This is a genomic window from Psychrobacter sp. Choline-02u-9 (assembly GCF_002836505.1).
In the GTDB taxonomy this organism is placed as follows: domain Bacteria; phylum Pseudomonadota; class Gammaproteobacteria; order Pseudomonadales; family Moraxellaceae; genus Psychrobacter.
Genome location: NZ_PJBF01000049.1, coordinates 1 through 57671 on the forward strand (window position 1 = coordinate 1; position 57671 = coordinate 57671).

Sequence of the window (57671 nt, forward strand, 5' to 3'; positions counted from 1 at the left end):
CTTCCGTAGTACACTCCACTTATTTACTCGAATGTATATTTATTCAACTATATCGAGCGCATTATTTTGCGGTGGCTGCAGTACTGATTACGTTAAGTGCTTTTGAGATATTAGCAATCTCAGTATCGCAACCTTTGATATTGTGGCGTGTCTTGAGGTAGTCAGGGTTGTTGTATGACAGCCATGCTTTTTTATCGGCATCTTCGCTAATCAAGATTTTTTGCGGCAAATCAATGGCAACAGTTTGCTCACAGTTCATTAATGGCGTACCCGCTTTAGGGTTGCCAAACATAATGACTTGCGTTGGTCTCAATGATAAGTCGGCACTCTGTGCATTTTTCTGATGGTCGACTCGTGCAAATACTTTCATATCCTTGCTTTCGATAACTGAGACCAGCTTGTCTGCGGTATCTTTGACGGAGTGATTGCTCTGTAAAGTTACCAAGCCTTTTTCAGCATTGATAGAGGTTGTTGTGTCTGTCATAGCACCAGCACTCTTGGTTTTATCTAGCAGCGTATCGATACTGGCACAAGAAGAAACGGCTACTGCTAGCGCAGCGATAGAGACGATTTTAATCATAATTACACCTTTAAGTTGTCTGTAGTATGGTCAGTCCTAACTATAATGAGCAACATCAAATATTCATTGTGCGTAATCAGGTTTGCTATTGCAATACGTCTTAACAGAACGTTAAACCAAATGTTCTGCCAAATAATCTACGAGCAGTCTAATCTTTGGTGATAAATGACGGTTATGCGGATAAATGGCCCAAATGCTTTCTTCGGGCTCTCTATAGTCATCAAGTAAACTGACCAACTCGCCAGACGCTAAGTACTTTTGCACATAATAATCAGGCAGCTGTACGATACCCAGCCCTTTTAGTGCAGCATCGACCAGACTATAGCCGCTGTTATATTGCACCGTACCAGAGACACGCAGGTTCCGCTCTATACTTGCTTGTTGGTTGTCCGTCTTACCATGAGTATGACTGTTCTCTTTTACTTTAGCAGTATCTATAAAGTGCCAGTAGTCACGAGTACCCAATAGGCAGTTATGTTGACTTAAATCACTTAGATGGTGTGGTACGCCGTGTTTTTTTAGATAAGAGGGCGCCGCGCAGACAAAGTTAGTACGCAGGCTAAGTTTCTTTGCCATCATCGTCGAGTCATGCAATTTGCCAATACGAATGGCCAAATCATAACCCCCTTCAATCAAATCAATTTTCTGATTGCTCAAAAAGGCAGTCACTTCGATATCGTGATACTGCATCATAAAATCATTGATGAGTGGTAATAACTGCTGCTCACCATAAGTCACGGGCGCTGTTAGTTTTATTCTGCCTTGAGGCTTTGATTGTAAGTTGCTTACGGCTTGCTCAGCGGCATCCAAGCCGTCGAGTACACTGCGGCAATGCTGATAGAATACACGGCCTTCTTCAGTCAGTGAGACCTTGCGCGTGGTTCGATATAGCAGCTTTATGTTTAAACGTTTCTCTAACGCGCTGATCTGGCGGCTGACTTGTGCAGTCGAGATACCCAACTCTTTTGCACCACGTGTAAAGCTCTCATATTCTGCGACATAGACAAACTCACTAATTCCTTCCCAGCGCATGATTATTACCAATATGTAAAAGATATTTGCAAATATAGCATATTGTTATCCGCTCAGAAATAAATATAATGGTTAGTATCAATGTAAACAGATGGTGTTTTACTGTCATCGATGCTTGCCTATAGAGGGCAGGCAAGATAAGCTCAGTCTATCTTTATTTGTTTTAACTATAGATATAGTAAACGCCAGAAGCCATAAAATGCGTTAGCAAGTGACTAGAATGGCTTGCACTTATCGTAAAACTGTTATGTCATTACCTATAAAAAACAATCAATTAAAAAGAGAGATTCTTATGTCAGATAAATTTATTAAATCAAAAGCCGCCATCGCGTGGGGTCCAAAGCAGCCGCTATCTATCGAAGAAGTGGACGTCATGCTGCCACGCAAAGGTGAAGTATTGGTAAAAATCATCGCCAGTGGCGTCTGCCACACTGATGCCTTTACCTTATCTGGTGAAGATCCAGAAGGCGTATTCCCAGCGATTTTGGGTCATGAAGGCGGCGGTATCGTTGAGCAAGTCGGCGAAGGCGTAACCAGCGTTCAGGTCGGTGATCATGTCATTCCGTTATACACGGCAGAGTGCGGCGTTTGTAAAATGTGCCGCTCAGGCAAAACCAATCTTTGCTCAGCAGTACGCGAGACGCAAGGTAAAGGCTTGATGCCAGATGGCACCACACGTTTCTATAAAGACGGTGAGCCTATTTACCATTATATGGGTTGCTCAACGTTTTCTGAGTACACGGTTTTACCAGAGATTTCTCTAGCCAAAGTCAATAAAGAGGCCCCACTAGAAGAAGTTTGTTTGCTTGGTTGCGGTGTCACCACAGGCATGGGTGCGGTCATGAATACGGCTAAAGTCGAAGAGGGCGCTACCGTTGCTATCTTTGGTCTAGGCGGCATTGGACTATCCGCAGTCATCGGTGCGGCGATGGCAAAAGCCAGCCGTATCATTGTCATCGATATCAATGAAAGCAAGTTTGAGTTAGCTAAAAAACTAGGCGCAACCGATTGCATCAACCCGAAAGATTACGACAAACCTATTCAGGAAGTTATCGTTGAGCTAACCGATGGCGGTGTTGATTATTCGTTTGAATGTATCGGTAATGTCGATGTCATGCGTTCTGCGCTAGAGTGCTGTCACAAAGGCTGGGGTGAGTCAGTCATCATCGGTGTCGCTGGTGCTGGTCAAGAAATCTCAACCCGTCCATTCCAGTTAGTGACAGGCCGCGTCTGGAAAGGCTCAGCATTTGGTGGTGTCAAAGGTCGTACAGAACTACCAGGTTATGTCGAGCGTTATCTGGCAGGCGAAATCCCATTGCAGGATTTCATCACGCATACGATGCCAATAGAAGATGTCAACGAAGCGTTTGACCTGATGCACAAAGGTGAAAGTATTCGTACAGTCGTCAATTTTTAATCGTCGCTACTGATGATGATATAAGAATCAAGTTTCTAACTTGACGACTACATAATAAAAAAGCTGCTTCGATATCGAAGCAGCTTTTTTGTATGTTATTTCTAAACACAGGCTACTAGCTCGGTATATCAGGTGTTCTGCTGGCTAATGATTTGGTCCGCTAGCGTCAATAAATCTGCTGCGGTCAAATCTGGTACTGGTACATTTGGTGCGCTCAACATCTCATTATAAGGACGCGTCAAAAAAGCACCTCGGCAGCCTGCCGCTTGAGCACCGATGGTATCCCAAAGGTGACAAGCAACTAGGCACAAGTCTGAGGTGTCAACAGCAAGCGTATCAGCTACCATCTGGTAGGTCTCAGGTGCTGGCTTGAACTTACTAACGCTCTCAACGCTGAAATGATGTTCAAAAAATTGGCTTAGCCCTGCTTTTTCTAACGGCGTAGGAGATGGGCTGCTTGCTGAGTTGGTGAGTGTGACCAGTCGGAACCCTGCCTCGCGTAAACGTGTAAGGGCGGGCGCTGCATCAGGATGAGCAGGTAGCGCGCTCATTCTTTCTTTGAAGTCATTGATATCGGCGTCTGTCAAAGTCACTTGTCTGATATCAGCAACCATTCGCAGAGCACCAACCCCGAGCTCGCCAAAAGGTGTATAGAGGCCGGACAACGTCATAGTTTGCGAGTACAGTACCAGCTGAGCGAACCATTCTCGCAGTACTCTTTGCTTGCCAAAGACACGGGTGAATAAAGGCGTTAGCGTATCGATGTCGAGCAATGTTTCATTGACGTCGAACACAATGATCGAGGGAAAGCGTTCAGAAGACATAAAGTATCCTTTTATAGAATGGCATTCTTATAACGTCAGGTGGTTTACTCAGTCATGTTGGCCAATTGCTCTAAAATACTGATGTAGTTTTCGACCCCTTGAGCACCGCTGACCAGATGACGCTCATTAAAGATAATCGCTGGTACACTTTGGATGCCTTGCTGTTGCCAATGCTGTTCTTCTGCTCGTACTTCTTTCGCAAAGAATTGACCTTCTAACACTGCCAATGACTCACTACGATCAAGCCCAGTCTCTGCTGCAATATCAGCAAGCACATTGATATCGGAGATATCTCTGTTATTGGTGAAATGCGCAGTAAATAAGGCTTGCTTTAGCTCATGCATGCGGCCTTGCTGATCAGCGAAATGTAGCAGCTGATGCAAGTTAAAGGTGTTGTGCATGCGTGTGTCATCATTGAAATTAAATTCAAAGCCAACTTCCTGTCCAGCTTCAGTCATTCTGACTCGACTAGCATCTGATTCTTGTTTAGTAGAACCGTACTTCTCGATAATGTGCTCACGTAGGTTTTGCCCTTCGCTTGGCATATTTGGGTTTAGCTCAAACGGATGCCAGTGGATAGTGTGAGCGGTATTGGTTTGCTCAAGTGCTGCTGCCAATTGACGATAGCCGATAACGCACCAAGGGCAAACGACGTCTGAGACGATATCTATTCGGAGTGGTTTTTCTGATGTGCTCATATTTCCTCGCGGGTATTATTATGTATGTTTTGTTTGGGATGTATAGATAGTGACATATCAGTTGGAATCAAGCAGATATACCTAGTTATCAGACAACTATAACTGGTTACCATATATCAAGTCAGTTCATACTAAGAGAATGACTAAGTGATTACAATGTAGTCTGCGCAGTCGGCGTCGCCAATTCGGTAGCGTAATTGTAATCATTATTAAGAAGACGATAGGCGTTTTTGCAATACGCTGACTCAGTCATAACAAAACCTACGAATACTTAACCAAGCAGGCATGGTCATAAAATAGCTTTTTATTTAAAGTGGCTTCGTTAAATGGCAATCGAAGAATAAAAATTCTAAGCAAGAATAAAAAACTAATATCAATAATGGAGTCACAGATGAAAAGTATCACTGAAGCAATGAACTGGCGCTATAGCACTAAAGAGTTTGATACCAATAAGAAAATCTCAGCAGAAGACTTCCAAAGTCTAAAGGATACTTTACGCCTCAGTCCTTCGAGCACCAATATTCAGCCTTGGCATTTTGTCATTGCTGATGATGAAGCTGGTAAAGCCCGAATCGCTAAAGGCACTGAGGGCATGTATGAGTTCAACGATGCCAAAGTAAAAGGTGCCTCGCACGTCATTGTATTCTGTAGCCGTGTCTATGCTGATGATGAGTTTTTGGATGACATCTTAGAAAAAGAAGATGCAGATGGTCGTTTTGCAGAGCCAAAATTTAAAGAACAAATGCACCAGACACGTAAAATGTTTTTGGACATTCGTCGTTATGAGCAAAAGGACGAGCCACATTGGTTGATAGAGCAATTGTATCTCAATATGGGCGCTCTACTACTAGGAGCGGCAACTTTAGGTATTGATGCGGTGCCGATGGAAGGGGCGGATTTGAAAACGCTCGATGAAGAGTTTGATTTACGTAGTAAAGGCTACACCGCTGTGGCAGTCGTATCACTTGGTTATCGTAGTAAAGATGACTTTAACGCTGAGCTGCCAAAATCACGTTTTGATGAAGAAACCATTATTACGAAAGTCTAGCCAGTTATTAGCTAAGCAAAGAACGTGTTTAATAGACATATCTACTAAATACTATACGTAAAAAGTCTATTTAAGAGCCTCATAAACTGACCGTTTATGAGGCTTTTTTTTAGGGATTTCCTTTGAAATAACGTTAAAAACTGAGGATAAAAAATATACCACCTATTAGCAGCGCTAACATTTCGATACTCTCGCAGATTAGAAACTACACTGGAATCCCTACAAAGTAAAAACAAAACAACTGTTTTCATACGTCATAATAAATTTATTGACGCTGTCATTTTGAAGCGTATTTCACCATTCCATTATATTCATCTGCCAGCGAGAAGCCAGCATGTCTACTTTGACCTTAACAATCAATAAGCAAGATTATCAGCTTGAAAATCTTGACGCCCGTACGACACTGCTCGACGTCTGTCGTCAGCACTTACAAATTACTGGACCCAAAAAAGGCTGCGACCACGGTCAATGCGGGGCATGTACCATGCTCATCAATGGACGACGGGTTAATTCTTGTCTGACGCTCGCCGTTATGCATGATGGTGATGACATCACAACAATTGAAGGCATCGGAATGCCAGAGTCATTATCGGCATTGCAGCAAGCGTTTAAAGACAATGACGCTTTTCAGTGTGGGTACTGTACGCCAGGTCAGATTTGTTCAGCGACCGCATTGATAGAAGAAGTGAAGCAAAATTGGCCAAGCCATGTTAGCACCGACTTAAAAAATCCTGATGGTCTCCTTGTACAAGAAATTGCTGAGCGCATGAGCGGTAATATCTGCCGTTGCTCAGCTTATCCAAATATTATCAAAGCCATTTCACAAGTGCTTGAAAGCCAGGTATCAGATAGTCAAACACAAGAGCCTAGTACTCAAAAAGCAGACAACACAGTGCAAAACTCAAGCGTGACAGGTATTTGGTCACCGCCACCGAGCGAGGCGCAACTTGGTAGGACCTCAGCGAATAACAAGACAGCAACTGCTACAACAGGAGGCCGCTCATGAAACGCTTTGAATATAGTCGTGCTGATGCACCAGAGCAAGCGGCAATATCTGCTAGTACCAAAGATGCGTCTTTTATCGCAGGTGGTACCAACTTATTAGACTTGATGAAATTGGAGATCGAAACCCCAATCAAACTGGTCGATATCACTCGTTTAGAATTAGAGCAAGTGGAAAAGACTGCCGATGGTGGTTTACGTATTGGTACGCTGGTCAGCAATAGTGATTTGGCTGCCCATCCTGACGTCATTGCAAATTATCCGGTATTGTCTCGTGCCATATTGGCAGGAGCGACTGGTCAGCTACGTAACAGAGCGACAACGGGCGGCAACTTTTTGCAGCGTACTCGTTGCTATTATTTTTATCAAACAGACAGCGCTTGTAATAAACGTGAACCGGGCACAGGATGTCCTGCTATCAACGGGGAGAACCGTACCCTAGCTGTCTTAGGTAGCAGTGATTCATGTATTGCTCAGCACCCATCCGATATGGCAGTGGCAATGCGCTTACTGGATGCCACTATCGAGACAGTCAAAGCGGACGGGTCTACTCGTACCATCAATGTGAAAGACTTTTATTGTTTACCAAAAGATACACCGCATATCGAAAATGTGCTAGAAGCAGGCGAGCTGATTACTCATGTTGTATTACCTGCCCCTATTAAGGGCATGCATACCTATGACAAAGTGCGTGATCGCGCTTCTTACGCCTTTGCACTGGTATCTTGTGCCGCAGTCATCGATGCTGACGACAATGGCAACCTAAAGACAGTACGATTGGCGTTCGGTGGCATCGGTACCAAGCCATGGCGTAATGAAGAGGTTGAGGCACTATTAACGGATACCGATGGCAATAGCGACGTTATCACGCAGGCCGCTGATCTATTATTGCATGATGCCAAAGGTAATGGTCAGAACGACTTTAAGATACCGTTGACGCGTCGCCTACTAAAACAAGTTATTCAGCGCGCATTAGCGGGCGAGGGAGCATAATCATGACACTATTAGAATCAATCACCCAGTCAGAACCAACCAAAAAACTGACCATGGATGAGCCTGTTGAAACGCTATTTAGCACAACGGCAAGCAAGCTAGTTGGTAAGCCAATCAACCGTGTTGATGGTTCCCTAAAGGTTAGCGGTCAAGCGAAATACAGTGCCGAAATACACTTGGACAATCAAGCCTATGGTGTATTGGTAGGCGCGACCATTGCTAAAGGTCAAGTTGAGAGTATCGATAGTGACTCTCTAAAAGGCATTCCTAATATTATTAAAGTCGTGACCGATCCTGAGCACTTTTTGCGTAACTCTCAACAAGGGACAAAAACTAAAGCACCCAAGCAAGGGGTTAGCGAGATTTTTTATCATGGTCAGCCTATTGCTGTCGTGGTTGCTGAGACTTTTGAGGCGGCAAGAGAAGGCGCTAAAGCGCTGAAAGTGACTTATAAGGATGAGACTGACCAAGCGGCATTAAACTTTACTCAAGAGCTCTCTAACGCACATGCGGTAGATGAAGAAAAAGGCTCTGATAAAAATAATGTCCAAGGCGATCCAGACCAAGGCTTAGCTGATGCGGCAGTGACCGTTGATCGCTTTTATCATACCCCAAGTCAAAGCAACTCTCCGATGGAGCCCCATACAACGTTGGCTCATTGGGAAGGCGATAAGCTCGTTCTGTATACTTCCAATCAGATGATCGCTTCTTGCAAACAGCAAGTCATGGATGCTCTGGACCTAAATAAAGATCAAGTACAACTGATCGCACACTATGTGGGTGGTGGGTTCGGTAGTAAGCTCGGTATTGCTCCTGAATCTATTGCAGCGGCGATTGCTGCGAAAGATCTGGGTCGTCCTGTGCTAATCACTATGACGCGTTCACAAGTGATGGAAGCAACGGTCAGACGCTCAAACACGCGTCAGCGTATCGCTATTGGTTGTAATAAAGAAGGTATTATCAACACATTTATTCATGATACTACGACCAGTAATTTGCCAGGAGAAGCTTTTTTTGAGCCGACGGCATTATCTACCCATTATCTATACCGTGGTGAAAACCGCCGTGTACATTATCAGATGGTAGATATGAATCAAGTATTATCAGGCTCGATGCGTGCGCCGGGTGAGGCGGTGGGTTTGATCGCGGTTGAATGTGCCATGGACGAGCTAGCCTCACAGCTGGACATTGATCCAATCGAGCTGCGCCGCCGTAATGAGCCTGAAGAGGACCCTACCGAAGAGGTTCCTTTCTCCACCCGTCAGCTAGTCGCTTGTATGGAGAAGGGCGCTGAACAGTTTGGTTGGGATAAGCATAATCCCAAGCCTGCCAGTCAATTAGAAGGTGACTGGTGGATAGGTACAGGCATGGCGGCGGCTGCCCGTGGTAACCAATTACAGTCTTCTGAAGCGCGCGCAACTTTGCAAATCGATAAGTCAAAAGCGCTCGGTGTCAAAGCGGTTATTGAGACAGATATGACAGATATTGGTACAGGGTCTTATACAGTGTTTTCTCAGGTAGCTGCAGATTTATTAGGACTACCTATTGACCATATCGAGATGAAGTTAGGCGATAGTGCCCTGCCGCCTGCATCTGGTTCTGGTGGTAGCTGGGGCGCAGCGAGTGCAGGTAGTGGTGTATACCTTGCTTGTGAGCAGCTGCGTGAGATGCTAGCAGAAAAAGTCGGTCTATACCCTGATACGATTCAGCTAGATAATGGTCAAATTAAGCAAGTAGGCAAGCATGATCTGACTACAATAGAGGCAGCCAAAGAGAACGGTCAAGCGTTTGCTGATAGCACTATTGATAAAATATCTGAAACGACCGGAGTCTCATTTTCAGAGAATGTATTAGAAGAACAGACAGCATCAGAAAAATATGATTTTGACAATACAGAATCATATGCGCTTGCTGACGTGATCGCAGGCTACGAGGAGCAAAAAGTCAGTGCCAAAGGACAGATAAAGCCAGGTAAAAATGGTAAAAAGTATCGTCAGTCTTCTTTTGGTGCAAACTTTGCTGAAGTAGCTGTGCATAAAGTTACTGGTGAGATTCGAGTAAAACGCATGACAGGCGCATTTGCCGCAGGTCGTATTCTTAACCATAAAACAGCGACTTCGCAATGCTATGGTGGCATGGTATTCGGTATTGGCTCAGCGTTGATGGAAGAGGTCATCCACGATAAAGGTGACGGTCGCCTATGTAACCATGATCTCGCTGAATATCATGTGCCAGTCAATGCTGATGTACCACAGTTAGATGTGATATTGGTCGAAGAGGATGATCCTTATACCAACCCGATGCATATCAAAGGTATTGGTGAGACGGCTATTGCCGGTGCTGCCGCTGCGATTGCTAATGCTGTATACAATGCCGTCGGCGTACGTGTTTATGATTTTCCGATTACGCTTGATAAATTGCTTTACGAGATGCCAGAGTAATTTTTTGAGCCATATGTACGACAGGAACCCGCTTAATGAGCGGGTTTTTATAACTCAATAAGCAGTATATTTCGTCATTATCAAGAAAATAACTACCAAATAAGAGGCGTTATGAATCAGGTCGCTGACATTCTTAAGCTGGCAATCAAAGCTAAGCAACAAGGTATTGATGCTGTATTGGCAACGGTCGTACGTACTGAAGGCTCAGCATATCGCCGTGCTGGCGCGATGATGCTCATCTGTGAGGATGGTCGCTCAGTTGGGATGATTAGTGGTGGTTGCTTGGAGCCGCATATTATCAAACGTGCCTTTTGGCTTACTCGTAACGGTGCCAATGTGCAAGTTTATCAGACGGGTGATGACATTCAATATGCTGACGATGGCCAAGCGCAAGCAGGTGTGAAGCGAACTAAGTCTGATATATATGATAGATCGGATAACGGTTTAGATGACGATTCAAATAGCGGTTTAGATGAAGCAGACTTTGATGAGCTAAATTTTGGATTGGGCTGTAATGGGCGAGTGCATGTATTATTTGAGCGACTAACGACAGCAACGCCATTGCTAGAGACCATCCGTAATGTTCGACGCACTCAGCAGCCGATTACTGTAGCGACTTTAATTCGTGTTAATGACTATCAGTATCAAGATTCTATATCGCAAAGCAGTGATAATCTGCGAATTGGGATGCGTATTAATTTAGATGAATACCGCAGTTTGGGCAGCGTTTCTGCACTAGGGAAAACAGCGTTTTCAAGCATACTTGCCAATACCGTAGAAGAATTAGCAGAATATAAGCTGTCTGATAAAAATGCCGAATATGTGACGGTGGAAAACGGCAAGGTAACAACAGAGTGGCTTGTGCAGCGCCTGCAACCACAATTACGTCTATTGATTTGCGGCGCAGGGAATGACGTGATGCCACTGGTGACCATGGCTAAACTACAAGATTGGCATGTGACAGTTATAGATAGTCGCGCGCAATATGCGACGCGTATGCGGTTTCCTCAAGCGGATGTTGTGATGTCGCTATCTTTAGATGACAGTGAGACTTTGCTTAAGCTCAGTAATAACGCAGCCGTCGCCCTGATGTCACACAGCTTGAGTCAAGATCGCGCGCGCCTAGCTGTACTGCTCGAGCATTCAAACAATTATAAATACTTAGGACAGTTAGGGCCGCGCTATCGAACCGAACGTTTAATTAATGAGATTAGCATAAACCTTAGCAATCCTACTATGTTAGAAGCTGGCATCCGCAAATTGCATTATCCGATTGGTTATAAGCTGGGCGGAGATGGCCCTGAGGCACTTGCGCTTGGTATCATGGCACAGATTAATGCGGTCATGCACAATCAAGAGGCTCCAGTAAGTGGTTCACACAACAATATTTCAAGTATCCCAGCGGTGAGTAGTGATACGGATGCCAATACTATCCAGAGTGGCATATGAGTAAGCGTGCATTTACAGAAGGTGCTGAACATACAGAAAGTACTGAACAGCAGAGCCAAAATCATGCGATCCTTATCTTAGCAAGTGGCCTCAGTCAGCGTCTCGGTCAACCTAAGCAGCTACTCGTTAAGAATGGCGAGCCATTAGTTACTTATATGACTCGATTGGCAATAACGACCAATCCGCAAGCCATTGTCATTGTCATTCCTGATAACCATCGTTTGATTGCTAGTACGATGACAGAGTTGGCCAATCAATATCCAACGGTTCAAATAGTGGTGAACTCACAAGCTGATACTGGTATGGCGCATAGTTTACGTTTGGGTATTGAGACAATTGTTGCTTTTGAATCGACTTCAATCGATCAAGTACTCATCATGGGAGTCGATCAAGTATTGTTAGATGAGCCACATTTAACGGCTTTGCTAGCGGGTGAGCAGCCAGTAGTAGCCAGTTGCTATCATAGTTGGCGACGTTTAGAAAAACATCAAAATCGAGATGAAAAGGTAGCTGATATTATAGGTCTACCTTTAGCCATTAACTATAAACTGCTGATACAGTGGCAGCCAGAGTTGACAGGAGATAAAGGGCTTCGTCACCTCATTAGAGGGTTGCCCGCTGATCAAATAGGTGAGGTCGATAATGACCAACTTAGCTACGATATTGATACGCCCGAGCAGCTAGCATTTGCCAAACAACAAGGCTGGCTTGATAGCTAACCTGATTAATTTAATTGATTTTTAACAGTATTCCTTCTGAACAATAAAATGCGAGAGAATAAAATTATAAATACGATAGAAACCGAACGACTGTATCTCAGACAGTGGCAAGCGAGCGACTTTGCGCCATTCGCTGAGATGAACGCTAACCCTAAAGTAATGGCATATTTTCCTAAGTTATTGACTACTTCCATGAGTAATACTATCGCCAAAAAATGCCAGTCGCTAATTGATGATAATGGGTGGGGTTTTTGGGCGGTGAGTCTAAAAGAGACAGATGCTTTTATCGGTATGGTTGGATTAAATAACGCGAATGCCGATATGCCGTTTTCTCCTGCTGTCGAGATTGCTTGGCGCTTAGATAATGACTATTGGGGATTAGGGTATGCGACTGAAGCTGCCCGAGCATCTCTGAATTTTGCCTTTGTTGAGTTAGGGATTGAGGAAGTAGTTTCATTTACAGCAGTCATTAATAAGCGCTCACAATTGGTTATGGAGCGCCTTGGTATGACCAATACACAAGAAAACTTCTATCACCCTATGATTAATCCTAATCATCGGCTCGCTGAGCATGTGCTGTACAAAATGACTCGGCAGCAGTGGCAAGATGCTGTGCTCACTTAGTTGCATTAACGGTTGTCTTTTACTCTGTTTAGCTACTATTATCACGCGAAAACGTCAGAATATGCCCTTTAAATGGTAAGTCTAGATAAGTCGTATTTTCAGGTTTGACATGCTTACTGCTAAAGCCAAACTCAGCCATCTTATTGGTTAGCTTGTTTTTACGACCGCGACCAGGATCGACCACGATGACCTCGCAAGTCGGCATAGCGTGGCGGTCAATAAACTCGGCTAATATATCAATGTGTTGGTCTTCATAGAGCAAGTCACTGCCGATAATCATATCAAACTTACCAAGGTGGCTATTGTCCTCTGCCCAATCTAAACGCTCAAAATTAATCTCTTTATTATTATTCAGCGTGGTATTTCTATCAAGGAAATACTCAACCGTTGGATGGTAGTCAGTCGCTGTGATGTCCGCATGTCTATGATTCAGTAGCAGACTAGAGAGAGCCATACCGCAGCCAACTTCCAAAATACGTTTACCTGTAATGTCATAATCGAGCATATGATTGGCCAGCACTAAGCTTGACGGCCATATCACCCCAAACATCGGCCAAGAAGCAGAGCAGATGCCCAGATTTAACGCTTCATCGTCAGGGTCACTAAATTGTTGATTGTCACGTAGTGTGCAAACATGAATGTCGGTATTGCCAATTTCAATTGTTTGATAACGCACGCGCACAGTGGTCAGCGAAGTCATAAACTGTCCTAAAAAATAAGCAAGAATGCAAGGTTTGGCAGGGGTTGCCGATTTCGGTAGGGTACGACGTTGGAAAAGATAATTAAAATATTGGAAGCTATATAGATGTTTGAACGGTTAGATATTTATGGCAACTTAAGTCGTGGCAAGAAAATACTTAAGTGTATGAGGAGAGTATGGCCTAAATTCTGACAAGTTATTGTTAATTTTGAGAGTATTGTTATTGCTGCGTAGAGTTGGCTGATATCAGGGAGTGATATAGATAAAAATGGTACGAAAAAGATTTGCATGAGCATAAGCAGTGCGCTTGATTTTAGCTAAGCGCACTGCTTATGCTTGCGTAAAAGATCGAGCTTGAGCATCAAATCAGACGATGCAACGAAATGAATTAAGCGAGTTAAGTCAGTTAAGAGATCTCCTTAGTTAAGAAATCTCAATCCAGAGGTTTTGAGTGCCCATACCAGCTCGACAAAGGCACGACTGTTGGTCAGAGGTTCGCCATCGATGATAAGGACGTAGCCTGCATTATCTATCCATAAAAATACAAAGCTGGTCTCAGGAATGAGTAGGTCGACCTGCTGAAAAAACGAGATTGCCTGACTCTCTACTGCCCAACCACGTTGCTTTTGGCGGAGCATAAAGCCTGAAAAATCAGCGGCGGCGACACTGAGCATGTCTGCTTCTTCTTGACTATAGCCAACTCGCGCTAAACAAAACCCTTCATCAGAGCCGATCGCGGCACGGCGTTTACCAGATAAGCTCGCCACGACATAAGGCAAAAACTGGTCCAATGGTAAGTTAGGCGCTGGTAAAAATAGTGACAGTTTTTCAATCCAGCCTTGTTCGATAAAACTCTGTAGCCAGTCATTAGAATAACGCTGAAGCCAGTCAGCAGCGAGCAGTGTCTGATCATAAGACAGCAAATCCTGTAATGCCAACTGCTCATCAGTCGGTTCGTTCTGTGAAAACGCTTCAAAAATACCAGCTGGCGTCAGGGTAAGATAGGTTTTATCAGCATTTAAGTAAGAAGACATAGCGGCTACCATAGTGATGAAAGGGTGATAAAAAATATTTAAGGTTATAAACGAATGACAATCTATCGTGTAGTAGAAGGTCTAATAGTTTGATCGAGATGTTGTTGGCAGTTGTCCCAGCGCGCATCGAACTGCCAATCACTTCTACCCAAACGGAACCATACCAACGAAAATGCGAGACGATCATTGCGCGCAGTACAATGGGCAAAAAACTCATTTTCGATTTGCTCAATCGTACCCCAGTCTTCGTCCTCACGCGCTTGCATCAGCTCAGTGGTGATGTCTTTAGCGATTTCTCGGGCATCGTCGCTGCTGATACGTAGTCGTTGCTTTTGCTCATTGAGAGAAGGGGATACCAGCACACTCCAACGAGTGGCCAACATACTATTGCGCTGGATGTATCTTTTTTTATCAATACAATCACGAAAGCCTTGCTGGACATGAGGATACAAACGATCTTTGATACGAGTAAATAGGTTATTTACATCGTATGGAATATCAAACCAGCAACCATAAAAAAAGTCAGCCACTGCACCCTGTAGCGGTTCTTTCTCGGTCAATAACAAAGCTGCATTGATACGCTGCTCATGAAAATGACGGTTGTTGGGTGCCAAAAATACTTTACGAGAGTAAAACCGAAATACTCGGTGCGCGACTCTTTCATTTTCTTTGATCAGGTCTGAATCAGACATAATAATACTCTCCTGTCATCGCTATTATTACGACGGTGCTTGCTTCAGTGATAATGATGTCATACGACAAGCGATGATGTAATCCAGAGAAATAGCGCTTGATATCAATATAATGATTGAGCGACTAATCCAATAACGTTTGCATCAAATCAATCATAAATTCGGCATCTTCTTCGCTCATTGGCTCAAACCCTTGAGGCATACCAAGCTCAGCCAATGCTTCTTTACCATCGTCATCGTTGTGCAAATTGAGGATGGCCTCTAGGAAGATTTGTGCATCGGGAAAGTCTTCTTTAACAAGGAGTACATGACTGATATCAGCCAAGTCACTTTCGATAAGTACTGATAGCTGAGTCTTGGTCAAGCGTGAGAAGCTATGAAATATCTCTGCCAAAAAGAACGCGACTTGGGCTTCACCTTTAATGACTTTTCGGGCAGCCGCTTGATAGGTCTCGGTCACATCCCAGTTGAGATCAGACGCTTCTATATCGACGGCTTCTAGCAAGCGCAAGCCAATCAGTTTGACATCTCGGTTGTCGGCCATCGCGACAGTAGCCCCTGCTTGAATGTCTTCCAAACGGCTGATAGTGCTATTGGCAGCGGCTGCAATGATCATCTCGTCAGATTTACCGATAGGTCGGGCAATGGCTCGATAGCCTTGCTCGCGGATGAGAGTGGCTGCATCAAAAGGGTTGGCATAAATGATTTGAATGTCACCGGCACTAATGACCTGCTCTTGCTCAGCGTGAGAGGCAGGGATATTGAGATGCATGTTTAAGTTGGCACGTTTTTGAATCAAGGTGTTGAACATGTGCCAGCCTGCAAAGCGATCAGGCGAAAAATCAGGGGCGATTAACATATTGTGTGTCGTCATGAGTTAGCCTTCCTCATCTTGTTTCATTTGGGCATATTGAGTCATCGCCGCTTCAATTTTGCTGCGTGATGGTTTGCGTCGTACCGAGGTGTAGCCGACGGTTTCACCGCGACGCACGTTAGGCACCACAGTGGCATAGACCCAATAATGACTGCCGTCTTTGCATAAGTTTTTGACATAGCCATGCCACTTTTGTCCAGACTCGGCAGTACTCCATAAGTCTTTATAGGCAGCTTTTGGCATATCAGGATGACGCAAAATATAGTGCTGTTGGCCAATCAATTCATCTACATGATAGCCACTGATTTCGACAAAGGCGTCGTTGACGTGAGTGATGATACCGTCGAGATTGGTACGCGAGACAATCAGTTTGCCATCTGGGTAGGGGCGCTCTATACCAGTATCATAGACAGTCCGTGACGTGCCATCATGATAAGTCATCGTGATTTGCTCAGCAGGCATATCGGGTTTGTGTGCATCAGGGATTGGAGAACCCATGGTCATCTCCTTCGTTGATCGTTATATCGTCAATCCTCTATAAATTGAACACGGTGTCAGCCTTGCTTAGTCTACTACTTGTAGTACTCTCACTCGGCTTTCTTGCGTTCAAATTATATTGAACCGACTATGTTTATAGTGATTAAAAAGCTAATAAGTTCGATAAGCAGTCGCTAATCAAATGAGCTTTGCCAATGCTTCTGAAGCACGCTTAATATCTAGGAATATCAAGCCAAGCTTGGCGTTGGGTTTTGCCATGATGGTAAGTACGGCTTCATCGCCTGATGAGGTCATGATGACATAGCCTTTCTCGCCTTGAATCATAATGCGATCGATACTACCGCGTGCCAACTCGCGTCCTGCACGATCACCCAATGATAATAATGCTGCTGACATAGCACCCACGCGATCTTCATCCACGCCGATTGGTAGAGCTGAAGCAATCATAAGACCATCGTTAGAGATTAGCGCAGATGCTTCAACATCTGCTGATGAACTGTTTAAGTCTTCCAATATCTGCTGAAATGAATCTGTACGCATATCGCTTTCTCTGTACTGGTGATTGGTTTTTTATTTATGAACTAATGAAGTTAGTCAAAAATATTCTTGTTTAAAGAAAGGTATTATAAATCCTTACTAATAATATTGATATACATTTGCCCAATTAAAAGTAAATTTTTTGGACTTTTGTGCCTTTTGTCGTCAAATCATTACCCCTTATCTTTATTTTTTCGAGGAAAATGGTGGTTTTTTATTATGTCTAATCGATGAGCGGTTGAAGACCTAGCAAGATCCTTGGTATTTTTTTGAATAGAGGTATTCTTTGTAACTATAGATTAATGTCCACCATTGCTATCAAACGGAGCCGCTGAAATTTAGCTAATAAAAATCGCTTATAGATTCTTATGATGAAGATATTTACTAGACTTATAAGTCTCAAAAATGATATACAGTCATGAGGGGATAAATGTTGACACTTCTAAATGCGTTATAAAAATACAAATTGAGTCAGCTTTTTTGATCCTATCAGTCTCTATACATAATCTTGTATAGGGGCGATTTCAGTTTTACATCAACGTTTATAATCCTTTTGTTTACTCAATATGTTGTAGCGTCGATGTAAATAATTACTATCACCAGTTTTATCCTAAGGAAGAAATACATGAGCATCAGTGAAGCCATCCAAAAAGTCGAAGCACGTTATGCCCATCAGCCCGAATTCATTCAAGCAGTAAAAGAGGTGGCAATTACGATTCAACCTTTATACGATGCGCATCCTGAATATAGTACGTTAAAGGTATTCGAGCGTTTGGTAGAGCCTGATCGGGTATTTGGTTTTCGTATCAATTGGGAAGATGATAAAGGCGACGTGCAAGTCAATCGTGGCTGGCGTGTGCAGTTCTGTAATGCTTTGGGCCCTTATAAAGGCGGTCTTAGATTCCATCCTACCGTCAATCAGTCGGTATTAAAGTTCTTAGGCTTTGAGCAAATCTTTAAAAATGCCCTAACTGGTTTGCCTATTGGTGGCGGTAAAGGTGGGTCAGATTTTGATCCTAAAGGTAAAACGGACAGTGAGATTCGCCGTTTTTGCTATGCCTTTATGCGTGAGCTACATCATTACGTGAGCAAAGACATGGATGTGCCTGCTGGTGACATCGGCGTCGGTGGTCGAGAAGTTAGCTATATGTTTGCGATGTATAAGAATTTAACGCGTGAATCAACAGGGGTTATCACTGGCAAAGGCGTGGGCTTTGGTGGCAGCTTGATGCGTACAGAGGCGACTGGCTACGGTGCAGTCTACTTCTTAGAAAATATGCTCATCGCTCAGAACGATAAGCTTCAAGGCAAAAAGGTGCTGATATCAGGAGCAGGTAATGTCTCATTACATGCTGCCGAAAAAGTGAATGCGCTAGGTGGTATGGCAATAACTGTCTCTGATTCACAAGGGACGTTGCATGATGAAAATGGTCTCAATCAAGAAAAAATTGATTGGCTCAAAAAACAAAAGCAGCAAAACAAGCCTTTAGCAGAGTATGTTGATGTTTATGGTGGCGAGTGGCTTGCCAAACAGAAACCGTGGCAGTTTGAAGCTGATATTGCGATTCCATGCGCTACTCAAAATGAAGTCAATGAAGCTGATGCCAAATTATTGGTCGAAAATGGCGTGAAGTATGTGGTGGAAGGCGCTAATATGCCGCTCACTGCGGAAGCAATTGATTGTATCCGTTTGCACCGTGTTCATTATGCACCTGGTAAAGCTGCTAATGCGGGCGGGGTAGCAGTATCTGCGCTTGAAATGTCGCAAAACTCTGTCCGTCAATATCAAACCTTTGAGCAAGTCGATGAGCGTTTAAAAGGTATTATGAAAGATATCCACGACAGTGCTGCGAATGCTTCAGAACAATATGGTCAAACTGACAATGGTTATGTCGATTATATGGCTGGTGCCAATATGGTTGGCTTCAAACGTGTGGCTGATGCGTTGGTCGCTTTTGGTATTTTGAACTAGTCTTACTTATAAGTGGTAAACAAGCCTTAGTGGTTGGTTAATATGGACAAATAGCAAAGCCCCAATCATTGAATGGTTGGGGCTTTTTAATTGAGATAAACAAAGGTAGATTGATTATATTGTGTCGCGCCATTGTCCTTGAACCATGATGCCTTGGATGGGATTTAGCCCCATCTGATAGGCCAAGTCAGCAGGACGAGCGATATTCCATAGCGCTAAATCGGCATCACAGCCGACTTCTATTTTTCCTTTATTAGGTAGACCCAATGCTTGTGCTGCGTGAACAGTAACTCCTGCCAAAACCTCTTCAGTGGTTAAGTAAAATAGCGTACAGCCCATATTCATCGTCAATAACAGCGACGTCAACGGTGAGGTGCCGGGGTTACAATCAGTTGAAATTGCCATAGGGACGTGATGCTTGCGCAGTGCCTCAATCGGTGGCAGCTTGGTATCACGTAAAGTATAAAACGCTCCGGGCAATATCACCGCAACCGTATTGCTAGCAGCCATTTTCTCTATGTCAGTTTCTGATAAATGTTCTAAATGGTCGCTAGATAGCCCTTTGTATTCGGCAACTAAGGCGCTACCACCAATATCAGATAATTGCTCAGAATGAAGTTTGACTGGCAGGTCTAAGGAGCGTGCAACCTCAAAAACGCGTCTAATCTGATCGCTACTAAACGCAATGTTTTCACAAAAGCCATCGACCGCATCGACTAAGCCTTCTGCATGCAGGATTGATAGCCACTCGCAGACTTGCTCGATATAGTCGTCGGTACGGTCTTGCAAGTGAGACTTATATTCAGGTGGTAAGGCGTGCGCTGCAAGATACGTGGTGCTGACGTGGATGTCGTATTTTTCGCCAAGCTGGCGCGCGACGGTAAGCATTTTGCGCTCAGTGTCTAAGTCGAGACCATAACCTGACTTGATTTCGATGCTGGTGACGCCTTCTTTCATTAGCGCGACTAGACGTTTTTCACTTTGGGAAAATAGCGATTCAATACTGGCGGCGCGGGTGGCACTAACGGTCGCGACAATACCGCCGCCTTGTGCAGCGATGTCTTGGTAACTGGCCCCTTGCAAACGCGCTTCGAATTCATTGCTGCGGTTGCCACCGTAGACAATGTGCGTATGACAATCGATAAGCCCAGGCGTTAGCCATTTGCCATCGGCGTCTGTAACCTGATTGTCTTGATAATGTGGCAGATGCGTCGTGATTTGCTCTTGTGCCCCAATCCATGCAATCTTGCCGTCTTTAATACCGATAGCCGCGTTCTCTAACTGACCATATGGGATACTACGAGCGTCTTCATTCTTATCATTATTAAAACCATAGTGCGCTGAAAACGTCGCAATATTGGCATTGATAATGAGTTGATCAAACGATGTCATAGTAGATTTGTCGAGCGTCTGCTCTTTAAAATTTTCTGATTCATTCATAGTATGCTCCTAATAATTGGGAGGCGAGTAACCTGTTAAGACCTTTTTTTGTAAGAGCTAGCTGACAAGTAAGTGCTGTTCTACAATCGTTGCCAGCAGTCGAGCAGCGACTTTGCAGCTACGACTATCCACATCAAAGGTCGGGTTGATCTCAGCAATATCTGCCATTTTTACTTTGCCTGATGACACAATCAGCTTGACCATACGCTCAACAAAACCAAGCTCAATACCAAAAGCAGCAGGCGCACTGACACCCGGAACGACACTAGAGGGGAGACAGTCCATATCAATAGTGAGATAAATAATATCAACCTGATCTATGAAGCTTTTGACCTGCTCGGCAATTGTGTCCCAAGGTTGATAATGACAGTCTTCATCACTAATAACCTGTACGCCCAGTTGCTCAGCGCGATCAAAGAGCGCGGCGGTATTAGAAAAGTGACTGACGCCAATACAGCAATAATGAAAGGGCTGATCGTGTGCGTCAAGATGCTCGGCAATCTGGCGAAACGGTGTACCAGAGGTTGCTACATCAGACTGACGAATATCAAGATGGGCATCGAAATTAATAATCCCGATAGTAGGCGCTGTGTTTGTGCTGATAGTTGTATCGTTTGCCTTTTCTAAGGCCTGCCATAATCCCAAAAAGCTACCATAAGCAATGGCATGACCACCGCCAAGCCCGATGGGTAATCCACCTTGCTTGACGATAGTGCCCACTGCATCGGCATATTTGATCTGAGCTTGCTCAAGAATACTGTCGGCAAAGCCATCATTATCATCACAATGAATGTCGCCAGCATCACCCAATAAGGTTGATAATTGACTATCAAAACGTTGTTGCAAATCAGCGATGACTGGCAGCGTAGCAAAAGCTCGACGAATCAATGACGGTGCAGCTCTAGCACCCACGCGGCCTTGATTGCGTCTGACGCCTTGATCACAGGCAAAGCCAATTAGCCCAATGTTTTGATCCTTGTAAGGCTGAGCAAGCTGATACCAATAGCGGGCACGCGCATTCTCAAATGACTCTGCACGTCCTGTCCACTGGGTCATATCAGCAGGTGTATGGCTAATGCGTGTGGTCGTCGTTGCTGTTGTTCTCGCTGTTGTCATCGCTGCTCTCCGCACATTAATATTTATTTAGACTCGTACCAATCGCTGCGTAGTGACTGCCAGTGTTCAGCAAGCGTACCGTCTAATACTAACTGCTTGGCCGCTTCGATATCAGGGGCTAGGTAGCGATCTTTGTCATAGAAAGTCACTTGCTCACGTAGTTTTTGATGTGCCACAGTCAACGGCTCTGACGTATCTAGTCCACGATGGAAGTCAATGCCTTGACCAGCAGCTAATAGCTCAATACCAATGATGGTGGCGGTGTTTTGCGCCATCTCGTATAGGCGGCGTGCGCAGTAGGTGGCCATGGATACATGGTCTTCTTGGTTAGCCGAGGTCGGGATACTGTCGACGCTACCAGGATGGGCGATAGATTTGTTTTCTGAAGCCAGTGCTGCTGCGGTTACATGAGCAATCATGAAGCCTGAGTTTACCCCAGCATTATCCACTAAGAATGGCGGTAAGCCACCTGATAGAGTTGCATCGATCAGTAGGGCCACACGGCGCTCAGACATCGAGCCAATCTCAGCGATTGCCAAGGCTAAAATATCCGCGGCAAAAGCGACTGGCTCAGCATGGAAGTTACCACCCGATATGGCGACAGGGCCATCCTCATTATTAAAGATAAGTGGATTGTCAGTTACTGCATTGGATTCAATTAATAAGGTTTTTCCTGCTTGGTTGATGATATCAAGACAGGCACCCATGACTTGCGGCTGACAACGCAGGCAGTAAGGGTCTTGCACTCTATCGTCTTGCTCACCATCATGTGAGGCACGAATAGCGCTACCTTTGATTAATTGACGGTGTGCTTTGGCGATTTCGATTTGACCATGATGGCCACGTACTTCGTGAATACGCGCATCAAATGGTGAGTCTGATCCTTTGGCAGCATCAATTGATAGTGAGCCGACAATAGTGGCGGTCTCAAGTAAATCACGCGCTAAGAAATAACCACGTAATGCTAGAGCAGTTGAGACTTGCGTACCGTTAATCAGTGCAAGGCCTTCTTTGGCTGCAAGAGTAATAGGCTCAAGTCCATGCTTTGCTAGAGCGTCAGCAGCAGGTACTTTTTTGCCAGCAACAAACACATCGCCTTCACCCATCATCGCCAGCGTCATATGTGATAATGGCGCTAAGTCACCAGATGCACCAACTGAACCTTTGGCTGGAATATTGGGTGTGATTTGATTGTTGATTAAGCCAAGTAAACTGTCTACCACTTCGCGGCGTACACCAGAAACACCTTGCGCCAGACTGGCAACTTTCATCACCATAATTAGTCGTACGACGCCTGCAGGGAGAGCTTCACCCGTGCCCACTGAGTGAGAAACGATTAGGTTACGCTGAAGTAGCTCAAGCTGATCATCACTGATACGTGTCTTAGCAAGTAAGCCAAAACCAGTATTGATACCATAAGCGCTTTTATCTCGCGCAATGATGGTACGTACATCTTCGTGCGAGGCATCTATCGCCTCATAAGCGCTCTCAGGTAGTGTCAATATGACAGGCTGCTCGTAGATATCACGTAGCATCTCAAAGCTAAGCTGGCGAGGGTGTAGGGTTAGTTGTTTGATGTCGTTCATAGGGGTAATCCTAGTGTTGTAAGTCACATAGCCATTCCACTATAAAAGTATTACAGCGTTAACCTCGCTTGAAGTATCACATATACATCTACACTCGGTTGCCTTGTACTACTTTTAAATTGAATCGACTATATGGGTTATATTATTTTTGATTCGTATCTTTATTAAAATGAAGTTGTTAAAAGGATTTTAATCAATGCAATATTTATTATTGAGTTTGAGCTTTTTAGCCAATCCAGTTGAAATACATAGCCAGATGTCCGAATGCCGCAGCCAATAAAATACTAAGTACAACGCGCTCGAACCAAATGATGACCATTTTGCCAACAGAGACAGGAATCTCGGTCGCAAGCACACACGGAATCATGGCCGAGAAGAACAGCACACTGCTGATGGAGATTACCCCTGCGACATAGCGTGTCAGAATATCTGCCTCACTTAGCAATAATGCTGGCAAGAACATCTCAGCCAATCCCGCTGACATGCCTTTGGCAGCGACGAGCGGTTCTGGTAAGCCGCCAAGCCATGTAAATGGATAGAGAAGCAAGCCCAAGGCATCGAAAACGGGTGTATATTTTGCTAACAGTAATCCTGTTAAGCCAACAGCTATGATAGAAGGCACAATAGCGGCTGCCATCGTTAGACCGTCACGAAAGTTAGACCACAAGATTTGTTTGAGGTCAGTGGCACGGCGCGAAGTGGATAAACCTACATCAAACGCAGCTGCTAGCCGTGTACCACCTTTATGGTCTAAAGCGGGACGTTCAACGCTATCATCAAAGAGCCTGATAGGCGGAATACGAGCAGTAATCGCAGTAACAATAAAGGTAATCACTAGCGTAGACCAAAAGAACATATTCCAAAATTCCATCAGATCAAGCGTTTTGGCAACAATAACCATAAACGCCGCTGATACAGTCGAAAACCCGGTCGCAATGATAATGGCTTCACGCGCTGAATATTGCTTTTGCAAGTACACACGATTGGTGATGAGTAAGCCAATGGAGTAGCTACCGACAAAGGAAGCTACAGCATCAATCGCTGATGAACCTGGGGTTTTCCAAATAGGTTTCATAATCGGCTGCATGAGCACACCAACCATTTCTAATAAGCCAAAGCCAACCAAGAAGGCCAATATTAGTGCCCCAAGCGGTATAATCATGCCGACTGGTAAGGCCAGTTTTTCAAACAGAAACGGCAGCATGTCCTTTTCCATCATAAAGGTAGGCGCTATGTCAGCCACATACATCACTGCCAACATCAGACCGATGATCTTGAAAGTCGTCATAATCATATGAGTGATATTCTTATGCCACGAGCCGTCGATAAATGGTTTACTCACGCCGTAGAGCATGAGTAAAAACAATAGCGTGACAGATAAAGTATGCTGCTGCGTCACTAAGTAGGTCGCGCCATGATCGAACAATATCGTGCTTTTTTCACCAATGGTAAACGGCACAAAGAACATCACTAGACCGATAGCACTAAAGACAATCAGCTGTATCAGTGCCACAGGCTTTGATAGCAGTTTTTTTGACGATGTCGTTGCATGGCCATCATGCAGATCAGAGGTGGTGTCTTGTTCAATCATATTATCCTCCTTGATAAATAGGCGATTATGTCCTTATGCCTAGCTACAAGCTCATAAGGACAGAGGGCAAATTATTTGAGCATTGGCAGGTTTAAACCATAATCTTTCGCTGTCTTAATCGCCAACTCATAACCAGCATCGGCATGACGCATGACGCCTGAGCCGCAGTCATTGACCAGTACTCTTGACAAGCGTTTGGCTGCGGCATCTGTACCGTCCGCCACGATGACCATGCCTGAATGCTGCGAGTAGCCCATACCGACACCGCCACCATGATGCAGTGATACCCAAGTGGCACCGCCTGCTACGTTCAGCATGCCGTTTAATAGTGCCCAATCAGATACCGCATCTGAGCCATCTTTCATACTTTCTGTTTCGCGGTTTGGACTGGCGACAGAACCTGTGTCTAGGTGATCACGACCAATTACAATTGGGCCTTTTAGCTCACCGTTTTTGACCATCTCATTAAATGCCAAACCTGCCTTGTCACGCTCACCAAGACCTAACCAGCAGATGCGAGCAGGCAAGCCTTGGAACTGAATACGATCTTTTGCCATATCGAGCCAGCGGTGGATATGCTTGTTTTCAGGGAACAGCTCTTTGATTTTTTGATCGGTCTTATAGATGTCTTCTGGATCACCTGATAGCGCTACCCAGCGGAATGGGCCTTTGCCTTGGCAAAATAGCGGACGAATATAAGCAGGGACAAAGCCTGGGAAATTAAAGGCATCTTTGACCCCTTCATCAAAAGCGACCTGACGGATATTATTACCGTAATCAGTCGCTGGAATGTCCATCGCTTGCAAGTCTAAAATCGCTTGGACGTGTACGGCACAAGACTGAGCAGCGGCTTTGGTCAGTGCTGCATGTTGCTCTGGATCTTCTTGAGCAGCTTTCCATTCCTCTACTGTCCAACCGCTTGGTAGATAGCCATTGATCAAGTCATGCGCTGAGGTTTGATCGGTGACCAAGTCAGGCTTCATACCGCCAGCATTAGCACGCTTGACCATCTCAGGCAAGATATCTGCGGCATTACCAAGTAGAGCAATAGAGACGGCTTCGCCCGCGTCCGTATGTTGTTTGATTAACTCATAAGCATGGTCAAGATCGTCTGCTTGCTTGTCGACATAACCCGTGCGCAAACGGAAATCGATACTAGACTGCTGACATTCGATGTTCAATGACGTTGCACCCGCAAAAGTTGCGGCTAGTGGCTGCGCGCCGCCCATACCGCCCAGACCAGCGGTTAAAATCCAACGACCCGCCCAGCTACCGTCATAATGCTGACGACCCGCTTCCACAAAAGTCTCATACGTACCTTGGACGATGCCTTGCGTGCCGATATAAATCCAGCTACCAGCAGTCATTTGACCGTACATAAACAGGTCTTTGCGATCGAGCTCGTTGAAGTGCTCCCACGTTGCCCAACGCGGTACAAGGTTGGAGTTGGCAATCAATACGCGTGGTGCGTTTTCATGTGTTTGAAACACGCCGACTGGCTTACCAGACTGTACTAGCAACGTCTCATCATCTTCTAATTCTTTTAATGACTCTAAGATTTGATCGTAGCTTTCCCAGTTACGGGCTGCGCGTCCGATACCACCATACACGACTAGGCTTTTTGGGTTTTCTGCTACATCAGGATGCAGGTTGTTTTGCAGCATGCGATAAGGGGCTTCGGTCAGCCAGCTTTTGCAATGTAGCGTGCTACCGGTAGGCGCAGCAATATTACGGCTCTCATCGCGGCGAGTCAGTTTAGTCTCTTTGTTGGTTCCGTTGTCAGTAGTCATGATCATATCCTTGTGATAGCGAATAGGGCGATAAAGTCATCAGAGTAAGTGTCTTACAGTCAGTCTAGATATTCATTTACTAAGTATTTATCTACTACTAAGTATTCATCTAAATTCATAAAAATATCGAATCGATAAAGCAAATTTTCTAGCACTGCTGTAAAGTTGTATATACAAATTATCAAAGATACTTTTTTCATGCAAGGTTTTTTTTCATGAGCTGATTATTTTTGTTATTCACTCAGCCGATTTAGATAACACCGAGTGAGATGAACAATCCCCTAGTCAATACTGAACGCTCAGACATTTTGACTAAGGCTTGCACGGTGGTCTCGTGATATTATGTGGTCATTCCTATTAGCAAAACTGACGGTCAAAGGCGGATATGACAAAGACGATTCCGGCGTATCAACGTATAAAAAACGCCATACTAGACAATATTCATTCTGGTAAGTGGCAAGCGGGCAACGCGATTTCGACAGAAATGGCATTGGCTGAAGAGTTTGGTGTGTCACGAATGACGGTCAACCGTGCGCTAAAAGAGCTGAGCGAGGAGCGGGTGTTAGAGCGTCGACAAGGGTCGGGCACGTTTGTCGCGCAGCAACAGTTCAATCATACCTTTGTTGAGGTACGCAACATCGCTGAGGATTTAAAGTCTGCCAATCGTGATTATGAGGCACAGGTCGTGAGTAAGCGTGTTATTACAGCTGATATGCTCGATAATGAATTGTGTCGTAAGTTTGGTATTAGTGAAGGGGCTGTGATTGATGAAGAGGCTACGTCTGTAAACGCGGTTGCTCAGACAGATGCTAGTGATGAAGCTGTCCTGTATGAAGTAAAAATCATTCACTTTGCCGATGGTCAGCCCATACAGTTTGAAGAACGTTGGGTCGATGCCAAAAAAGTGCCGAAGTTTATCGATCAGGATTTTAGTGTGGTCAATACCAGTGATTACTTAATTGCCAAAAGCCCTCTAGAGAGTGGTAGCTATACCATCCGAGCATTGGCAGCGCCAAATGAGATTGCTGAGTTTTTGCAAATTGCGCCGCAGTCACCAACGCTTGTGTTGCGCCGGCAGACCTATTCGGCTGGCCAAGTCGTTACCTTTGTCAAAATGTGGCATGCGGGTGATCGCTATCAGTTCTCAGGCGAATTGTAGCAGATATAGTCAAGCCTATATAAATCCGCTACATCGTTATCCTCGCTAAGCATACTAATGTATAACTTGCACTTGGTTTGCTTGTATCGAAATTATATTGAACTGACTATAGCTTACGTATGCTCACTGATTTTGTACGTTTTTCTGTCTAAAGTGAGATACTATATCCATAAGCTGCTATTTAATAAGATAGCAATTAGCGTTAATTAAACTCGCCAGAATATTTGAACAATCGCTAAAAATTAAAATATAATATAGAAACAGTATTGAAAAATAGCTCAAATAGCCTCAAATCGGGCAACCAAAGCCGAATATCATAGAGGAGCTTATATTGTTCTTCTGTGTCGGCTTGTCCTATTTATTAGCACCGTATATTTTATTAGTGCTGTGTGTCTTATTAGCATTATGCGTTTTTACTTTATTCATTCACTCTTATAAGGACGTCTTATGAAACGTCGTACTCTTTTAGCCCTTGCCGCCAGCACCATGTTCCTTGCCGCTTGTGGTCAATCTGCTACCAACGAAGCCGATACCAGTGCAACTGACAGCGCTGCAACAGGCGGTTCTGATTTGCTACAACGTATCAACAACGGCGGCACTATCAACGTCGGTACAGAGGGTACTTATCCTCCGTTCACGTACCATGATGAGAGTGGCAAACTAACGGGTTATGATGTTGAAGTAACGCGTGCAGTCGCGGATAAATTAGGCGTAGACGTTGAGTTTAAAGAAACCCAATGGGATGCGATGCTAGCTGGTTTGGATTCAAAACGCTTTGATATGGTGGCTAACCAAGTCAGTTTGACCACGCCTGAGCGTAAAGCAAAGTATGACAAATCAATGGCTTATAGCTGGTCAGGTGCGGTTGTATTGGCACCTACTGATGACAACCGTTATAGCTCGTGGGAAGGTCTAAAAGGCCTACGTACGGCGCAATCACTTAGCAGTAACTACGGTGAGCTTGCAGAGCGTTATGGCGCAGAGATCGTTCCTGTCGATGGTATGGCGCAAGCGATTCAGTTAGTGAAGCAAGACCGTGCTGACTTTACGATGAATGACAATCTAGCAGTATTGGATTATCTAAAGAAATTCCCAGATTCTGATCTTGAGATTAAACTGACAGCACCTGCTAGTGAGTTGCGTGGTTCAGGCCTAGTGCTTATCAAAGGTGATGATGAAGTTGTAGCTAAATTAGATGAAGCAATGGCTGAATTGGCGGCTGAAGGTACGCTAACTAAGCTTAGCGAACAGTTCTTTGGTGCTGATATAAGTCAACAAAAATAATGTCAGTTTCTATCATGTCAGCTTCTGTAATGTCTACATCATGGTTCGCGGACTTATTGGCAGTATTGCCATTTATGAGTCCTGATCGAGCGCAGATTGTCATCTCGTCGTTTTGGCCAATGCTCAAGGGCGGTATCTATTATTCGATACCGCTGGCATTGATCTCATTTGCGATTGGTATGGCCATTGCACTGACAGTGGCATTGATTCGTATCATTCCGCGTGCTACTTGGTTCCATGAAATTATCTATCGGCTCGCTCGCGTCTATGTGTCTGCGATTCGCGGTACACCGATGCTGGTTCAGCTATTTATTATTTTCTATGGTCTGCCAAGTGTTGGGGTGAAGCTTGATCCCTTTCCTTCAGCGATTATTGCATTCTCATTGAACATCGGTGCTTATGCATCGGAGACAGTGCGTGCTTCGATTTTATCGATACCAAAAGGACAGTGGGAAGCAGGCTCGACGGTTGGTTTGACGTATCTACAGACTTTTCGTCATGTGATTTTACCGCAGGCGCTTCGAGTGTCGGTGCCGCCGTTATCTAATACCTTTATCAGTCTGGTAAAAGATACCTCACTTGCTTCACTGGTACTGGTCACTGAACTATTTAAACAAGCGCAGATTATCACAGCTCGTAACTATGAGTTTATGCTTGTCTACACAGAAGCGGCAATTATCTACTGGGGTATTTGTCTGTTCTTGACCTTCATCCAAGGCAAGCTTGAAACTAGGCTAGACCGTTATGTAGCAAAATAAGCTACGTAGTAAAATAAGTTATGGCTCAATAGACACTCGCAAATATAGACTAGGGCGTGTCATCATTTAGATAGCGAGGCTTAAAATGAGATAAATAGTAGTCAAATGAGGAAAAAATTGCAGAGAATATAGGTATATTCACAATATTTTTGACGATATTTGACAAGATTTAGCCATTTTAAGACCGCTAAATGATTGAATGGGCTAATTGATGACACGCCCTAGTACAACAGGAATTTTTATGATCAAAGTCACTAATATTCATAAAGCCTTCGGTGGCAATCAGGTGCTAAAAGGCATCGACTTGACCATTAATAAAGGCAAAGTGGTCGTAATATTAGGACCTTCAGGATCGGGTAAAACCACCTTTTTGCGTTGTTTGAATGCGCTAGAGATTCCTGACCAAGGTGTGATTGCTTTTGATGACGATAGCTTGAGCGTGGACTTTGCGACTAAGCCAAGCAAAAAAACGCTACTAGCCTTACAGCGTAAATCAGGTATGGTATTTCAGTCTTATAACTTGTTTCCACATAAGACAGCCATTGAAAACTTGATGCTTGGGCCTACGGTAGTACAGGGGCAAAGCAAAGCGCAAGCCCGTGAGCAGGCATTGGTACTACTAGAGAAAGTTGGACTGTCGGACAAAGCGGATCTCTATCCGTTCCAGTTATCTGGTGGTCAGCAGCAGCGTATTGGTATTGCCCGTGCGCTTGCTATTGAGCCGTCATTATTACTGTTTGATGAGCCAACCTCTGCACTTGATCCAGAGTTGGTACAGGATGTGCTAGAGACAATGAAGCAGCTCGCCTCTGAAGGTTGGACGATGGTCGTAGTGACTCACGAAATCAACTTTGCTCGTGACGTTGCCGATCATGTTGTACTGATTGAGGATGGTCATGTGGTCGAAGAAGGCAGTGCCAAACAGCTCTTTGAGGACTCAAAGCATCCTCGTACGCAGGCATTTTTGCAACGTATTGAGCAGTAAATACGCTTGTTTTTGCGTAAGTAATCAAACAAAAAAGCCCCAATCATGATGCTATGGTTGGGGCTTTTTTTGTCGAAATAAATAGGATATATCTCAAATGAGTAGACAGTAAACTATACTTTTTGTCGTTGTTTTAACCAGCGAGGTACACGAGTGGCGGTACCATTTAATACAGCATTCAACAAAGCCGCCAGTAAGATAAGCGCCACACCCAAATACTGAATCCAAGACAAAGATTGATGTAGTAACAGCATCGCGAGCGCAATCGCAGTCAATGGCTCAAAAATCGTAAATACCGATGCACGAGTGGCGGGCAGCTTCTCCAATGCCTTCATATATAGCCCAAATGGCACGACGGTTCCCAATAATGACAATCCTAAAACATAGCCCCAAGTCATTAAGGGGAGATCTAATAGCTGATCATAAGTGTTATAGGTCTCAGGCAAGAGCAGTAGTACGCCAGCACTAATGATAATGGAAGTGAAAAATACCAAAGGGGCAGGGTGAGCATAATGCATCGCGCGCTTGCCCAATACACCATATAACGAATAACACATCCCGGCTGATAGACCGAGTAAAATACCCCAGTTAACTTTTGCTTGTTCACCTAACATCGTCAATCCAACACCAAATACTGCCATTAGTGCTAGCAACACTGATTTCCGAGTGATGGACTCACTCAGTAAGAATTTTGAGAACAATAAACTAAATACGGGCGCGGTATAGAGTAAGGCAACGGCAGGGCCAGCACCGACATAACTGACCGCAAAAAAATAGCAGACCGACATGCCAAGGACACCTATCAACGACTGCATCGCCAGTCCAAGCCATTGTTTTGGCTGTAACTTGATAAGGTGGGGCCACAGTGTTGGTAGCATGGCTAAGATGATAAAGGCTGCCGTGACGATGCGTAATATGGTTACTTGCCAACCACTAAATCCAATTTGGTTTAGGTAAGTCGAGAATATACCCAATGTACCCCAGCAAATAGCAGCCGTGATGATTTGAATGGTGCCTAGCCATGATTGATGCGAGTGGGTCGTCATTCCGTTGTCGATGTTTGCCATACTGTTTTCTTCTTACGCTCTAAGTGACACAAGATGTTGTAAGATTGCTATTGATACAATCTCTCCAAGCAATACTGAAATAAGAAAAGACAACCTGATTAAAGGCTGTCTTTTGTTTATTCTTTTGAGTCTATCACTAAAAGATAATAAGTGGCTACTAGGTCGTGGTCTAAATTTAATCGACTGTCATTTAAAATAGAAGGCGTGGCTGGATAGTAGTGCTTACACCTGCAATAAAAAATTACTTAGCAATCGCTTAGCGCCTTCAGTGGCAAACGACTCAGGATGAAACTGTACGCCTTGAATTGGGTACTCTTTATGCGCCAGTCCCATAATCTCATCCCCTGTCAGCGCTGATTCAGCAAAGCTTAAGTCAGCACGGCTCTCATTAGCGACTACTGAGGTAATCGTAAGACAGCTTGGGATGGTGTCGGCTTTTACCACCAGTGAGTGATAGCGCATGATCTCAAGCTCTTGTGGCAAGCCTTGATAGATACCTGAATTATCATGGCGAATTGATGAGACCTTGCCATGCATCGGCACACTGGCGCGTACCACATCACCGCCGAACACATGAGCGATGCCTTGCATGCCGAGGCACACACCCAGTAGTGGCTTCGTTTTACCCATTACTTCGATCACTTCGGCACAGATACCAAAGTAGGCCGGATCATCGGGAGAGCCTGGGCCAGGTGAGATAATGATTCTATCAAGATTCATCGCTTGCACATCTGCTAAGGTAATTTCGTTATTGCGTTTAACGATGACGCTGGCTTCTTCATCACGGTCTAAGGTTTGCAAAATCTCACCCACGTATTGGTAGAGATTGAAGGTAAACGAGTCGTAGTTATCGATAATTAAAACATTCATGGGTCATAAACTCTTTTGTAAAAATAGTGCTAGGTAAAATATGGTCAATTTATTCAGTACGTTTAGCTTCAATTATGATTGCATAAAGCTGTCTAATACGACTTTCATCGCCGACAGTTTACGCTGAATCTCTAAGTATTCATCGGCTGGGTTTGAGTCGTAAACGTTACCGCCGCAAGTTTGAGCATAGGCAGACTCGCCATTGATAAACAGACTGCGAATAGGAATGGCAAAGATACAATCACCATTGAAATTGAACGAGCCTAATGCACCGCCGTAAGCACCGCGACCATCCGGCTCTAGCTCGTTGATGACTTTAATGGCTTCTACTTTAGGTGCGCCTGATAGCGTCCCAGCAGGGAAATTGCTAGCAAGGGCACTAAACATATCTTCGTTAGGATGCAAGATACCAACGATTTCAGAAGAAATATGCTGCACGTGAGAGAAGCGCTTAATGTCCATGAGGCTACGTACTTTTACCGTACCAAATCGTGCCACACGGCCAATATCATTACGATGTAAGTCGACTAGCATATTGTGCTCGGCAATCTCTTTGTCATCGTTGAGCAAGGCGCGGGCAAGCTTACGGTCTTCGATCACATCGGCGCCGCGCTTGGCAGTCCCTGCGAGCGGATAGGTTTCCATTTCACCCTGACGCAAGCGGAATAACAGCTCAGGCGAGGCACCAATGATGCATTGCTGCGCAAATTTCATAAAATACATATGCGGTGATGGGTTAACGGCACGTAGCTTTTCATAAATCGGCATCTTGTCACCGGCAATACGGTACTTAGACTTAAAGCCTACCTCGCACTGAAAAATACGCCCAGCGATGATGTCTTCTTTGACTTGCATGACGACATTGGCATGCTCTTCTTGGCTCATGCCATCACCTAAAAATTCAACTTTAGGCGCTTCATAGCTAGGCGTTGGCTCATCGAGTAGAGCTTTGATTTGCTCGATGCGTTTTTCTTGCTGAGCAGTTGGGTAATAAAAATAGAAAATTTCCCCAGTCATCTTATCTAGGGTCAATCCATCTAGATACACGCCAAACTTAAATGGTTCAAAATCTTCGCTGGCTTTTGCATTGAGGCTAGGTTCAAAGAAGTTCACGCAGTCATAACCCAAATACCCGACCAGACCGCCGCTTTGGTCACGGGCGATAACATGCTGCGGTGTTATATCACGCAATAGCTGATAAGGGTTGTCAGTTTGATAATGACTTACCTCAGCAGTTTTATTATCGGTAATCGCAAGCGTATTGCGATCTAATGCGGCGATAGTTGTCACAGGGTCAAAGCCGATCGCATGATGGCGCGAGATATGGCTGTCTTCACCTAATGATTCGAGTAAATAGCAGGTATCAAACGCGCTTTCGATACGTTTGAATAATGCAAAAAAATCGATATCTTGCGTCAGTTTGATACGTTGTGGTTTGCTCGGGATATCGATAGGAGCAGGCTTGGTCTGTATGCGAGTGCTAGAGGTCATAACAAAGTCCGAAAAGGTTCAAATATGTGTTGATTAATAAGTGTTGATTAATAAGTGTCGATTAATAAGTATAAGAGTCGTCAGTAAAAAGCTAAATACTGTTGTTCAAAGGGTTAAGAGCAGTCTCTATGAGTAGCCAGTAACGCGCTGACATCATGGCTTTGCTTGGCCTTGGCACCGCGAGAGACAGTGGCGATACCAACACCTAGTTGCTCTGAGATATCACGTTGGGTGATGCCACGATCTAGCAAGTCAAAGATACGAATGCGGTTGGCAATGTCGTGCTGCTCTTTATCTGTCAGCAGAGCACTGAGCAGCTTTTCGATATCTGCGCTATTAGTACAGTTGGTCAAATGTTTCACTAAGCTCTGATAAGGATCGGTAGTCATAATAGGTAATCTTAGCCAAAGAAAATAGATAGGTCGTTTATTGAGCGATTTTTCGCTGAGAACTATCTTGTTTCAGTATTCTAGTACAGTAGTACAATAAAAACAAGTGATGAGTTAAGTTAATAGCAGACTGCTATAGACGTGATAAGCTCCTACGCCTGACTACATATAGCCTTAATACATAGCCAAAATCATATTAATTGATAAGTTTATAACCAGTATCGAAGAATTTTTGCACTCTCTCAGTATATTAAGAGCTAAAACAGAGAATTTATTATATTAATTATTGCCAAAGTGTTAATAATTCGTTATTATGCCTCTCATTATTTAAACGCTAATCATTATCATTAACATTAATCATGTTATTCGCAAGATGAGTTAAGTATTTCAAGGTATTTAATCTTCTGGTAGGCACTATTTTAAGGGTTTTTTCGATGATAGCCCTTAAAAATAATTCTAAACATTCTAATTTCTGACAGTAAACAAAGTGAGTAAATGTGTTATGCGCGAAGTAAAGTTATCTAGCAGGTTGACTGTGCTATCTATGGGTGTAGCAGCGGTATTGTGTGCACAAGCTGCCAGTGCCGCAACGGCAGCAGATATGCCAAACACGACATTGCAAACGATTACCGTGACAGCAAATAGCTCTGTCCGCGATAGTGTACAAGAAGACTCTGTCTATATAGATGACTATACGCCAGCAGCTCAAGCAAGCCATCTGAGCGATTTTCTGGACGTCGTACCGGGGGTAAGCGTAGGCGGTACCTCATCAGTCAACCAACGTATTCGTGTACGTGGTCTTGATGATACCAACCTAAAAGTAACGATTGATGGCGCACGTCAAGAAGGCGCGTTGTTCTACCATATGGGTGATGTCACGATTGATCCAGATCTGCTAAAACAAGCAGAGGTGTCAGTGGGCAATAACTCAGTGACGCTCGGTAATGATGCTATCGGCGGTGCGGTTGCTTTTGAGACAGTCGACGCGGCAGATTTACTTAAGCCTGGTCAAAAAGTAGGTGCTAAGCTGCATGCAGGCTACGGCAGCAACAATGATGAACTGCTAACCTCAGCTACTGTGTATGGTGCGCCAACAGAAAATATTGATTTACTGGCTTATTATGGCAAACGCGATGCGGACGCTGGTGAAGATGGTAAAGGCCGTAAAATCCAAACGGAAAACAGCGAAGGCGAAAACATCTTATTAAAAGCGGGTGCGTATGTCGGTAGTGATCATCATGTAGGCGCTAGCTTTAGCCGTACCGAAAACAAAGGCAAGTTCCCATTACGTCCAGATTTTCCTGCTGGTGGTTGGAACCCAATCATCCCGCAGGAAGTCAAACGCGATACCTATGCGCTTGACTACGCATACAGTCCTGCCAACCAGTTGGTCAATGTAGACGCCAATGTATATCAGACCAGCACGCAGATTTTGCGTAACTCTGATGGCGTACCTGGGTTTGAGTTTGATGCGGAAGTCAAAACCACAGGCGGCAAAATACAGAACACCAGTATCGTTGATAGCAGCATCATCAACGGTGTGCCAGGGGTTCATAAGTTCATCGCTGGGGTTGAGCATTACAAAAAAGAATCTGAGATGGCGCGCGATTTTGGCAAGGCGAGCACTGATGAGGCAACCAATACCTCAGTGTATCTGGAAGACCAATGGCAGATGGGTAAGCTTAGTTTAACGCCAGGCGTCCGTTATGACCGTTATGAGTCACCAGAGTATGTATCGGCTGGCAAGACTTATGACAATGTCGTTGGCGCATTGGCTGCCAGTTATGAGATTGCACCGCGTACCCAGCTATTTGCGAGCTATACGCAGTTATTTAATGGTCCAGATCTTAGCCAAGCGATCTTTAATTCCGACGGTGTTGATACCTATGTGAACAATGACCTAAAAGCAGAAGAAGGTGACAATGCAGAAGTCGGTATTGCGACAACGCTCCGTGGTTTGACCATGGCTGATGACTCTTTAAAACTGAGCGCTAAGTACTTTGAAACCAATATCGAAAACTATATTGAGTTCGTACGTGCAGGTGGCAGTAGAACTGGTATGAATTGTACCACTGGGCAACTAGGTACAAGTGCTGCCCCTGAAGCCTGCCAAGGTGTCATTAATAATGACGAAGATTTTAAGATCAAAGGCGTAGAGTTATCAGCTGATTATCGCGCAGATAATTTCAACATGGGTCTAAGCTATGCTCGTGCACGTAGCAAAGGCGAAGATACAGGTTACAATATCTCTTCTGTCAGTGGCAGTGGCTCTGAGTCTGGCGATAAGTACATGGTTAACCTAGGTTACGCTCCAACCAATACTACTGAGCTTGGCTGGCGCAGTACTTATGTCGCCGATGTGACACCGAATACCGCTGGTGATGACAACGAAAAACCAGGCTATGATGTGCACGATATCTTCATGACTTACACGCCAACTCAAATCGAAGGTTTGAAGGCCACGCTAGGTGTATACAACATCTTTGATGAGACTTATGCAAGCCATGCGTCACGTAACTCTATCGATGATGCCTATACTGATTTTGAAATGGGACGTAATATCAAAACGTCTTTAACTTATCAGTTCTAATCTAGCTTATCGAATTTAAGTCTAATCGTACTTATAAAGTCAGCTGTCTTATACGGGAGCTGGCTTTTTTTACGAGATTTTTGAGAGTGCGATTTATCTAAGATTAGATGTTAAGTTGCTTGTTCGGTAGAAGGTGAGGCTACCGTATAAATAGCATATGAGTTAAATCGTATGCGAGCACTATGCCAATACTCTAAACAACAGCGAGCTATCATCGAAGCTCATTTATATCTTTCAAATTATCAGGAAATAGTTGTGAGTGAATATGGGCATAGAGTAAGTAAACGTCGAACTTTTGAATCTGACACATAATGTTTCTAACTGGCCGAGTTATCATATTGGAAATATCGACAAGGTTTGACAGGGTAGCGCTTATACAACTGAAACTATCAGGCATTTCTATAAATATATTGAGCATTAATTCAACCGTTAACTGGACCAAATATAAGAATGCAAACATTAATGATAATTATTATCATTAATGTTTGCATTCTTATATTTATCTTGCTAAAGTGTGTTTCGTTCTTTACAGAACAGTTAATGACCCTTTGCTCTATTCTATTTATAGAGACTTTTTTACGCTAAATATTTAATTCGTTAGCTAATGATAGTTACAGCGTCATCAAACTTTTAACCCTACTTAGTAGATACCCTTATTCGTTTACTCTCAATAGCTAAGCCTCTTGGCGATATTTTAGTCATGTTTTTATAACACATATATTTACGGACACGTCTATCCGACCATCGTATGTCAATTTTAGACGTTTATTTATGTGTACTTGCACCGAGAATGCATCCGAAGCATTGCATAAAAAGTGGCTAAAACCATTCACTGACGATGAGATAAACAGGTATTAACGAAATTGTGCGCTTCAAGGAATATTACTTATGTCAAACCAATCAGGTTGCTCTGATTTCTCAGTCATCACTTCTCCAAAAAAACTTCAACGCGTCGTGACTGGTAAGCTTTTACTAAGTATCGCTGTGACTTCTATTCTTAGTAGTACCGCTTTTGCTGCAGAGAGTGATGAGGTAGCTGTGCAAGGGGCGACCGACCAAGAAGCTGTGCCTACAGCTACATTGGATACAATTGTGGTGCGGGCAGCAAGGGACGAGCTAGAACAAGCAGCTGGGCTGTCTGTTATTAGTGAAGAAGCCATCGAAAAAGCATCAGTTTCTAATGATATTTCAGAGATTGTACGTAAGATGCCAGGTGTGAATTTGTCGGGTTCATCGACGTCAGGTCAACGTGGTAACCAGCGCCAAATCGATTTGCGTGGTATGGGTCCGAACAATACACTTATTTTAATCGATGGTCGTCCTGTGACTTCTCGTAATTCCTCACGACCTAGTCGTGGGAGTGAGCAAGACACGCGTGGTGACTCGCAGTGGGTACCACCAGGCGCTATCGAAAGCATCGAAGTATTGCGTGGTCCAGCAGCAGCCCGTTATGGCTCTGGTAGTATGGGCGGTGTGGTAAATATCATTACTAAGAGTCCGACTGAGCCAGAGTTTTCTATCAGTAGTCACTATGAGGCACCAGAGAGCGATCTAGAAGGCAGTAGCTGGCGTACCAATATCAATATGGCAGGTGCATTGACGGATAAACTGTCCTCGCGTACCACTCTTGGTTATCACGATAGTGAAGGCGATGATCCTTATATCAATGCCAAAGATGCACAGATTGTTGACGGGCGCAGTGGTCCGGCTGCCTCGGTAGCGGCAGGTACTGAAGGTGTCGAAAATATCGATGTGCGCCAATTGTTTGAATACGCGATGGATGCGATGAATACGGTCGGTTTTGAAGTGAATTATAGCCGTCAAGAAAACCGCTGGGCGGGTGATTCATTATTCCAAACCGTGAATGAAACGTTGATAGACGAATTAGAAGGTGAAACAACGAGCAAAATGCAACGCTATGGCGCGGCGATCACGCATCGCGGCGAGTATGATGACGCTAGTAGTAACAGTTTCGTCGAGTACACTCGGACAATTAATGAGCGCCTAGGTGAAGGTAGTGCGGGTGGTGGCGAAGGACAGATTGTCATACCTGACGACGGCGAGGATTTTGAATGGACAGAGGCGACTTACGATACGCTAAATGCCAAATCAGAATGGGATATTTACTTTGATCGTCATACCTTGACTGCTGGTGCAGAGTTCCGCGGTGAAAAGCTGGATAACCCTGTGGTATCTGATATGACATTTGCAGATGGTTTTGATTTTGGTGACGTAGAAACCGATCCTGAACAGCGTGATCCAACATCAGACGCTTACCTCATAGGTGCATATCTAGAAGATAACTACGAGATCATACCTGACTGGTATGTGACTCCAGGTCTACGCTTCGACTATCATAGCGAGGCTGGTAGTAATTGGTCGCCTAGTATCAATACTACTTGGCACTTTAGTCCTGATTGGTCAGTGAAAGGCGGCGTCAGTCGTGCGTTTAAAGCCCCTTCATTATATCAGCTTGATCCAAACTATATTTACTATACTGGTGGCAATGGTTGTCCATCTTGGGTACCTGCTGATGAAAGAGGTTGTCATGTATTAGGTAACCCTGACCTAGAAAATGAGACATCTTGGAATAAAGAGATCACCTTTACTTATGATGATGGCACTGGGCTAAATGCTGGTTTGACTTACTACCATAATGCCTATGATAACCGCATTGGTGCTGGTACGGATCGTGTGGCGGTAGACCCAGCGACAAATCGTTCTATCTTTCAATGGGACAATCAAGGTGAAGCAATTGTCGAAGGTTTAGAAGGTTTTGTACAAGTACCAGTCACTGACAATGTTTCGTGGTCTTCTAATATCACTGGTAACATCCGCTCTGAGCGTAAAGACAATGGCGAGCCATTATCGCTCATTCCTAAGTTCACTGTAAACACGGGTGTCGATTGGGATATCACGCCTCAGTGGAATGCTGGTTTTGATGTGAGCTACTATGGCACGATTGAAGCCCCAACGATTTCAGTTACGACTGGAGAAGATAGTGGTGACCCGTTGCTTGATCGCGAACCGTATGCCATTGCCAACGTGAGCACTCGCTATGATTTGACAAAAGCGATTACTGTTGGTGCTGGTATCAAAAACTTATTTGATGAGGGTGTTTATCGTGAGGGTACCGCTACGAATGCTGGTGCACGTACGTTTAATGAGCCTGGTCGTACTTATGTGTTCGATGTTAGCGTTGACTTTTAATAGTTAGACATAGGGTTTGTTCAATATAAAAGGTCTGAGCTATTTGCTTAGACCTTTTATGCTGTTAGTAACTCCCTTTAACACGCTTTTCTAACCATTCAATAAATAATCATTTAGTAAACAACTATCACAATATAACAGCAGATTTATTTATGTCATTTAACCTTCGCTATAGCTGTCTTTGGCTCCATCGTTATACTGGGCTTGCCATGGCAGCCTTTTTGATTATCACTGGTATTACTGGCACATTATTGGCATTTCATGACGAGCTAGACGATATATTCAACCATAAACTGGCTCAGGTCGAGAAACAAAATGCATCACATCTGCCTATTGCCGAGCTTCATGACAAGGTCATCAGTGCGTATCCTCAATATACTTTTTCTAGCATGCCAACCTCGATAGCAGCAGAGAGGTCAGCTGTATTTTCGGTAGATAGAGCGCGAGGAAAAGTCGCCCAAAACCAACCAAAAGCACCGTTTCAACAAGTTTATGTCCATCCTTATACTGGCGATATCATTGGTACTCGTGATAGAGATGAGTGGGCATGGCACAACACCATGTGGAAAGTGTTTTGGTTACATCGCGATTTATTACTGGGTGATATTGGAAAATTGCTACTAGGGATTGTCGCGCTCGTATGGACGATTAATTGCTTTATTGGCTTCTACTTAACATTTCCTAGAGCAATCAAGAAAAAAGCACAGAACCAAACCTCGCCTAAAAAACGTGCCTCATTTTTTAAACGCTGGTTACCAGCGTGGAAAATTCGTACCAAAAGTAATATGTTTAAATTGAATTATGATCTACATCATGCTTTTGGATTATGGCTTTGGGGGATCTTATTTGTCATCGCGTGGTCGAGTGTTGGTTTTAACCTAAGAGAGGTCTATCAACCTGTGATGCACGCTGTCGTAGGGCTTGAGGGAAGAGGTGAAAGACAGGAGAACTCAAGAAAACCATTAGAAAAAGCAGAGCAGGCGTCTGGTGCAGAAACAGCGACTAGGGTTAAGGTTGTAAACAATGAGGTTGTCGATGTCGAGTCTGTTGATGTGGTCAACAAAGCCAATAGCATTGCTTATTTAAGTGAGCAAGCAGACATCGCTGCCAAAAGTAAGGGCATGACAGTACAACAGCTATTGGGCGTACGCTGGGTAGAGGATGAAGGTCAATGGCAGCTGCGTTTTAAAACAGATAGAGATATCGGTAAAAAAGGCGGCGCTTCGTCTATTACCGTCAATGCAAGGACTGGTAGCATCGAGCGTGTAAATTTTGGCTATCAAAGTTCATCATTTGGCAGCAAAGCCGATCAATGGCTATCGACCTTACATATGGGGCATATCAGTCAAGGTATTGGCCATTTGCTGTATCAAATATTTTTAGCATTGATAGGTTTGGCTGTGACAGTGTTGTCAGTTACGGGCGTCTATCTGTGGTGGAAAGGTCGACAGCAACGACTTAAAGCATCGCAAAAGGGTAGGTAATATAGTGATATTTCTAGGGTATGTTTTTATTTAGATAGTTATCTGTTGACTCAAAAGCATGCCCTAGTTATAAATTTAATTGCAAAAATATTGTGTATGCTATTGAGACAGTAAAAATGAAGAAAGCAAACGTCTCACCTATCATGACCCATCTATGCCAACTACTATTTTCATCATAGTTCTTTGTGTAATCTACTGAAGAAATGTCTTGAGTAAAATCCATAGGAATAACCACTAATCTTAGACCATATAAGGTCATTCCTAACCAAAAAAAGGTATTTGATATCTCCTTATTTAGAGCATAATAAATAAACAGGCAAAGGCTAATCACTAAAATTAATAGAGATAGGTTCTTGTAGTTTATCCATCGATTATTTAATAGCGCTCTATGCATCTATAATTTCTTTTATTATTTGCAAAATGCTGTACTTAAACCGTATCAACAATCACTGGACGACCCTGATGACTTAGGACAGTGACATCGACGTTATATAAATCTTTCATCGTCTCTTTAGTAATAACGTCAGCAGGGCAACCAACAGCCGTCACTTCTCCTGCTTTCATCGTAACTACTGTATCTGCAAACTGTGCCGCTTGGTTGATATCATGCAGGACGATCACCACGGTTTTTTGCTGATTGTGGCTAAGCTGACGTAGCTCACGCATCAGCCGACCAGCATGATACATGTCTAGGTTATTTAGTGGCTCATCGAGCAATAGATAGGGTGTATCTTGGCAGACAATCATAGCGATCAGCACGCGCTGTCGCTGTCCACCCGATAGCGTTGACAAGAAACGCTCGGCAAGTGGCTCAAGCTCAAAGCGCTCGAGGATTTCTTGCACTTTTTGCTGATCGTCAGCGGTCGGTTGCCCTTGATGATAAGGGTAACGCCCAAACATCAGTAGCTCATGTACGCGCAGACGTCCTTGCACATGATTGTCTTGCCCAAGCATAGCGACAGTTTTGGCCAGTGTGCGCGCCTGACAGCTGACAATGTCACGTTCCTCATTATCTACAGCGAAGCTCACCTGCCCAGATTGTAGTGGTTGCAAGCGAGCCATGACAGAAAACAACGTAGACTTCCCAGCGCCGTTAGGCCCAATCAAAGCAATCACCTGCGCCGTTGGGAGGGACAACGTAATGTCATGCAAGATTTGTTGTTTACCAATATGGTGAGAGATATTATTTAGTTTAATCATAGTCAGTCTTATTTAAAAAAGTCTTAGGGCTTTCTTTATCAACAGCATCAGCTAAATAAACAATGTCGGCTAAGTCGTTATAACGAACGGCGTTGAGACATAAATATCAATGCCAAGAACATTAAGCCGCCCGCTAGCTCTATCACCACGGATAATACGCCTGCCATATCTAACACTTGCTCAAAGATAGTCTGACCCAGCACTAAGCAAATCATAGCAACCAAGCTGACCAATATCAGCCGCTCAGTGTGATACATATGTCGCGCGATACGATTGGTCAATGCGCAAACCAATAGACCAAAGAAAGTCACTGGACCGACCAGAGCGGTAGCCGTGGCAACCAGTACAGCGGTGACAGTTAATAGACCAAATGCCAGACGTTGATAGTTGATACCAAGGTTGACGGCTTGTGCTTGTCCGAGCATCAACACATCGCATTGATAACGCCAGCGCCACACAAATATCGCAGTGATGGCACAGATAAATAAGCTGATACCTAGTAGCTGAGGGTTGACCGTATTGAACTGCGCGTAGCTGGCAGACTGTACGACCACAAAATCATCAGGGTTAATCAACCGTGCAATGAGTGCTGATAAGCTGCGAAACAACACGCCAAAGATAACGCCCACCAATATTAGCCGTGTCAGATCCTGACTGCTTTTAGAAAATAATAACTTAAATAATAATAAAGATGCCCCAAACATCAGGACAATCTCTAACGTGAACTTGGCAATAGGATCGAGACTGGTAAAACTAATCGCACCTAAAAAGAAAACCAGTAAGCTCTGTAACAGAACGTAGAGTGAGTCAAACCCGAGTAGGGAGGGCGTTAGAATTGGATTGTGAGTCAACGTCTGAAACAGTAATGTCGATACGCCAATCGCATAGCCAACCACCATTAGTGCCAGCAATTTTTTGCCGCGTAATGGTAGCGCAAAGTCCCAATAGCCATTGACATTGAGTGTCATAAACAAGGTCATCGAGATAATTAGAATAATAGCTGCTATAGATTTTGGATGGGCAGCTATCCATGTCCAAAGCTTTGCCAACTGTCCTTGTGCAGCGGCTGAATACTGACCATCTGCTGAAGATGAGTTATCTATCGCTGTGCTGGTTTTGGTAGCACCAGTCTTGGTAGAAGTAAGCTTAGTTGATGAGAACATACAAAAATCCTATGGTGCCAAGCTTATCTAATAAGGCAAAAAATGAACGACGGTAAGTGAGTACTGAAAATTAATACATAGTTAGTGGACATGGTGCTACTGCTCAGCTGGCGCACGTAATAACAGCCATAAAAACAGCACCGTACCAACCACACCAAAAATAGTGGCGACAGGCACTTCAAATGGGTAGCGAATAGAGCGCCCGATAATATCGCATAGCAGCACGGCTGAAGCACCAAGTAGGGCAACTGCTGGCAAGCTACGACGTAACTTATCTCCCATTAGGCGACTCACAATGTTTGGCACGACCAGCCCAATAAAAGGAATCATGCCTACAGTCACGACCACGACAGCGCTCATCATGGCTACCATACCCACGCCAATCCAAGTGACTTGACGCTTACTAATACCCAAGTTCAAGGCGATATTGTCACCCAAACCGACGATAGTCAGCTTGTCAGCAATAATATAAGCCAGCACACACAGTCCACCCGTCAGCCACAACAGCTCATAGCGCCCTGCCAATACGCCCGAAAAATCACCAAACTGCCACACGCTCAGCATTTGTAGTGATTCGGTTTGATAGGCGATGAAGGTAGTGACGGCTTCAATAATGCCGCCAAAGACAATGCCAATCAGTGGAATCATCAAAAAATCAGTAGGCGGAATACGGTGAATGAGCAGCATAAATAGCATCATGCCAAAGACAGCAGCGATGGTTGCCACGCCCATTTTTACAATGAGCGCACTGGCAGGGAACAGTAAACTGACCACCAGCAAACCAAGTGCAGCACTCTGAGTCGCACCAACCATAGATGGCTCTACAAAGCGGTTTTTTAGTACTACTTGGATAATCATCCCAGCCACTGCCATCGCAATACCAGTCAAAATAATGGCGATAGTACGCGGTATACGGCTAACCAATAGCAGCGAGCTATCGGAATTAGCACTCTGGGTCAGCAGGCTTTGCAAGATACCTGACCACGAAAAGTCAGCCACCCCAATAGATAAGCTCAATAACACCAAAAGCCCCATAAGAATGAGGCTTGCTATATTGATGAACCACGGTGGTATGACAGTACGTCGATGTAACGCATTGCCAGTACCGCTTTGCCAGCTTGACGCTGATGTAGCAGTACTGGATTTGAGCCTAGCATGAGTACGGTGTGAAAATAACGACATAATCTCTACTGGCTTAAAAATGAGCAGGGTTAACGGTAATAATACCTACTTGTGCAACAATAGTTTGCATAGAAAACAACGTTATTTAGCACTAGCAAAAGCATCTTTGATTGTCGTTAGATCCTGCATCCATTGATAGTAGCCACCAAATGCTAAGTAAGAGTCTGGACTTAGATAGACCACTTGCTGTTTGCTCCATGCATTGGTTTGAGCAACCAATGGATTGTCTAACACGGCCTTGGCACCAATACCATCTTCACCAATCGCGGCACTACGGTCGATGACAAATAACCAATCTGGATTGGCTTTTTGAATGTATTCAAAAGATATCGGTTGACCGTGAGGCGCATCGGCAATTTTGTCATCTGACATTGGGACACCCAATACGGTATGAATAAAACCATAGCGAGACTTGTCACCATAGGCTGACATTTTGTTGCCATTGACCATGACGACTAGGCCAGTGCCTTTATTCTCTTCTGTCAGACTCTTAGTCTCAGTGATGAGTCCATCGATATTTTGTTGTAGCTTAGCTGCCTGATCGCTTTTACCAAACAGTGCACCTAGATCATGTAGGCGCTGCTTGCTTGACTCATAAATGTTAGCTGTATCAATACTCATGTCTAACGTTGGCGCGATACTTGATAGCTCGTCGTATTTTTCTGCCATGCGTGAACCAACCAAAATAGCTTGTGGCTGCATTGCATTCAACGCTTCAAGATCTGGCTCAAATACAGTACCTACCGATTTTGGATCAGGCTGTGTTTCTGAATGTAGGTTCTTTAGTAATAGACCACCAGGCATACCATCGACCGCCACATCTAGCGCGGCCAAGTCTTGCATCAACGTCATGTCATAGACGACAAGTGGCGATGGGTTCATAGCCAGCTCAACATCACCTTTTACGGTATTGACCATGATTTTCTCAGCAGATACAGCGTCATTACTGGCAACGTTCTGTGATTCATCAGCCGTTGGGTTTTCAGTTTTGGCGTCTGCTGGCTCAGAATCATTAGATTCAGGCGAGCTACATCCTGCCACTACCGTAGCTAATAACACTGTCATGGCAGCAGTCAGTAATGGACGTTTGAAAAAAGAGGCGGTAGATCTGCTAGATAATAAGGGTGTCGGCATAATGAACTCGGTTTATCAAAAAATGTTTAAGCAATTGTCTAAAATAATTGCAAATGAATAACGCTAAAAATATTAAGTCTGAAAGATGCTTGAGATAAAAAGCATAAAATAAATAGTCTACTTAGGGCGTGTCCTCAATTCAAACGAGTATCCTCTAAATGGGCTAAAAACAGCTAAATTTTGCCAAACATCGTCAAATAGTTGGTCAATATCTCGATATTATCTGCACTATTTTCCTCGTTTGACGGCAATTTATCTCATTTTTATCACCATTTTTAAAATGAGGACACGCCCTAGTACCACTCACTAATTTTTTATACGAATAGTTTTTATAAAAATAGTATGGGTAGACAATACAGCGGTTATAATAAAGTAGTTGAGACTCATTATCAATATAAATGATAATGGTTTTTATTAACAGCACTTGTTATATTAAACGCAACGTATCATTTGATGTAAAGATAAGATTCATAGTAGTGAGGTATAAAAGTAGGTAACGTTCATAGAAATAAGCGTTCTGATAAATAAGGCTACTAAGCAATGTCACGTGTCAGAGATGTATTAAATAGCGAAAATATTGTAAATTATTATTGATAATAATTATCGTTTGCATTATTATCTACGCCATTCTACTCTGAGTAATAAACATTAGGCTGTTATGAGTTCAACGGATTTAGACGCGCCACCACTTAAGTCGTTATTGCTAGCTATTGTTGCAGTACTAGGACTCCATGTGCTTGCCGCAATTGCACTAGTGGCAATAAAAACGCCTGAACTCAAACCTGAGCCAAAAAAAGAGATGTCACCACTTGAGATAAAGTTTGTGTCATTACCGGCAAAAACGGTCTCAACTGAAGTAGAAAAACAAACAGTCACAGCCAAAAAAGAAGTACAGCCTGAGGTGCAAGTTCAGCCAGCGCCGCAACCTGAACCAAAGCCTAAAGAGCCGGTTAAACAACCAACAGAGACACCCGTAAAACCAAAAGAGCCTGTTGTAAAAAATACAGAGCCGAAAGTGACGCCTGTGATAGCGTCAGAAAAGCCTCGTCCTGATACCAGTCAAAAAGTAGCCCCAAAAGAGCCGCTACCGAAACCAAAGGTTGATAACTCAGCAGCTGAAGCACAACGTCAAGCAGCTGCCCAAGCTGAATCAGAGCGACAAGCCAAAAAGTCTGAGCAAGAGGCACAAGCTAGGGCAGAGCAAGAAGCCAAAAGGGTTGCTGATGCCAAAGCTGCCGTTCAGGCGAAGGCTGCCGCAGAGGCCGCCGCTGCACAAGCAAGAGCTGAGGCAGAAGCAGCAGCTGCTTTAGCACAGAGTAATGAGCCTGTGAGCTTTACTGCTAGCTCAGCCAACTGGGCATCTGCGCCAAACTTTAGTTTCCCTGAGCGCGCCGCACGTAGAGCTCGTTCTGGTGATACGCTCAACGTTGTCTTAGTATTACGAGTCAACAAACAAGGCGGCATCGATAACGTGCGAGTTGCTCAATCATCAGGTAATCCGCTACTAGACAAAGAAGCCCGACGTCAAGTTCGATCTGGCAAGTTCAAACCCTTTACTAAGAATGGCGTACCCGTGGTAGGTGATGTAACTCTACCGATCAGTTACGCGGTTCCTTGATAGCTCACATTTTATAACAACGTATTTATTAATCATTTTTCATTATAAAACTAAACATGATATTTACCTCAGTATCATGTAATGGCATTACACATTAAGGAGTCTGACATGGACTTTATGCAATACTGGCAGATCAGCGACATGGTGACAAAAACGTTGTTCTTTTTGTTGCTTGCGTTATCTATTCTCTCTTGGGTGACAGGTATCGTCCGCGTATTGCAAAGCCGTAAGCTGGCGACCAATGTAGCAGATGATTTGAGTCAGCAATTACAAGCCAAACAGTCTGACTTGGCTGGTACTGATGCTGCCACTCGCCGCTTGGTGACTGAGCAGACTTTGCTCAAGCATATCGGTCGCTATCGCTTTGCTAGTGAGCGCGGTCTGCCGATTCTTGGTACGACGGCAGCGATTGCACCGTTCATCGGCTTGTTTGGTACGGTATGGGGTATTTTCCATGCCTTGCACAATATCGGTATGAGTGGTCAGGCAGGATTGGGGCAGGTTGCAGGGCCAGTCGGTGAAGCTCTAATTATGACAGGTCTTGGTATTGCAGTAGCGATTCCAGCTGTGGTGTTTTATAACCTTGCAGTACGTATCAATCGCCGCATAATGTATCAAGCCAACGATAGAGCGCATGATTTATTGGCGCAATCAACGGGTCTTGTGGATACTACCAAGGTAACCGCGAGCCATGCTGCTAGCGCCTCACAAGTGCACGCTGCACCAAGCAGTCGTTCAACGACGAGCGAGACTCAGCATACCAATAACTACAGTAATTCTGTGCCAAAGCAGCTATAGATAGTGTTGATCTTGCAAGCATTAAATCTGCCAGCGCTAGGTCTGTAAAGGCTCAAACGACAAGTCGAAAAACCGTCAAAAAACGGCTTGGCTGTGTGAAAATAACCAAAAGCATTGAGAGTAACTATGGCATTTCAATTGGGTGATGATGACGTACGAAGCATGGATGAGATGAACCTCATTCCGCTTATCGATATCATGCTGGTATTGATGATTATATTTTTATTGACAGCGACCGTGCTGAATCCGACGGTGCCTTTAGATTTGCCAGAGACCAGTGCCGCGCTCAATGAGACGCCGCCAGAAGCGATCCAAGTCAGTATTGATAAAGATGCGGGGATATTCTGGGATAGCGACCCAATCAGCATGGAAGAATTAGAGACACGCTTGCAGCAACAAGGCGCGACGGGTAAGAATCCAGCGGTACAGTTACGTGCAGATAAAGAAGGTAAGTACGATACGGTCGCTCAAGTCTTAGCAGCGGCAAGTAACGCTGGACTGACCAAAATCGCATTTGTGAATGAATAGTTTAGTAGTTAAATACTGAAAAGCTTAAGCATTGAATAGTTTAAGCACTGTGAGTCAGTGCTAATAGGTTTAGCCCTATAGTAGAAAACTGGCTAGATAAACCAATAGCCCAACCAGTAAAACAACCAGAACCGCTATAATAAAAACAATTAAAATAATAAAATTTTCTCCAACCTCATTAACTACTTAAACCTCAAATTAAGTCGTTAGTGAGGTTTTCTTTTTTTACCAGCCGTAGCCAAACGGACGATAGCCGTAACCAAAACCTGCATGTCTGTAGCCAAATGGGTAAGGTGAGCGTAAGTAGTCGAGATCACGTTGGCGAATATAGTAGTAGCGCCCTTGAGAGTAAGCTTCTTCTAACTTCTCAATACCTTCTAACGGACAAACAGGTTGCCAGTCATAGCCTTCGCGACCGAGCTTATAAGCATTCAATTCAGTACAATAGTTTTTGAGACCTTGTTGACGGCCTTGCTCCCATTGGATACGGTTAGGGCTAGCACCGCCTATACTAGCGCAGCTATTGGTATAGTGACCGAAGTAGGCACCTGAACGTCCTTGCGAGCCATCAGCGTAGCCGACTTCTTGCCAGTTACTGTTTTGACATTGCTGCGGGGTTAGGCTCTGAGTCGTGGCACAGCCTGATAATGTTAGTACGACCGCGCCAAGTAGCGATATGCTTATGCCTGTTTTGCTCATGACTTTACTTGTCAGCTTGCGAGCGTGATAAGCGCCCGATGAGTTTGACTCAATAATATAATTCATAATAAACCTGCGCGCGTTTAAAATTATGGTTTATCATAGCACTTTTTTGAACTGACCACTTTTAGTATCTGGTTTTTATAGCGTACTGTACTCGGTAAGTTTATATACGTTAAACAATTGATTTAATAGCGTAACTTGCTAAATTTTCATATGCTTTAAAAGCACCTGTTGCACCGCGATTGGACGACAACGCTTGATTTTTAATGGTTCGTGCTCATTATAAGCCCTTATATATCGTTGTTTATTATCGTACTAATCGCAAAACTATATGTACTATTTATAAATAACGGTTCATTAGCGATATTTACCGCTATATCTCTTAGTATCTTTTTCATTTAGTCAAAAGGCCAGACCATCATGGGAACATTGATTGGCGTTATCATTGTACTATTCGTATTAGGGAGTATGATGGCGCTCAAACCGAACGGTATCGATCAGCGTTTGGATAAGCTGCGTATGACCGCGCGTCGTTTACAGCTCAATCCAAAACTCGTTTCGTGCCCTGATTGGATCAAAGGCCGTGATAATGAGTATGGCCGCGGTATGCTTGGACAATACTGCCTGATATTTGAAGACACTAAACTGCCGCATACCCGTTATCAAGTGATTGATGGACAGTGGCGACCAGACAGCAGTTTTGTTGATACCAGTACAGATGATAAGACGCTTACTATTCCCAGTGCGATTCGTTCTAGTCAAATCAGCAATAATCCAGTAGTCAAAAAGACTGATTTTAGCTTGGATCAAGTGCCGTTGGAGCTGCCAGTAAGTATCGAGCCGTTTGTTAAAGGTCTATTGACCAAGGCCAATAGCATTATTATTTATTGGGAAGATATTGCTTATGTACGTCCAGCATCTAATCCTACGTACCATCAAAAACGGATTGAAGCGGACTTATTAGTGCTCAAAGAAAACCTTGAGAAGTGGGCGCTACAGATGCAAAAACAAGCATAAACCTAGTAAAGCGTTTTTTCGTCTCCATTAAAGGGCAATATGCAAGCAGTTTGTCATATTTAAATTATTTAAAGTTGACAGTTTAACGCTTAGCAGTGTAACGTCTTTATAACTATATCTTTATTTTATGGTTATTATTTGTTTTATAACCTTTTTTATCAGCAGCGATTATTACTATAAATAGCTGAACCATGGTCAAACCATGAGTATTAGCTTCCATAAATTGCCGTGCTGCTGAATTTAACCTTACTTTTAATTTACTTATATTATGGTGTCGTCAAACATGGCAAAAACCACAACCAAAAAAAGTCCAGCACCAGCTGCTGACAGCCCAAAGGGTAAGTCTTTGGTGATTGTAGAATCACCAGCCAAGGCAAAAACGATTAATAAATACCTTGGTGATGACTTTATCGTACGCTCAAGTATCGGTCACGTCCGTGATTTGCCGGTCAGTGCGAGCAAAAGTGCAAAGAAAGCCACGACCGCTAAAAAAGATGACAGTCTGACCAAAGAAGAAAAAGCGCAGCAAGCACTGGTACGCCGCATGGGTGTAGATCCAGAGCATGATTGGGCGGCAGTCTATGAAGTACTGCCAAACAAAACCAAAGTCATCAAAGAGCTTAAAGCATTAGCCAAAGACGCTGACAAAATCTATCTAGCAACGGATATGGATAGAGAAGGGGAAGCAATTGCTTGGCATCTAAAAGAAGTCATCGGTGGCCCTGATAGCAAGTATCAACGTGTGGTCTTTAACGAGATTACCAAGTCAGCTATTCAAAGTGCGTTTAAGCAGCCTTCGAAATTAGATATTGACCGCGTGAACGCGCAACAAGCGCGTCGGTTCTTGGACCGTGTTGTCGGCTTTATGGTATCGCCATTATTATGGCAAAAAATAGCTCGCGGGCTATCTGCAGGCCGTGTACAGTCAGTTGCCATGCGCTTGGTCGTCGAGCGTGAGCATGAGATTCGCGCATTCATTCCAGAAGAGTACTGGCAGATTCATGCTGATACGCACATTGCTAATGGAAAAAAAGACGCTGAGCAAGTCGGTATCCGTTTAGAGGCGACCAAACAAGGCGGTAAAACTTTAAAACTTGGTAATAAAGAGCAGACCGATAAAGTGTTAGAGGTGCTCAAGGTAAGCGACTTTATCGTTAAAGAGCGTGAAGAAAAACCAACGCAATCACGTCCAAGCGCACCATTTATTACTTCGACCTTGCAACAGGCTGCCAGCACGCGCTTAGGATTCTCTGTTAAGAAAACCATGATTTTAGCGCAGCGTCTATACGAAGCGGGTCATATTACTTATATGCGTACTGATTCGACGTTCTTATCAGGCGACGCGCTTGCTGCTGTCCGTGGTCATATCGAAGACAGCTATGGTGCAAAATATGTACCAGAAAAACCAAATTTCTATGGTAACAAGCAGGGCGCACAAGAAGCGCATGAAGCGATTCGTCCTTCTAATGTCAATATGAAGTCAACACAGCTCAAAGGTGTTGAGCGTGATGCAATACGTCTATATGAGCTAATCTGGCGTCAATTTGTAGCGTGTCAGATGTTACCTGCCAAATATCTATCAGTGAACCTGTTTGTAGGCGCAGATGATATCGAGTTAAAAGCCCGAGGTCGTACCATGGTTTTTGATGGTTTCACAAGAGTGATGCCACCGGCCAAGACTGACGACACCTTACTGCCTGATGTCAAAAAAGGCGATAAGTTAAACCTAGATAAGCTAGATCCGAGTCAGCACTTCACTAAGCCTGCGCCTCGCTATACTGAAGCCAGTCTAGTAAAAGAGCTTGAGAAAAAAGGTATCGGTCGTCCATCGACTTATGCATCCATTATCTCAACCATTCAAGATCGCGGCTATGTGAAGCTTGAAAACAAGCGTCTGTTTGCCGAAAAAATGGGTGATATCGTCACTGATAGATTGACAGCTAGCTTCCCAGACTTAATGGATTATACCTTTACCGCCGCGTTAGAGGACAAGCTCGATCACGTGGCAGAAGGTGAGCAAGACTGGAAAGATGTGCTTGATAATTTCTATGGCGAGTTCAAAACCACTCTAGAGCGTGCCAAAGAAAAAGATGGTATGCGTCCAAACGATCCAACTGACGTGCCAGATGTCCATTGTGATATCTGTGATCGTCCGATGCAATTGCGTACAGGGTCAACAGGTGTATTCTTAGGCTGTACTGGCTACAATCTACCGCCAAAAGAGCGTTGTAAAGGCACCAAAAATCTAATGCCAGTTGAAGCATTCGCCAATCTAGATGATGCGGAAGGTGATGACGAAGCGGCAGAAGTTAAAGATTTGATGGAGAAAAAACGCTGCCCGAAATGTGGCACGGCGATGAATGGTTACATCGTGGATGGTGGTCTCAAACTACACATTTGCGGTAACAACCCTGATTGCGATGGTTATATCCTAGAAGAAGGCAAGTTTGAAGTTCCTGGCTCAGATGCACCAACTATTGACTGTAATAAGTGCGATGGGCAGATGGAGCTTAAAACAGGACGCTTTGGTCCGTATTTTGCTTGTCAAAACTGTGATAATACGCGCAAGGTACTAAAAACTGGTGAAGCAGCGCCGCCACGTATGGATCCAATCCATCTACCAGAGCTAAAATCGACCAAGCATGATGATTACTTCATTTTGCGTGAAGGCGCGGCTGGTATGTTTCTCGCGGCCTCTAAGTTTCCAAAGGTTAGAGAAACGCGTCCACCAAAGCTCGCTGAGCTACGAGAAATTAAAGACAAGATGGAGGACAAGTTCCAGTATCTGTTTGCAGGACCAGATGAAGATCCTGAAGGTAACCCAACCATCTTGCGCTGGTCACGTAAGAAAAAAGAGCAGTATATCGGCTCTGAGAAAAACGGCAAGGCCACACGTTGGGGTGTTTACTGGCGTAAAGGTGAATGGGTAGAGGAGTAAATATTGTTACATCCAATATAGTGCTTTTATAGCGTCAGACTCATTTAATGTACTACAGGTACAATTTGCATTGGTCTTTCTTATATTGGCTTAAACAAACCTAATAGTTACTTCCAATAAAAAACCCTCTTATAATTTAAGAGGGTTTTTTTGTGCTTATAATATTTCTTTTAAGCTATTTCTTTCAAACTATTTTACGTTTACAAACCTAGTCTAAGTTCATAAATTAGGACAGTATTAGTTTTTTACGATGATACCGCAACCAATACGATCGCCTGCATTACCTGAAGGCTGACTGGTATAGTCGTCAACGCCAGCATGTACGATAAAGGCCAAACGATTTACGCTATATTTACCTGCTTCAGTCGCTGCGATTTTCTTATTCACATAGTTAATAGTAGCAACACCATCTTCATTAGCAGTTAAGTTTGGCAAGTCACCAGCATGGCCATTCATATCATCTGGATTAGAGTGTGGCTTGTTATCTGGGTTGAAGTGACCGCCTGCCGCTTTACCCATAACGTCACAGCTGCCTGTTTCGTGGATATGTAATGAGACAGTTCTGCCTGGCTGTAGGTTAGTGAGTTTACCGTAAACTTGGACGCCACCATCAACTGGGCGTAAGAAAACTTGACCAACTTCTTTCTTCTTGCCATCTACTGTTTGTATAGTTGATTTTAGCGTCGGTTGTGCTAAAGGGTTACCCGTTTGCATTTGACTTTCTACGGTTTGGCAACCAGTCATTGCTAACGCTGAACCGCATAATAAGGTACTTGCAAGTAATGTCTTATTCATTATTATCTCCAATTGTTTGAGTTGTTATTTTTAGTCTTCATTAAAGCCACGAATATCTATCGTTATTGTTCTATAAAAATCGGTGTCAATATTCGTTAACATCGGAGTCAGTATAGCCAAGCTAACTCTATAGTTATTCATCAAATGCGCAACAATCAGTTAATAAATGTAAGTAACGTATGGGTTTGAAAAACGAACTAAGATAAATGATTTTCAAAATTAAATGGCTTTAAATGCGTGAGAAACCTACTAAGAAGGCTATGAACTGCAAGCAAATGAATAACAAACAGGCATAAAAAAGCCGCCCATCATTGTGATAAGCGGCTTCCTAATCTATAGAACTGGCTTAATAAAGGGTCAATTAATTGTGCAGTGCTTTACCAGAGGTTTTATCAACAGTCACTTTGGCAGGCTTAATTGGTGTTGGCATACTCACCAAAGCAACCTTTAAGATTTCCTCAATCGTCGCGACTGGTTGAATGGTTAAGCCTTCTTTCACGTTATCAGGGATATCCGCCAAATCACGCTCATTGGTCGCTGGAATCAATACGTGCTTGATACCACCGCGATGTGCCGCAAGCAACTTCTCTTTAAGGCCGCCGATACGTAGGATTTTACCGCGTAAGGTAATCTCACCTGTCATCGCAATATCTGGACGAATAGCAATACCTGTCAACGCAGAGACGAGCGCTGTCGTCAGTGCACCACCAGCAGATGGGCCGTCTTTTGGCGTGGCACCTTCTGGCATATGGACATGGACGTCTGTTGTTTTAAATGTCTCGTAGTCGATACCTAAGCTGTCACCGCGAGCACGAACCACGCTCATGGCTGCGCGAATCGACTCTTTCATTACATCGCCGAGTGAACCGGTAAAGCTAAGCTCGCCTTTACCTTTCATACCGACCGCTTCGATGGTCAATAACTCACCGCCGACCTGAGTCCATGCAAGACCAGTAATACGACCAATCTCAGGCTCTTCTTCAGCCAGACCGTAGTCATACTGATGCACACCTAGATAGTCATCGATGTTCTTGTCATCGACTGTCACTAGCTGACGCTCTGCTTTTTTCGGAGCGCGAGCACCATGAGTTTCAACCGAACCGCGAACCACTTTACGGCAGATTTTGTTCACTTCACGCTCAAGGTTACGCACACCTGCTTCACGCGTATAGCTACGTACGATACTGTGCAATGCTGCTTCAACAATCTCAATTTCACCTTCTTTGAGACCATTTTGCTTAATCGCTTTTGGCACTAGGTATTTCTGTGCGATATTGACCTTTTCTTCTTCGGTATAACCCGGTAAGCGAATAACTTCCATGCGGTCAAGCAGTGCAGGTGGAATATCCATGCTGTTGGCAGTACAGATAAACATCACTTGCGACAAATCTAAGTCCATATCTAAATAATGGTCGTTAAACGTGTCATTCTGTGATGGATCCAATACTTCAAGCAACGCTGATGCTGGATCACCGCGGAAGTCTTGCGCCATCTTATCGATTTCATCCAATAGGAACAGCGGGTTTTTGACTTCTACTTTTGCAAGTGATTGAACGATTTTACCCGGCATCGCACCGATATAGGTACGGCGATGACCACGAATCTCTGCTTCATCACGTACGCCGCCAAGGGCCATACGCACAAACTTACGACCAGTGGCACGGGCAATTGATTCACCCAATGAGGTTTTACCAACACCTGGAGGACCGACGAGACATAGAATCGGGCCACGAAGTTTCTTCACGCGTGATTGCACGGCGAGGTACTCTAAGATGCGGTCTTTCACATCTTGCAAGCCATAATGATCTTCGTCTAATACTGTTTTGGCTTTGTCTAAATTGATCGAGACTTTGGTCGTCGCATTCCACGGCGTGTCCAAAATCCATTCAATATAGTTGCGTACCACTGATGATTCACTTGACGCAGGTGGCATCATTTTGAGCTTTTTGAACTCTTGCTCCGCTTTTTTGCGCACGTCTTCTGGCAAGTCAGCATCTTCTAAGCGCTGCTCTAGCTCAGCCACATCATCTTCACCATCGAACGCGCCGTCATTCATATCTGACAGCTCATTTTTAATGGCTTTCATCTTCTCATTTAAGAAGTATTCGCGCTGATTGTCTTCCATTTGCTGACGGACAGCATCTTGGATGTCCTGCTCGATGTTTTGCTCAGCACTTTGCTTGACTAAATATTCAGTCAAAGTGTTGATATGCGTTTTGATATCGTCTTCTTCTAGGAAAGACTGTTTGATATCAAGGTCCATCGACACACGAGTTGAGATGAAATAAACCAACTCAAGCAAGTCGTCGATACGCTTAGCCACACGAGTCAGCTCACGTGCATTGCGAAGTCGCGCATCTGCATAGCTTTCGAATAATGTGGTTAACGCTTGAATGGTATTTTTCTGTTGGCTCTCATCCATGCTGACATCGAGGTCGGCACGTTCAAATCTCGCCATTAATAAATCATCATGACCTTCTATATTGTCAACACGAGCGCGGTATTGACCTTCGATCAATACTTTAATGCAGTTCTCATCGCTGTCATGTGGCATGGTGCTGACGATGCGGCACACCGTACCGTACTGATACAAGTTATCTTGGTCAATATCTTCGGTCAGTGAGTCTTTTTGCGCGACTACCAGTACTTTGT

General features: G+C 44.1%; 47 protein-coding genes (1 of these 47 running past the window's edge). 21 read left to right on the forward strand and 26 right to left on the reverse strand.

The window, feature by feature from the left end; translation table 11 throughout:
• Window positions 1-61: 61 nt before the first annotated feature.
• Together CXF69_RS06860 and CXF69_RS06865 are read right to left on the reverse strand one after the other, a co-directional pair.
• Entirely contained in the window at window positions 62-580 is a 519-nt protein-coding gene (locus tag CXF69_RS06860) for a DUF302 domain-containing protein (protein WP_102078349.1), read from the reverse strand.
• Between the two features lie 111 nt (window positions 581-691).
• Window positions 692-1612, reverse strand: a complete 921-nt coding sequence (locus CXF69_RS06865) for a LysR family transcriptional regulator (RefSeq protein ID WP_102078348.1) — start codon at window positions 1610-1612, stop codon at window positions 692-694.
• Between the two features lie 292 nt (window positions 1613-1904).
• Here CXF69_RS06865 and CXF69_RS06870 point away from each other — a divergent pair, with 292 nt between their 5' ends.
• Window positions 1905-3029: an S-(hydroxymethyl)glutathione dehydrogenase/class III alcohol dehydrogenase gene (locus CXF69_RS06870; protein ID WP_101205216.1), complete on the forward strand. Its 1125-nt coding sequence runs from the start codon at window positions 1905-1907 to the stop codon at window positions 3027-3029.
• 128 nt (window positions 3030-3157) lie between these two features.
• Here CXF69_RS06870 and CXF69_RS06875 read toward each other — a convergent pair whose 3' ends face one another.
• Window positions 3158-3853: a haloacid dehalogenase type II gene (locus tag CXF69_RS06875; RefSeq protein ID WP_101205215.1), complete on the reverse strand. Its 696-nt coding sequence runs from the start codon at window positions 3851-3853 to the stop codon at window positions 3158-3160.
• Window positions 3854-3897: 44 nt separating this feature from the next.
• Window positions 3898-4551 (reverse strand): DsbA family oxidoreductase, encoded by a 654-nt coding sequence (locus CXF69_RS06880; protein ID WP_101205214.1) that lies wholly within the window; start codon window positions 4549-4551, stop codon window positions 3898-3900.
• Window positions 4552-4942: 391 nt separating this feature from the next.
• Between CXF69_RS06880 and nfsB the strand changes: the two genes are divergently transcribed.
• From nfsB to CXF69_RS06915, 7 genes are all read left to right on the forward strand, one after another.
• Window positions 4943-5599 (forward strand): oxygen-insensitive NAD(P)H nitroreductase, encoded by a 657-nt coding sequence (nfsB, locus tag CXF69_RS06885; RefSeq protein WP_101205213.1) that lies wholly within the window; start codon window positions 4943-4945, stop codon window positions 5597-5599.
• 334 nt (window positions 5600-5933) lie between these two features.
• Complete coding sequence (locus CXF69_RS06890; RefSeq protein WP_101205212.1) at window positions 5934-6605, forward strand: 2Fe-2S iron-sulfur cluster-binding protein; 672 nt, start codon at window positions 5934-5936, stop codon at window positions 6603-6605.
• Complete coding sequence (locus CXF69_RS06895) at window positions 6602-7594, forward strand: FAD binding domain-containing protein (RefSeq protein WP_101205211.1); 993 nt, start codon at window positions 6602-6604, stop codon at window positions 7592-7594. Before CXF69_RS06890 ends, CXF69_RS06895 begins: the two co-directional genes overlap by 4 nt.
• Before the next feature lie 2 nt (window positions 7595-7596).
• On the forward strand, window positions 7597-10035 hold the full coding sequence (locus CXF69_RS06900; RefSeq protein WP_101205210.1) for a xanthine dehydrogenase family protein molybdopterin-binding subunit: 2439 nt from the start codon (window positions 7597-7599) through the stop codon (window positions 10033-10035).
• 111 nt (window positions 10036-10146) lie between these two features.
• Window positions 10147-11484, forward strand: coding sequence for an XdhC/CoxI family protein (locus CXF69_RS06905; RefSeq protein ID WP_101205209.1), 1338 nt, complete (start codon window positions 10147-10149; stop codon window positions 11482-11484).
• Window positions 11481-12203, forward strand: coding sequence for a nucleotidyltransferase family protein (locus CXF69_RS06910; protein WP_101205208.1), 723 nt, complete (start codon window positions 11481-11483; stop codon window positions 12201-12203). Before CXF69_RS06905 ends, CXF69_RS06910 begins: the two co-directional genes overlap by 4 nt.
• Window positions 12204-12251: 48 nt before the next feature.
• The gene (locus CXF69_RS06915; RefSeq protein WP_101205207.1) at window positions 12252-12827 is read left to right on the forward strand and encodes a GNAT family N-acetyltransferase; all 576 of its coding nucleotides are present in this window, start codon (window positions 12252-12254) and stop codon (window positions 12825-12827) included.
• A 28-nt stretch (window positions 12828-12855) separates the two neighbouring features.
• Here CXF69_RS06915 and CXF69_RS06920 read toward each other — a convergent pair whose 3' ends face one another.
• From CXF69_RS06920 to CXF69_RS06945, 6 genes are all read right to left on the reverse strand, one after another.
• Window positions 12856-13527: a class I SAM-dependent methyltransferase gene (locus CXF69_RS06920; RefSeq protein WP_101205206.1), complete on the reverse strand. Its 672-nt coding sequence runs from the start codon at window positions 13525-13527 to the stop codon at window positions 12856-12858.
• Between the two features lie 419 nt (window positions 13528-13946).
• Complete coding sequence (locus CXF69_RS06925; RefSeq protein WP_101205205.1) at window positions 13947-14561, reverse strand: hypothetical protein; 615 nt, start codon at window positions 14559-14561, stop codon at window positions 13947-13949.
• Between the two features lie 62 nt (window positions 14562-14623).
• A complete protein-coding gene (locus tag CXF69_RS06930; RefSeq protein WP_101205204.1) occupies window positions 14624-15253 on the reverse strand; it encodes a hypothetical protein in 630 nt (209 codons plus the stop codon).
• A gap of 124 nt (window positions 15254-15377) precedes the next feature.
• Window positions 15378-16127: a PhnD/SsuA/transferrin family substrate-binding protein gene (locus CXF69_RS06935; protein ID WP_101205203.1), complete on the reverse strand. Its 750-nt coding sequence runs from the start codon at window positions 16125-16127 to the stop codon at window positions 15378-15380.
• Between the two features lie 3 nt (window positions 16128-16130).
• Complete coding sequence (locus CXF69_RS06940; RefSeq protein WP_101205202.1) at window positions 16131-16625, reverse strand: PAS domain-containing protein; 495 nt, start codon at window positions 16623-16625, stop codon at window positions 16131-16133.
• Between the two features lie 177 nt (window positions 16626-16802).
• Window positions 16803-17165 (reverse strand): roadblock/LC7 domain-containing protein, encoded by a 363-nt coding sequence (locus CXF69_RS06945; RefSeq protein WP_101205201.1) that lies wholly within the window; start codon window positions 17163-17165, stop codon window positions 16803-16805.
• 622 nt (window positions 17166-17787) lie between these two features.
• Here CXF69_RS06945 and gdhA point away from each other — a divergent pair.
• Window positions 17788-19134: an NADP-specific glutamate dehydrogenase gene (gene gdhA, locus CXF69_RS06950; RefSeq protein WP_101205200.1), complete on the forward strand. Its 1347-nt coding sequence runs from the start codon at window positions 17788-17790 to the stop codon at window positions 19132-19134.
• A 114-nt stretch (window positions 19135-19248) separates the two neighbouring features.
• Here the strand turns inward: gdhA and hutI are convergent, their stop codons facing one another.
• The 5 genes from hutI to hutU all read right to left on the reverse strand — a co-directional run bounded on the left by hutI (window position 19249) and on the right by hutU (window position 26657).
• The gene (hutI, locus tag CXF69_RS06955) at window positions 19249-20574 is read right to left on the reverse strand and encodes an imidazolonepropionase (protein ID WP_101205199.1); all 1326 of its coding nucleotides are present in this window, start codon (window positions 20572-20574) and stop codon (window positions 19249-19251) included.
• A gap of 57 nt (window positions 20575-20631) precedes the next feature.
• Entirely contained in the window at window positions 20632-21690 is a 1059-nt protein-coding gene (gene hutG, locus CXF69_RS06960; protein ID WP_101205198.1) for a formimidoylglutamase, read from the reverse strand.
• A gap of 23 nt (window positions 21691-21713) precedes the next feature.
• Complete coding sequence (hutH, locus tag CXF69_RS06965) at window positions 21714-23276, reverse strand: histidine ammonia-lyase (protein WP_101205197.1); 1563 nt, start codon at window positions 23274-23276, stop codon at window positions 21714-21716.
• Window positions 23277-23502: 226 nt separating this feature from the next.
• Window positions 23503-24867 carry a YjiH family protein gene (locus tag CXF69_RS06970; RefSeq protein ID WP_198551531.1) on the reverse strand — a complete coding sequence of 455 codons (1365 nt, stop codon included), beginning with the start codon at window positions 24865-24867 and terminating at the stop codon, window positions 23503-23505.
• 71 nt (window positions 24868-24938) lie between these two features.
• Window positions 24939-26657, reverse strand: a complete 1719-nt coding sequence (gene hutU, locus CXF69_RS06975; RefSeq protein ID WP_101205196.1) for a urocanate hydratase — start codon at window positions 26655-26657, stop codon at window positions 24939-24941.
• Between the two features lie 385 nt (window positions 26658-27042).
• Here hutU and CXF69_RS06980 point away from each other — a divergent pair, with 385 nt between their 5' ends.
• The 4 genes from CXF69_RS06980 to CXF69_RS06995 all read left to right on the forward strand — a co-directional run bounded on the left by CXF69_RS06980 (window position 27043) and on the right by CXF69_RS06995 (window position 30843).
• Complete coding sequence (locus CXF69_RS06980) at window positions 27043-27816, forward strand: UTRA domain-containing protein (protein WP_101205195.1); 774 nt, start codon at window positions 27043-27045, stop codon at window positions 27814-27816.
• A 447-nt stretch (window positions 27817-28263) separates the two neighbouring features.
• Window positions 28264-29100, forward strand: coding sequence for an amino acid ABC transporter substrate-binding protein (locus tag CXF69_RS06985; protein ID WP_101205194.1), 837 nt, complete (start codon window positions 28264-28266; stop codon window positions 29098-29100).
• 74 nt (window positions 29101-29174) lie between these two features.
• Window positions 29175-29858, forward strand: a complete 684-nt coding sequence (locus CXF69_RS06990) for an amino acid ABC transporter permease (protein WP_179797881.1) — start codon at window positions 29175-29177, stop codon at window positions 29856-29858.
• A 241-nt stretch (window positions 29859-30099) separates the two neighbouring features.
• The gene (locus tag CXF69_RS06995; protein ID WP_057761251.1) at window positions 30100-30843 is read left to right on the forward strand and encodes an amino acid ABC transporter ATP-binding protein; all 744 of its coding nucleotides are present in this window, start codon (window positions 30100-30102) and stop codon (window positions 30841-30843) included.
• A gap of 113 nt (window positions 30844-30956) precedes the next feature.
• Here CXF69_RS06995 and CXF69_RS07000 read toward each other — a convergent pair whose 3' ends face one another.
• From CXF69_RS07000 to CXF69_RS07015, 4 genes are all read right to left on the reverse strand, one after another.
• Window positions 30957-31910, reverse strand: a complete 954-nt coding sequence (locus tag CXF69_RS07000; protein ID WP_101205193.1) for a DMT family transporter — start codon at window positions 31908-31910, stop codon at window positions 30957-30959.
• Between the two features lie 222 nt (window positions 31911-32132).
• Window positions 32133-32780 (reverse strand): anthranilate synthase component II, encoded by a 648-nt coding sequence (locus CXF69_RS07005; RefSeq protein WP_101205192.1) that lies wholly within the window; start codon window positions 32778-32780, stop codon window positions 32133-32135.
• A gap of 72 nt (window positions 32781-32852) precedes the next feature.
• The gene (locus CXF69_RS07010; RefSeq protein ID WP_102078346.1) at window positions 32853-34271 is read right to left on the reverse strand and encodes an anthranilate synthase component I family protein; all 1419 of its coding nucleotides are present in this window, start codon (window positions 34269-34271) and stop codon (window positions 32853-32855) included.
• Between the two features lie 113 nt (window positions 34272-34384).
• The gene (locus CXF69_RS07015) at window positions 34385-34660 is read right to left on the reverse strand and encodes a Trp family transcriptional regulator (protein ID WP_102078345.1); all 276 of its coding nucleotides are present in this window, start codon (window positions 34658-34660) and stop codon (window positions 34385-34387) included.
• A 502-nt stretch (window positions 34661-35162) separates the two neighbouring features.
• Here CXF69_RS07015 and CXF69_RS07020 point away from each other — a divergent pair.
• From CXF69_RS07020 to CXF69_RS07030, 3 genes are all read left to right on the forward strand, one after another.
• Complete coding sequence (locus CXF69_RS07020) at window positions 35163-37250, forward strand: TonB-dependent receptor domain-containing protein (RefSeq protein ID WP_102078344.1); 2088 nt, start codon at window positions 35163-35165, stop codon at window positions 37248-37250.
• Between the two features lie 888 nt (window positions 37251-38138).
• Complete coding sequence (locus CXF69_RS07025; protein WP_102078507.1) at window positions 38139-40460, forward strand: FepA family TonB-dependent siderophore receptor; 2322 nt, start codon at window positions 38139-38141, stop codon at window positions 40458-40460.
• A gap of 152 nt (window positions 40461-40612) precedes the next feature.
• Window positions 40613-41944, forward strand: coding sequence for a PepSY-associated TM helix domain-containing protein (locus tag CXF69_RS07030; protein WP_102078508.1), 1332 nt, complete (start codon window positions 40613-40615; stop codon window positions 41942-41944).
• A gap of 429 nt (window positions 41945-42373) precedes the next feature.
• Here the strand turns inward: CXF69_RS07030 and CXF69_RS07040 are convergent, their stop codons facing one another.
• From CXF69_RS07040 to CXF69_RS07055, 4 genes are all read right to left on the reverse strand, one after another.
• Complete coding sequence (locus CXF69_RS07040) at window positions 42374-43144, reverse strand: iron ABC transporter ATP-binding protein (RefSeq protein ID WP_101205185.1); 771 nt, start codon at window positions 43142-43144, stop codon at window positions 42374-42376.
• Window positions 43145-43221: 77 nt separating this feature from the next.
• Window positions 43222-44307, reverse strand: coding sequence for an iron chelate uptake ABC transporter family permease subunit (locus CXF69_RS07045; protein ID WP_101205184.1), 1086 nt, complete (start codon window positions 44305-44307; stop codon window positions 43222-43224).
• Between the two features lie 96 nt (window positions 44308-44403).
• The gene (locus tag CXF69_RS07050; protein ID WP_101205183.1) at window positions 44404-45489 is read right to left on the reverse strand and encodes an ABC transporter permease; all 1086 of its coding nucleotides are present in this window, start codon (window positions 45487-45489) and stop codon (window positions 44404-44406) included.
• A gap of 81 nt (window positions 45490-45570) precedes the next feature.
• A complete protein-coding gene (locus tag CXF69_RS07055) occupies window positions 45571-46623 on the reverse strand; it encodes a siderophore ABC transporter substrate-binding protein (protein ID WP_101205182.1) in 1053 nt (350 codons plus the stop codon).
• Between the two features lie 658 nt (window positions 46624-47281).
• Here CXF69_RS07055 and CXF69_RS07065 point away from each other — a divergent pair.
• The 3 genes from CXF69_RS07065 (at window position 47282) to CXF69_RS07075 (ending at window position 49567) form a co-directional block, all read left to right on the forward strand.
• On the forward strand, window positions 47282-48241 hold the full coding sequence (locus CXF69_RS07065; RefSeq protein WP_101205180.1) for an energy transducer TonB: 960 nt from the start codon (window positions 47282-47284) through the stop codon (window positions 48239-48241).
• Between the two features lie 108 nt (window positions 48242-48349).
• Entirely contained in the window at window positions 48350-49039 is a 690-nt protein-coding gene (locus CXF69_RS07070) for a MotA/TolQ/ExbB proton channel family protein (RefSeq protein WP_101205179.1), read from the forward strand.
• A gap of 126 nt (window positions 49040-49165) precedes the next feature.
• The gene (locus CXF69_RS07075) at window positions 49166-49567 is read left to right on the forward strand and encodes an ExbD/TolR family protein (protein WP_025651314.1); all 402 of its coding nucleotides are present in this window, start codon (window positions 49166-49168) and stop codon (window positions 49565-49567) included.
• Window positions 49568-49792: 225 nt separating this feature from the next.
• Here the strand turns inward: CXF69_RS07075 and CXF69_RS07080 are convergent, their stop codons facing one another.
• On the reverse strand, window positions 49793-50332 hold the full coding sequence (locus CXF69_RS07080; protein WP_227522918.1) for a DUF2799 domain-containing protein: 540 nt from the start codon (window positions 50330-50332) through the stop codon (window positions 49793-49795).
• Window positions 50333-50689: 357 nt separating this feature from the next.
• Between CXF69_RS07080 and CXF69_RS07085 the strand changes: the two genes are divergently transcribed.
• Both CXF69_RS07085 and topA read left to right on the forward strand, forming a co-directional pair.
• On the forward strand, window positions 50690-51286 hold the full coding sequence (locus CXF69_RS07085) for a hypothetical protein (RefSeq protein WP_101205178.1): 597 nt from the start codon (window positions 50690-50692) through the stop codon (window positions 51284-51286).
• Window positions 51287-51569: 283 nt separating this feature from the next.
• Window positions 51570-54224, forward strand: coding sequence for a type I DNA topoisomerase (topA, locus tag CXF69_RS07090; RefSeq protein WP_101205177.1), 2655 nt, complete (start codon window positions 51570-51572; stop codon window positions 54222-54224).
• Between the two features lie 237 nt (window positions 54225-54461).
• Here topA and CXF69_RS07095 read toward each other — a convergent pair whose 3' ends face one another.
• Together CXF69_RS07095 and lon are read right to left on the reverse strand one after the other, a co-directional pair.
• Window positions 54462-55019 carry a superoxide dismutase family protein gene (locus CXF69_RS07095; protein WP_057761216.1) on the reverse strand — a complete coding sequence of 186 codons (558 nt, stop codon included), beginning with the start codon at window positions 55017-55019 and terminating at the stop codon, window positions 54462-54464.
• A gap of 361 nt (window positions 55020-55380) precedes the next feature.
• On the reverse strand, window positions 55381-57671 hold the 3' portion of the coding sequence (lon, locus tag CXF69_RS07100) for an endopeptidase La (protein WP_227522917.1). Its footprint extends 313 nt past the window's final position; only the last 2291 of its 2604 coding nucleotides appear in the window; the start codon falls outside the window, past its right edge — the gene reads right to left on this strand; it ends in the stop codon at window positions 55381-55383.

What these genes read in the sequence shown, in the direction of transcription:
- CXF69_RS06860 (WP_102078349.1), bottom strand. Translation starts at nt 580, where the DNA reads ATGATTAAAATCGTCTCTATCGCTGCGCTAGCAGTAGCCGTTTCTTCT.
- CXF69_RS06865 (WP_102078348.1), bottom strand. Translation starts at nt 1,612, where the DNA reads ATGCGCTGGGAAGGAATTAGTGAGTTTGTCTATGTCGCAGAATATGAG.
- CXF69_RS06870 (WP_101205216.1), top strand. Translation starts at nt 1,905, where the DNA reads ATGTCAGATAAATTTATTAAATCAAAAGCCGCCATCGCGTGGGGTCCA.
- CXF69_RS06875 (WP_101205215.1), bottom strand. Translation starts at nt 3,853, where the DNA reads ATGTCTTCTGAACGCTTTCCCTCGATCATTGTGTTCGACGTCAATGAA.
- CXF69_RS06880 (WP_101205214.1), bottom strand. Translation starts at nt 4,551, where the DNA reads ATGAGCACATCAGAAAAACCACTCCGAATAGATATCGTCTCAGACGTC.
- nfsB (WP_101205213.1), top strand. Translation starts at nt 4,943, where the DNA reads ATGAAAAGTATCACTGAAGCAATGAACTGGCGCTATAGCACTAAAGAG.
- CXF69_RS06890 (WP_101205212.1), top strand. Translation starts at nt 5,934, where the DNA reads ATGTCTACTTTGACCTTAACAATCAATAAGCAAGATTATCAGCTTGAA.
- CXF69_RS06895 (WP_101205211.1), top strand. Translation starts at nt 6,602, where the DNA reads ATGAAACGCTTTGAATATAGTCGTGCTGATGCACCAGAGCAAGCGGCA.
- CXF69_RS06900 (WP_101205210.1), top strand. Translation starts at nt 7,597, where the DNA reads ATGACACTATTAGAATCAATCACCCAGTCAGAACCAACCAAAAAACTG.
- CXF69_RS06905 (WP_101205209.1), top strand. Translation starts at nt 10,147, where the DNA reads ATGAATCAGGTCGCTGACATTCTTAAGCTGGCAATCAAAGCTAAGCAA.
- CXF69_RS06910 (WP_101205208.1), top strand. Translation starts at nt 11,481, where the DNA reads ATGAGTAAGCGTGCATTTACAGAAGGTGCTGAACATACAGAAAGTACT.
- CXF69_RS06915 (WP_101205207.1), top strand. Translation starts at nt 12,252, where the DNA reads ATGCGAGAGAATAAAATTATAAATACGATAGAAACCGAACGACTGTAT.
- CXF69_RS06920 (WP_101205206.1), bottom strand. Translation starts at nt 13,527, where the DNA reads ATGACTTCGCTGACCACTGTGCGCGTGCGTTATCAAACAATTGAAATT.
- CXF69_RS06925 (WP_101205205.1), bottom strand. Translation starts at nt 14,561, where the DNA reads ATGTCTTCTTACTTAAATGCTGATAAAACCTATCTTACCCTGACGCCA.
- CXF69_RS06930 (WP_101205204.1), bottom strand. Translation starts at nt 15,253, where the DNA reads ATGTCTGATTCAGACCTGATCAAAGAAAATGAAAGAGTCGCGCACCGA.
- CXF69_RS06935 (WP_101205203.1), bottom strand. Translation starts at nt 16,127, where the DNA reads ATGACGACACACAATATGTTAATCGCCCCTGATTTTTCGCCTGATCGC.
- CXF69_RS06940 (WP_101205202.1), bottom strand. Translation starts at nt 16,625, where the DNA reads ATGGGTTCTCCAATCCCTGATGCACACAAACCCGATATGCCTGCTGAG.
- CXF69_RS06945 (WP_101205201.1), bottom strand. Translation starts at nt 17,165, where the DNA reads ATGCGTACAGATTCATTTCAGCAGATATTGGAAGACTTAAACAGTTCA.
- gdhA (WP_101205200.1), top strand. Translation starts at nt 17,788, where the DNA reads ATGAGCATCAGTGAAGCCATCCAAAAAGTCGAAGCACGTTATGCCCAT.
- hutI (WP_101205199.1), bottom strand. Translation starts at nt 20,574, where the DNA reads ATGAATGAATCAGAAAATTTTAAAGAGCAGACGCTCGACAAATCTACT.
- hutG (WP_101205198.1), bottom strand. Translation starts at nt 21,690, where the DNA reads ATGACAACAGCGAGAACAACAGCAACGACGACCACACGCATTAGCCAT.
- hutH (WP_101205197.1), bottom strand. Translation starts at nt 23,276, where the DNA reads ATGAACGACATCAAACAACTAACCCTACACCCTCGCCAGCTTAGCTTT.
- CXF69_RS06970 (WP_198551531.1), bottom strand. Translation starts at nt 24,867, where the DNA reads ATGATTGAACAAGACACCACCTCTGATCTGCATGATGGCCATGCAACG.
- hutU (WP_101205196.1), bottom strand. Translation starts at nt 26,657, where the DNA reads ATGACTACTGACAACGGAACCAACAAAGAGACTAAACTGACTCGCCGC.
- CXF69_RS06980 (WP_101205195.1), top strand. Translation starts at nt 27,043, where the DNA reads ATGACAAAGACGATTCCGGCGTATCAACGTATAAAAAACGCCATACTA.
- CXF69_RS06985 (WP_101205194.1), top strand. Translation starts at nt 28,264, where the DNA reads ATGAAACGTCGTACTCTTTTAGCCCTTGCCGCCAGCACCATGTTCCTT.
- CXF69_RS06990 (WP_179797881.1), top strand. Translation starts at nt 29,175, where the DNA reads ATGAGTCCTGATCGAGCGCAGATTGTCATCTCGTCGTTTTGGCCAATG.
- CXF69_RS06995 (WP_057761251.1), top strand. Translation starts at nt 30,100, where the DNA reads ATGATCAAAGTCACTAATATTCATAAAGCCTTCGGTGGCAATCAGGTG.
- CXF69_RS07000 (WP_101205193.1), bottom strand. Translation starts at nt 31,910, where the DNA reads ATGGCAAACATCGACAACGGAATGACGACCCACTCGCATCAATCATGG.
- CXF69_RS07005 (WP_101205192.1), bottom strand. Translation starts at nt 32,780, where the DNA reads ATGAATGTTTTAATTATCGATAACTACGACTCGTTTACCTTCAATCTC.
- CXF69_RS07010 (WP_102078346.1), bottom strand. Translation starts at nt 34,271, where the DNA reads ATGACCTCTAGCACTCGCATACAGACCAAGCCTGCTCCTATCGATATC.
- CXF69_RS07015 (WP_102078345.1), bottom strand. Translation starts at nt 34,660, where the DNA reads ATGACTACCGATCCTTATCAGAGCTTAGTGAAACATTTGACCAACTGT.
- CXF69_RS07020 (WP_102078344.1), top strand. Translation starts at nt 35,163, where the DNA reads ATGCGCGAAGTAAAGTTATCTAGCAGGTTGACTGTGCTATCTATGGGT.
- CXF69_RS07025 (WP_102078507.1), top strand. Translation starts at nt 38,139, where the DNA reads ATGTCAAACCAATCAGGTTGCTCTGATTTCTCAGTCATCACTTCTCCA.
- CXF69_RS07030 (WP_102078508.1), top strand. Translation starts at nt 40,613, where the DNA reads ATGTCATTTAACCTTCGCTATAGCTGTCTTTGGCTCCATCGTTATACT.
- CXF69_RS07040 (WP_101205185.1), bottom strand. Translation starts at nt 43,144, where the DNA reads ATGATTAAACTAAATAATATCTCTCACCATATTGGTAAACAACAAATC.
- CXF69_RS07045 (WP_101205184.1), bottom strand. Translation starts at nt 44,307, where the DNA reads ATGTTCTCATCAACTAAGCTTACTTCTACCAAGACTGGTGCTACCAAA.
- CXF69_RS07050 (WP_101205183.1), bottom strand. Translation starts at nt 45,489, where the DNA reads ATGTCGTTATTTTCACACCGTACTCATGCTAGGCTCAAATCCAGTACT.
- CXF69_RS07055 (WP_101205182.1), bottom strand. Translation starts at nt 46,623, where the DNA reads ATGCCGACACCCTTATTATCTAGCAGATCTACCGCCTCTTTTTTCAAA.
- CXF69_RS07065 (WP_101205180.1), top strand. Translation starts at nt 47,282, where the DNA reads ATGAGTTCAACGGATTTAGACGCGCCACCACTTAAGTCGTTATTGCTA.
- CXF69_RS07070 (WP_101205179.1), top strand. Translation starts at nt 48,350, where the DNA reads ATGGACTTTATGCAATACTGGCAGATCAGCGACATGGTGACAAAAACG.
- CXF69_RS07075 (WP_025651314.1), top strand. Translation starts at nt 49,166, where the DNA reads ATGGCATTTCAATTGGGTGATGATGACGTACGAAGCATGGATGAGATG.
- CXF69_RS07080 (WP_227522918.1), bottom strand. Translation starts at nt 50,332, where the DNA reads ATGAATTATATTATTGAGTCAAACTCATCGGGCGCTTATCACGCTCGC.
- CXF69_RS07085 (WP_101205178.1), top strand. Translation starts at nt 50,690, where the DNA reads ATGGGAACATTGATTGGCGTTATCATTGTACTATTCGTATTAGGGAGT.
- topA (WP_101205177.1), top strand. Translation starts at nt 51,570, where the DNA reads ATGGCAAAAACCACAACCAAAAAAAGTCCAGCACCAGCTGCTGACAGC.
- CXF69_RS07095 (WP_057761216.1), bottom strand. Translation starts at nt 55,019, where the DNA reads ATGAATAAGACATTACTTGCAAGTACCTTATTATGCGGTTCAGCGTTA.